Origin of the sequence: Brevibacillus daliensis (genome assembly GCF_021245735.1) — a bacterium.
Classification (GTDB): domain Bacteria; phylum Bacillota; class Bacilli; order Brevibacillales; family Brevibacillaceae; genus Brevibacillus_B; species Brevibacillus_B daliensis.
This window is the reverse complement of the sequence record NZ_JAJISB010000042.1, coordinates 1-53,322: the sequence shown is the minus strand read 5'-3', so window position 1 is coordinate 53,322 and position 53,322 is coordinate 1. Positions and strand designations below refer to the sequence as shown.

Sequence of the window (53,322 nt, the reverse complement as noted above, 5' to 3'; positions counted from 1 at the left end):
AGTCACTACTATAAAATCAATGTTTTAACACGTATTTATGACTCCTTTCTCCCTTTTGGGGAGAAGGGGGTCTTTTCCATAGTGAGCTAGCAGAAGAAGCACATTTTTTGACAGATAGGAATTTATAAAAATTCCTATCTGCATAAGTGCAACTAAGGCTTTACCTGCGCCAGAGGCTTGGCAAAGCCAAGTTTTCTAATCTGCAAACTCGCTAAGGTCCAGCGAGAGCGAATACTGTCCGCTACACAGTAAAGAGTGCGGAAAGTGCAAAAAGATGTGATACTACGCAGTGTTTCATGGGTACTTTTTGATCCGCACGCACTCTTTGCTGTGTAGCTAAGTAGGACCTTAAAGGTTTTGGACAAAAAATGTGCTTCTTCTGCCAAGGGCTGTAGACGATTAAAAAAGCTAAAATCAAAACCAAAGGCATGAAACATCAGCTTCTCTTTTCACACGGAGCGTCTTGGCGAAGCCCATCTCAGCGGAGCGCTATTCATCGGGAGAAAGAAGCGAACCCCAGCAAGTCTTACAGTGAATACATCGTTTTGAGCTTCCCCGATGAATAGTGCGGAGCGGACAGTCTAACCCCTTGCAGGGCGAAGACTTTTAGCGAAGGGTGAAAAGAGAAGCTGGTTTTCTCTACTGAAGTAGGATTAAGTCAATCTTTAAAAATCCTAGCAAGAAATATCTTTGTCATATATGTCAGTCTAGTCAGATAATTAATGAAAGTAGGGAACACCATGCGTATTCAACCAGCATCCATGATGGAACAGCTGCCGACACAGTTTTTCTCCACCATGGTCGCCAAAGTAAACAAAGTGATTGCAGAAGGGCATGATGTCATTAATTTAGGACAGGGAAATCCAGATTTGCCCACCCCCCCACATATTGTAGAGGAGTTGTGCAAACAAGCAGCAGACCCCCTTCATCATAAATATCCACCGTTCCAGGGAAGGATTGAATTAAAGCAGGCGATCGCACATTGGTATAAACAAGAATTTGATGTAGATCTAGACCCGGAAGAGGAGGTAGCTATTCTGATGGGGAGTAAGACCGGATTGGTGGAAATCTGTCAAGTTCTGCTCAATCCAGGTGATGTTGCGTTGGTACCGGACCCAGGCTATCCCGATTATTGGTCAGGCGTAGCCATTACAGGTGCTAGAATGGTACCTATGCCACTTTTGGCGGAAAATGGATTCTTACCTGATTATGGTAAGTTGAAAGACGAAGATATCCAAAAAGCAAAACTGATGTTCGTTAATTACCCTAATAATCCAACAGCAGTAAATGCTCCTATGGAATTTTATGAGGAGACAATGAAATTCGCGAAAAAGAATGAGATTGTGGTATGCTCGGATTTTGCTTATGGGGGAATTAGTTTTGATGGTAAAAAGCCAGTTAGTTTCATGCAGGTTCCAGGAGCCAAGGAAGTGGGAGTAGAGTTTTATACCTTATCCAAAACCTATAATATGGCGGGCTGGCGCGTGGGCGCAATGGTAGGAAATCGTGATGTCGTGCGTCTCATCAACACGCTACAAGACCATTATTTTGTCAGTTTGTTTGGAGCTGTGCAGATGGCAGCAGCAAGGGCGCTAACGGGCTCCCAAGAGTGTGTATCCCAATTAGTCCAAACCTATCAGGGAAGAAGAGATGCTCTCTTCGATGCCTTGCACCAAATTGGTTGGAAATGCACACCTTCTCAAGGGTCATTCTTCGCTTGGCTACCAGTTCCAGCGGGTTATGGTTCAGTAGAGTTAGCTGACTTACTCCTTACTAAAGCACATGTAATGGTAGCGCCAGGTATTGGATTTGGGGAGCATGGAGAAGGATATGTACGTATTGGCTTGTTAAATACGGAAGACCGTTTGCGAGAAGCTGTGATGAGAATGGAACAGTTAAAACTGTTTTCATAGAGAATAAAAGAGGGAGCAAAATGTGGGAAGTTGCCGCATTCTGCTCCCTTTTTTGTAACTGTATCAGTAAGACTTATACAACAAATATTCTAACCATTGACTAAGAATGATTTTCATTATATGATAACTCTAGTCTTATGATAATGAATATCATTAATGATTAAATTAAACGCTTTATTATGACAGCAAAGGAGGGCAATAGCCAGTGACGAGATATCAGATTAACGGGTATACAGACATGCATACGGTGGTTTCCAATGAGCGAAAACTAGGTGGAGCTGTTGAAGCGGATGTAATCAAGCTACGTTCAGGAGAAGAGTACCATCAAGCTGTCATTACTCGTCTGGAAATGTCAGATGCCCAGTTTTGCTCCATAGGGTTTGTAACCAAAGAAGGAAAAAGGCTGATTGTACATATACAAGACATCAGCATGATTGTGGATGCCAGACATGTAAACGTGGGGGATCTTAGTAACGAAATCATGCGAGAGCAGAAGGTTGCTGAGAGATTGAAGCATCTAAAGCTGCTTTGTGATTTAAATAAAGGAAGCTGTACCATTCCATTTCAGGAAGAAGCAGAGCGCTTAGTCTTTGATATTGGACTAGAGCTTGCTATGGAACATGTAAGCTTGCCATTTCTGTTACCAGAAGAACAGAAGAAACTTGTACGTATTGCCTAATAGAAAATCGAATGAAGACAATAATAAACTCTTTTTATGCCCTGTCTTGGACATAAGAAGAGTTTTTCTTTTGCAATGATAAACGTTGTGGGATTATTTGATTACTGTAGTGGTCTTGCAGAAGAAGCGCATTTTTTGTCTACGAACTCGTTAAGGTCCCGCAAGGGAGCTATGACTGTCCGCTACTGGGCAAAAAGTGCGGAAAGTGCAAAAGGAGGAGAATGCTACGCAGTATCTCACAGGTTGCACTTTTTAATCCGCACTCTTTACCTAGTAGCTAAGTAGGACCTTAAATAGTTCTAGACAAAAAATGTGCTTCTTCTGCAAACAGTTGCGGTGGAAAAACACTAACAAATCCAACAACATGAAAAACCAGATTCTCTTTTCACACAGAGCGACTTGGCGAAGCCCGACCAAGCGTAGCACTCTTCATCGGGATTAAAAAGCGAAACCCAGCAAGTCTTACAGTGAAGACATCGTTTTGAGCTTTCCTGATGATGAATGCGGAGCGAACGGTCTAACCCTCAGCGGGGCGAAGACTCTTAGTGAAGGGTGAAAAGAGAAGCTGGTTTTCTCCACTAAAGTAGGATTAAGACAAAAAAGCGTGTAGAGAAGTACCATTCGTACTCCTTCCACACGCCATAATTACCTGTAATACAACTATTCTTCCATGCTCTCAAGTGTGCAAATTGCACTTGGACGCTTAACTCGCAGCACTATGCATTCATATACACGTAATACACTGTTCATTTGTTCATCGCCAAGGAAAGCAGAGTCGAAATCTTCGGCAATCGCTAGGTCAAGATTATGGCGGCCCGTTGCTACCAAGACGCCAGAGGATCCTTTAATAACTGGCGATTGGAACACGCCTTCTGTTACCAGATTTCGAATATGATCAATCTCCAGCACGTTCGTCCCTTTATGAACACGATGCAAGAGAGAATATAACTCAGGAGAAACGATCAATGCATAAGGACCACTGTGACCCATTTTCAATAGCTTATTGCGGGCTTCCACAACATCTCCGAAAGCATTTCCTGATTCCATCCAGTCACTCTTGATATGAGTCAGACGCCCCTTCACATTCATGAGCCCTGGCAAATCAAATTCCTCAGCACCATTAAAAATCAAATCATCTTCCATTAATGCACAACCAGCTGCTGCATTAGCTGCTGCACTTAAATCAATCGGCATACCTAACGTACGTGCTTGTGCTCGATCTCGCCAATAAAGCATAAAATCCTTATACAAAATGGGAATAGTCAAACTAACTCGTTTGCTAGGCTTACTCAATTCCAAGGATTCCCCACGCAAGCTCAGGTTTCCAAAACGAGACTCATCATAAATATCATTAGTAATAGTCTGAATTCCTTCTCCTAATGGTCCATAAATATCGATAAAGCGGCGTCCTACCAATTGGCGACGCGCCATTTCTACAATGGTTTCATCGAGTTGTCCCCACTCATCTTTTGAAAGTGGAGAATCAGGAAACTTCTTTGTTTTATCCATAGTAACCTCCGTTCGTTTCGTCTTATTTACTGTATTAGAAAGTATTAGCTTCTGGGCTTTACCTCCTGATACGCATGAAAAACATCCGCCAATATTAGCTGGAAAGATGACGCAAACTGCCAACAGTTAAGCCTTTTTTCTCATTGGAAGGGAAGGTAGTAGCTGAAGTGTTTTGCTGTGAACTGGAATTACCTACAGAAGCGGATGATGTAGATGAAGCATGAAAATGATCGACCTGATGGATATCGTGACCGTGGTCATGATCATGCAAATTCCCTTTAATAGGTATAGCATCAGAGAATTTTTCACTTAATTTCGCCATAATTTCTTTCATATGCAAATAATCTTGCTGGGTATGCTCCCTCATTTCATTAAGCTGTTGACGCTCGGTATCTGCTTTGAATTCGTAAAGGGCGAGTTCAAGATGCTCGCGGAAATTATGAAGACCAAATCGCTCCAGATGCAAGTCAGAGAGCAGATGCGAGAGCTCACGATCGCTAACCTGTTCCAGGTAATCAACAGAATGTAATTTTTGTAAACGGGGAATTAAATCCTCCAGCCTTTCCAATCGCTGTTCTTCCTCTTCAGAGATATGGTGATAATACAGCTTGGTGTGCTCATCAACCGCATGATCGATCAGTGGTTGTATCATGTTGCGAAAACTCTTGATACCTGCCTCTGTTCGAGTAAAGATAGCGTGGAGTTGTTTCATTTCCTGCATGGATCACTCCACCTCCTTTTTCAGAATAGAAAAGTTAATTTCATTATACAGTTGGGTAAACGTTCCAATCAATAAAACACTACCAGAATAGAAAATTCATCCTAATAATAGAAAAAAACAACAAAGTGTATTGCAAATCACAAAGCCTAGTGATAATATTTATCAATAAGAATGATACTTATTCTCAATTAAAAAATCAGACAAAAATAATTGTGCTTTTACGACATACAAAATGCAATAACTAAAAAAGGAGGCGAATGGCATGTCCATTCTGGTTATTGGAGGAGACCGCTTGGGAAATATTCTTTCCCTGTTAGAAGAAGTGGGCTTTAAAAAGGTACATCACGTCACGGGTAGGAAAAATTCAGCAACTGCAATAAAAATTCCGTGTGATGTGAAAATGATATTGGTATTGACCGATTTTGTGAATCATAATTTGGCGAAAAAAATTAAATCGCAAGCTAAAGATCAACAAGTACCGATCTGTTTTTGCAAACGTTCATGTTCAGCAGTATCTCAAGTACTCCAATCACAAGAAATAAGTGCTTAAAAATATAGTAATCAAGGAAAAAATAGGAATTCTATTACTTCTTACCCTCCTGGAACAAGTACATAACTTCGAGATTAGTTAGATAAATGATGGGAAGTTGAATTATATCCATAATGTAACATAAGAGACCGTTTAGCCGGATTCAACTGGTGAACGGTCTCTTTATTATAACCAATTTAATGATAACGCTTTCACTTTGTAGCTACAGCTTTTATTTACCTATACTGCTAAAAAAATTATATCTAATTAAGAAAAATTAACGAAAAAATAAAAAAATATATTGATTATAAACTACTTATGGACTATTATAAGTAAAAATTAAATCGTCTTAAAATACCGAAAAAAATACTTATATTAGGAACAAAATTGAGGTCTTAAGACGAAATCAGGTGATATTGAGGAAGGAAGTTAAAAATGAATACACAAAGATATCTGTATTCGGAATTGGATGATCTGGATTATCAAATTGTAACAAGGCTACAAGAAAATGCACGACTTCCTTTTACTCAAATTGCAAAAGAAATAGGCGTCACGGAAAAGACCATCCGGATTCGAGTGCAACAGATGCAAGAAGAAGGGATTTTAAGTTTGGTAGGGATCGTTAATCCTATCAAAGCAGGAATTCTTGTTCAAACCATGATCCAGGTGGCGGTTGAAAACCATATGCTTGAGAACGTCATTGAAGTGATGAATGACATTCATGAAATTCGTCTGGTCATCCTGACTTCTGGAGATTATCAATTGTTGATTCAGGTGTTTACCAGGGATTATCATGAACTTTCGAATTTTTTAGTTAATCGTCTAAACAAGATTGATGGAATTACCAAGACCAACGTTATCATTGAGTTAAAAGTACTTAAGTCAAAATTGAAATTTATTCGATAGGGAGTATTCTTTTGTTATCAATAAAGAAAATTCCATTCAGAAACCTGTGGAATTTTCTGTTACATCAAATAGACAAAATATTTAATTAAAAAGAAAAAAGAGGAAATGAGGAGAGAAAAATGCTATCAAGCAAATTTTTAAAAACAGCGTCAGCCCTTTTACTTAGCGGTGCATTGCTTTTAAGTGGCTGTGGAGGTGGAGGAGATACTGCGGCACCTTCCAAAGATGGTGGAGCAAAAGCTGCCAACTCATCTAATAAAGTATTAAATATCGGCATAAAAGCAGATCCGCCGAGCCTTGATCCTGCACAATCCACGTCGTTATATGATCGTTACGTCCAAAATAGTTTATATGACAAGCTGTTTGATGTTAACGAGAAGGGTGAAATTGTCCCTATGTTGGCTACTTCTTATGAAGTTTCACCAGACGGTTTGAAATACACGTTGAAAATAAAAGAAGGCGTAACGTTCCATGACGGAACTAAATTAGATGCAGAGGCTGTTAAATTCAATCTGGACCGTTATAGAGGTGAAGGCTCAAAACGTAAGGGTGAATTGAAGTTTATTACGGATGTTAAAGCAGTAGATCCTGCAACTGTTGAACTCGTACTGGAAAAACCATTTACGCCACTTATCTCTACACTTACTGACCGTTCAGGAATGATGGTTTCTCCTGAGGCTGCGAAAAAAGCAGGGGATGATTTCCGCAATAGTCCAGTTGGGACAGGCCCATTCACCTTCGTAGAGCAAGTGAAGGGTGACCATGTTACTTTGAAAAAGAATGAGAACTACTGGAATGGAGAAGTGAAGCTGAACGAGGTTAACTTCAAAGTATTTACCAACCAAAGTGCTGGTGTACAAAATCTTCGTTCTGGTGCATTAGATATTCTTGATGAAGTTCCTGTAAAAGAAATCCCAGGACTTGAAAAAGATCCTAACTTTGAGGTGATATCTGCTGCCAACTATGGCTATCAGGGTATTCACTTGAATATGAGTACAGCACCTTTCGATAACAAGTATTTGCGTCAAGCTTTTGACCGCGCTATCGATCGCGAAACTGTTGTAAAAGTTTTATTTGATGGATACAGCTCACCAGCCAACTCCCCATTCTCACCAGGCCACCTGGTTTATGGAGATTCGGATAAATCAGAAAAACCAGATGCAGCAGTCATTAAAGATTTATTAGCAAAAGGTGGAAAACCAGACGGTTTCTCTTTCACAATGCAAATCTCTACTTCACCTGCTAACGAACAATTTGGTGCGGTACTTCAAAACATGCTGAAAGAGCACAACATTGACATGAAATTGGAAAAAGTTGAATACGGAACAATGCTAGATAATTCAGAAAAAGGTACCTACCAAGCTATGCAATTAGGCTGGTCTGGACGCGTTGACCCTGATCAAAACATTTATGACTTCAATGTAACGGGAGCACCAAATAACAAATCTCGTTATTCAAATCCGGAAGTAGACCGTTTGATCAATGAAGCTCGTTCTGAACAAGACAATACAAAACGTAAAGCACTATATGATCAGGTAATGGAAATTCTTCATGATGAAGTGCCTTATACCTATATCTTTCATAACTATGACAGATTCGGTGTATCGAAAAAGGTAAAAGGCTTTACGTATGTTCCAGATGGCATCATTCGTACAGCCAATCTGGACAAAGAATAATAACTACTTTATTGGGGGGAGAGATCTGACATGATGTTTGTAGTAAAACGTCTATTGCTCACGATCCCGATCCTAATCTTGGTTTCCATCATGACGTTTTCCTTGATCCATATGATTCCGGGTGATCCTGCCCGGGTCATTCTGGGTCAGGAAGCAACGCCTGAAGCGTATGAAGCACTACGAGCCGAGTTGGGACTGGACAAGCCGATCGTTACGCAATATTTTACTTGGTTAGGAAATGTGGTTCAAGGAGATCTGGGGATGTCCATCACAGATCGGGTACCGGTAGCCGATCTGATTTTGCAACGATTGCCGGCCACGATTGAGTTGACGATAGGGACATTTATCTTTGCATTAATTATTGCGATTCCAACCGGGATATTAGCGGCTGTTCGCCGGAATACCTGGATTGATTACACTGCTTCGTTTACTGCCCTTGGTGGGATGAGTATTCCGAACTTTTGGTTAGCCTTAATGGCTATTATTTATTTCTCCGTTGAAAATCAATGGCTGCCATCCTCGGGATATGTTCCATTCTCGGAGGATCCAAAAGCAAATCTCATGGCGATGCTCTTGCCTTGTATGGTAACTGGTTTACGTGAGTCTGCAATGCTGATGCGCATGCTTCGTTCGTCACTGGTCGAGGTTGTACATATGGATTTCGTCCGTACTGCTAAAGCAAAAGGTTTAAATGAAGTAAGAATGGTTCTGGGTCATGCTCTACGTAATGCTTTAATTCCTGTTGTTACTACTTCTGGCTTAATGATCGCAGGATTATTGGGCGGACTTGTTATTACGGAGTCCATTTTCTCCATTCCGGGCTTTGGACGACTCATTGTAGAGTCTGTATTTAAACGTGATTATGTAACCGTGCAAGGTGCAATTTTGGTATCTGCCGTATTGGTTGTTGTTGTTAACTTGTTGGTTGACTTGCTATATGCGGTAATTGACCCTCGTATCAAAGCAGGCAAGGGGGCTGAGGGCTAATGAAGAACTGGAAATTGTTCATGCGTTCCGGCATGGGAGTCGTTGGTGCGATTATCATTTTAGGTTTAATCCTGTGTGCTACTTTTGCTAGTGTAATCGCTCCATATGACCCAAATGTACAAGATTATAACAGTATTTTATTAGAGCCTAATTCTGAACATTGGTTTGGTACAGATGACCTTGGACGTGATATTTTTTCTCGCGTGGTGTATGGTGCCCAAATCTCAATTAAAGCAGCGATTGTCTCAGTAGGGATCGCGATGATAATCGGGGTACCGATTGGACTCTTTACAGGGTATTATCGAGGATTTTGGGATGAATGGGTTGTCATGCGTGTCGTAGATGCTATGCAAGCCTTTCCGTTTTTAATTCTAGCACTGGCAATCTCGGCTGTACTAGGAGCTGGTTTTGGTAACGCCATGCTGGCAATCGGGATTGGTTTTGCACCTGCGTTTATCCGTATTACACGAGGACAAGTATTGTCACTTCGAAATATGGAGTATATTCATGCAGCGAAGTCCGTAGGAATGAAAGATAGTCGGATTATCTTTGGCCATATTTTACCGAATGCATTAAGTCCAATCATTATTCAGGCTACGCTGGCTATGGCATCTGGTATTTTGGCAGAAGCATCTCTATCTTATCTGGGTCTTGGCGTTCAGCCGCCAACACCTTCCTGGGGAAGCATGTTAAATCAGGCACAGTCATTATTAAGCGTAGCACCATATGCAACATATTATCCAGGTTTAGCAATTTTCGTGGTCGTACTTGGGTTTAACCTTTTAGGAGATGGCCTCCAACAATATCTAAACCCGAGAACGCGCAAATAGGGGGGAAGCGTGATGTCGGTCATCTTGGATGTACGAAACCTGGTAACCACCTTTAGCACTGATTATGGAAAAGTAGCGGTGGTAGATGGCGTTGATTTCGTAATTAAACAAGGAGAGACGCTTGGAGTCGTAGGTGAATCCGGTTGTGGAAAAAGCGTAACGAGCCTCTCTATCATGGGATTGTTAGCCCAAAATGGTAAATCGGAAGGGGAAATCCGCTTCCATGACAAAAACTTGTTGCAGGTCTCTGAAAAAGAGATGCAAAAAATTCGGGGTAACGAGATAGCGATGATTTTTCAGGAGCCGATGACTTCCTTGAATCCATTGCATCCCGTAGGAAAACAGATTGGCGAAGCTGTGTTGCTGCATTTAAAAGTAAGCAAAGCGGAAGCAAAACAACGTGCCATTCAAATGTTAAAAGCTGTAGGAATGCCCCGAGCAGAAGAGATATATAATGAGTATCCCCATCAACTTTCAGGGGGAATGAGACAGCGTGTCATGATCGCGATGGCAATGGCCTGTGATCCAAAGCTGATTATTGCCGATGAGCCAACGACTGCTCTGGATGTAACCATTCAAGCGCAAATTCTCGATTTAATGCAGGATGTTAAAGAGCAAACGGGTACTTCTATCATGTTGATCACCCATGATTTGGGCGTAGTTTCCGAAATGTGTGATCGTGTCATTGTTATGTACGCTGGGCAAGTAGTGGAAGAGACGGATGTTGAGACTTTGTTTAGTGAACCTAAGCATCCATATACGGTTGGTCTGATGGAGTCCATCCCGGAACTTGGTACGGAAAAAGAATATCTGGATACGATTCCGGGTGCAGTACCATTGGCTCACCAAATGCCAACAGGTTGCCGATTTGCACCACGCTGTTCCAAGGTAATGCCAATTTGTGAGCAGAAGCAACCGCCTCTCTTAGAATTATCCAACCAAAAATGCCGTTGCTGGCTGTACCAGGAGGTGTCAGAGTGATGCAACCATTGCTTACAATCAAGAATTTGAAAAAATATTTCCCTATTCATGCAGGGATACTTAACAAAACGGTAGGGCATGTAAAAGCGGTGGATGGTATTCACTTCAACGTCTATCCTGGAGAGACTCTTGGAATCGTAGGCGAATCTGGCTGTGGTAAATCTACGACAGGTCGTACGATTCTGCGATTATCTGAACCAACAGAGGGAGAAGTGCTATTTAACGGAAAGGATCTAGCGAAGCTATCAAAGGAAGAAATGCGACGGATGCGCAAGGATATCCAAATGATTTTCCAAGATCCGTTTGCTTCGCTTAATCCCAGGAAGACCATTAAACAGACCTTGATGGAATCACTTGTTGTACATGGGATCGGCAGCAAAGAGGAACGTAAGAAGCGCATCGAGGAGATCATTCAGGTAGTTGGTTTGCGACCGGAGCATTTAGATCGCCATCCTCATGATTTTTCTGGTGGACAGCGTCAACGGATTAGTATAGCTCGTGCTCTTGTGGTAAATCCCAAGGTCATTATCGCTGATGAACCTGTATCCGCGCTGGATGTATCCATTCAATCGCAGATTCTTAACCTGATGAAAGACCTTAAGAAAGAGTTTCAACTGACCATGATTTTTATTTCTCATGACCTGTCTGTTGTCAAACATTTATGCGATCGGGTAGCTGTTATGTATCTGGGACGTGTGGTTGAGATTGCCGATAAGAAATCATTGTTTGCAAACCCTAGTCATCCTTATACACAAGCTCTGTTATCTGCTATACCACAGGCGAATAAGGCACAAAAAAAGGAACGGATCTTGCTGCATGGTGATCTGCCAAGTCCAGCAAACCCACCTAGTGGATGTACATTCCATCCGCGTTGTCGATTTGCAACGGAGTTATGCAAGTCAACTCCTCCAGAACTAAGAGAAGTTAGTGAAGCTCATATGGTCTCCTGCCATTTATATGAAGAAATAAATCAGAGATAGGGGGAGAGGTCATGGTTTATTGGCAATTATTTCTTGCGTTTTTCCGAATCGGTATATTCGGATACGGTGGCGGACCAACTATGGTTCCGCTGATCCACTCGGAATGCGTCAAGAGGTACAAATGGGTAACGGATGAAGAGTTTGCAGATAACTATGCACTTGGAAACACGTTACCCGGCCCAATTGCCACAAAAATGGCTGCTTATATTGGGTATAAGCAAAAGGGGTGGCTCGGAGCGACGGTTGCTATCTCTGCCATGGTTTTTCCTGTATTAATACTGATGGTTGTTTTAATGCAATTTGTTAATACACTAAAAACATCAAGCACGGTTCGTGGGATGATTGATGCAATTCAACCAGTCATTGCTGTCATGATGGTCGTTATGACGTATGAGTTTTGTACCAAGGGCTGGAAAGATAGCGTTGGGACCAAGCAAAAGCAAGGGTTCGTCGCGATGCTAGTCATTTCTATCATTGCCCTGGTTCCTTTTGCCTTACATCCCGGTTTATTCGTTGCAATCACCTTAGTGGTAGCCTTTTTTTACTCGACATGGCATGCCAACAGACAGAAGAAGCAGCGTATTGGCAAGGGGGCATCGTAACATGATTTATTTAGAGATTTTTTGGGCCTTTTTTATATCGAATATTCTCGGTTATGGCGGAGGGCCGCCAAGCATCCCGCTGATCCAAAACGAGGTAGTGGACCATTTTCAATGGATGACAGTAGAAGAATTCGGGGAAACACTGGCATTAGGGAATGCTTTGCCTAGCCCGATTTCTACCAAATTGGCTGGATACATCGGTTATGAGGTCGCTGGCTTGCCGGGTGCTATCGTAGGTTTGATTGCTACCATTCTCCCGACAGCTATTGCGATGATTGCCTTGCTAGGAATCTTTCATTTGTTCCGTAATGCACCTCAAATAAAAGCGATGACAAAATCAATCAGACCAATCGTAACAGTATTGCTTGGCACACTAGCTATAGAGTTTTTGCTTGGTTCCTATGAGCGAATTGGTTTATGGCATACGTTATTCCTGGGAGTAGCTTCTTACTATCTGATGGAAAAACGAAAATTACATCCGGCTCTTGTCATATTACTGGCAATGGGATACGGGGGACTAATCATGTAAGTAGATAATAGAACTGAGGAGAAAATGGGGGACACATTGATGATAAATTTTGATGCACATTCCTATCCGTATACATCACAGCGCACGGCTACGTATGGCAAAAAGGGAATGGTGGCTACATCCCAATCCCTAGCCGCGCAGGCAGGACTGGATATTTTAAAAAAGGGTGGCAATGCAATTGATGCCGCTATTGCAACTGCGGCTTGTTTAACAGTAGTTGAGCCAACTTCCAATGGTATTGGTGGCGATGCTTTTGCCCTCGTCTGGGTGAAAGATAAATTGTATGGATTAAATGCGAGTGGTCGAGCACCTCAAGCGATTTCCATTGATGCAGTGAAAGCACAGGGAAATGAAAAGATGCCTACATATGGCTGGACGCCTGTTACGGTTCCAGGTGCTCCTTCTGCTTGGGCTGAATTATCGGAGCGTTTTGGTAAATTACCGCTCACAGAGGTTCTACAGCCTGCCATTGATTACGCTGAGAATGGATTTCCGCTCTCCCCAATTTTAGCCAAGTACTGGAATCTGGCACATGAGAAATATAAAAAGCTATTTACAGGTGAAGAGTATAAGCCTTGGTTCGACACGTTTACTTTAAATGGAAAAGCTCCACAGGCAGGTGACATGTGGAAGCTACCTGGGCATGCGGCTACCTTGCGCTCTATCGCTCGGACTAAGGCTAAGTCGTTCTATGAAGGAGAGCTGGCGGATCAAATTGATGCTTTTTCCAGAAAGCATGGTGGCTTTTTGCGAAAGGAAGATTTGGCATTGCACCAGGCAGAGTGGGTAGAACCAATCAAAGCAAACTATCGTGGCTATGATGTGTGGGAAATCCCACCAAATGGTCAGGGACTGGTAGCCTTGTTAGCACTTAATATCGTAGAGGGCTATTCTTTCAAGGAAAAAGATACAGTTGACACGTACCATAAGTCTTGGGAAGCAATGAAGCTGGCATTCACAGATGGACTTCGCTATATCACACAAAACGATAAAATGACTGTGAGCATCGAAGATTTACTTTCCAAAGAGTATGCAGCCAAACGTCGTGAATTAATTACAGATACAGCTCTTGATCCAGAGCCAGGTGAACCAGCTCGAAGCGGTACCGTTTATTTGGCGACAGCGGATGAAGAGGGGAACATGGTCTCCTTTATTCAAAGTAACTACATGGGCTTTGGATCAGGAATTGTTATCCCTGGCACAGGGATTGCCATGCAAAATCGTGGGCATAATTTCTCACTTGATCCTGAACATGATAACCGTCTTGAAGCAGGCAAGCAAACGTACCATACGATTATTCCTGGCTTCCTAACGAAGGATGATAAAGCAGTTGGTCCATTTGGAGTAATGGGTGGCTTCATGCAACCACAAGGCCACATGCAGGTCGTAATGAATATGATTGACTTTAATCTTAATCCACAGGCTGCGCTAGATGCCCCACGCTGGCAGTGGAAAGAAGGAAAGGTCTTTGAATTGGAGCGTTCCTTCCCTGAGCATGTAGCGCTTACTCTTGAGCAAAAAGGACATGATGTAAGGTACGCAGTAGGGTCTGGCAGCTTCGGACGAGGCCAGATCATCGTACGCAATGAGGACGGCGTATTAATCGGTGGAACAGATCATAGAACGGATGGTACTGTAGCCGTCTGGTAAGACAGCATAGAGCATTGAGATTCAACATGAAGAGCCAGGTGAAAAAAGAGTTGCCATTCCTTTTTTTCAAGGAACAGCAGCTCTCTTTTTCGTGGAACAGGTATCTTGCCACACACAGCATGAGAATTACTAAAGTAATTCATAAATATTCTTCTTGATACTGTCGATTCCAATAGCAAATCCGAGGCTTTGGCTTGCTTGAATGATAAAGGCATTCAGTCCGATCACCTCGCCATGAAGATTGATCAAGGGTCCACCGCTGTTACCAGGATTGATAGCTGCATCTGTCTGAAAAATCTCTTCGTATCGTCGTCTGGCTACCTGAATCTTTCTGTTCTTGGCGCTAATAATACCAGCAGTAACAGAATTCTCCAGTCCAAGAGGACTCCCCACGCTAATAACCCATTCACCGACACGAGCGTCACTAGAGCTTCCGAGAGGTAACGGGTAAAGCTTACTATCAGGGTCGATTTTAATGATCGCATAATCTCTTTGTGGATCACTGAAGATCGGTTTGGCTTCATGTACTTTTCCATTCCATAATTTCACATAAATAATAGAAGATTTACTTATTACATGTTCACTGGTGAGAATATAACCCTTGGGATGAAAAATGAAGCCTGAGCCAAAACTTTTCTCTGTTTGCCCCGTTTGGATTGGTTCCATATCCAAGAAGCGTTGGAGGATATCCTCGATGTCAGCAGGGCCAGACTTATCTTCACAGATGAGAGAAACCACACCATGTTTTACCTGCTCTACTAAGGGGACAAAAAAGTTGAAGGGGTGCAGGTTATTTATATGTTGATATTTGGAGTTCATGTAATAGGGCCCATTCCTAGGTTTCACGCTTTCATCTCCTGTCTTCCTGCGGATGAGATTATACCTCATAGTATGGAAAGAGTGGAAAGCAGGAACGCCCATTTCTTGTGAAAAAAAACGGCAGTAAGATTTTATTTGTGTGAAGAAACGAATAATTGAACACATTGAACTAGGCTACATTTACTAGACAAGTGAGATGAAATAAGTCTTAAGAAGCTTGTGCAGGTCTGTTTTTCCTTAGTAATCTCGTAAGAAGAGGGAGAAGGGATTCATTTATTTTCAAGTTCTTGCTATAAGTTGGTTAAACAATTTATAATATTGTAAAAAGGTCAAAAGAATGTAATGATTGTCACTGTATTTTTTGTACAAGCCTACTTCCGGAGGAAATGTTATGGACGTTAAATCAATAATTTTAGGCTTACTTCATTATCGAGAGATGAGTGGTTATGATATAAAACAATTCTTCACCACTAGTATCGGCTTTTTTTATGATGCAAGCTATGGCGCAATTTATCCAGCATTGAAAAAATTGGAACAAGAAGGATTGGTAACGAAGGAAGAAGTTATGCAGACAGGTAAACCGAATAAAATCATGTATTATCTGACAGCTGAAGGTAAAGAGCATTTTCGTGCCGAAATGAAGTCAGACATTGAGAATCCGGTATTGCGCTCTGATATGCTGACTCGACTATTCTTTGCCAATTTACAAAGCCATGAAGAGCAAAAGGACTTTTTCCACCAACTGATTTCCTATCAGGAACAGCGTAAAATGAATCTACAAGATAATTATGAGAAAAGCACGGAAGACCTTAACGATTATCAAAAAATGTGTTGGGAGTATAGCCTCCATCAATTGGATAGTGCCATTGAGTTCTTTAAAAAGAAGCAAAGCAATGAAAAAGGTAAAAAAGTTGTGCATACCTAGTTGAACACGTAACCGCCCGCTCTCCTCAATGTAAAAAGCTCGAGGTTTTCATATCCTCGAGCTTTTTCATATTTTCTTTGCTTATCCAATTTATTTTAGATTTTCTGGATTTAAGCACTCCAATTCAGGAATTACGAACCGGCCGTCTTTACGAATCAATACGTCGTCAAAGAAGATTTCGCCGCCACCCCATTCAGGACGTTGGATCAAAACCATATCCCAGTGGATGGAGGATTTATTTCCGTTGAAAGCTTCATCATAAGATTGACCTGGCGTAAAGTGAATGCTGCCGTCAATTTTCTCATCAAACAGAATATCTTTCATTGGGCTTTGGATAAACGGATTAACCCCGATAGCAAATTCCCCAACGTAGCGAGCACCTTCATCCTCATCAAAAATCTTGTTGATGCGCTCTGTATCATTTGAAGTAGCCTCAATGATTTTTCCATCCTTAAAGGTCAGCTTCACATTCTCAAACGTCATTCCTTGGTAAGGAGATGGTGTGTTGTAAGAGATTGTACCATTTACTGAAGTCTTCACTGGTGCAGTGAAGACTTCACCATCAGGAATGTTATTTTGTCCCGCACACTTGATTGCAGGAATGCCCTTGATGGAGAAGGTCAGGTCTGTTCCTGGAGCAGTAAGGCGAACTTTGTCTGTGCGCTCCATTAAGGCTACCAATGAATCCATCGCTTTGGACATCTTACTATAGTCTAGGTTGCATACATTAAAGTAAAAGTTTTCAAATGCCTCTGTGCTCATAGAAGCCAATTGCGCCATGGATTCATTTGGATAACGCAGAATGACCCATTTTGTCTCAGGAACGCGAATATCTAATACGGGACGCTGCAATTGACGAGAATAGAGGCTCATTTTATCACTTGGAACGTCAGATAGTTCCGTAATGTTATTGCCTCCACGAATTCCTATGTAACAATCCATTTTTTTCATGAAAGCTACTTCTGCTTCTCTCATGATAGTAAGGTGATCTTCGCTGGTTTCCATCAATAGTTCACGCTGGATGCTTGGATCTTGCAATTGAACATAAGGATAGGCACCTGCTTCATATACTTTTCGAACCAATGCTTTTACCAGATCAGGTTGTTGCCCGATGGATTGGATAAGGACATTCTCACCTTTTTCGGCGCGGATCGAATAATTTACTAAGTTATGTGCTAATTGATCTAAACGTGGATCTTTCATCAGTCTTTCCCTCACTTTCGGTATCTTGAACATATTGTACACAAAAATGACTGGAAAGCGAAGGAAGTAATAAAGATTTTTTTATTGTGAAACACTTATCTATCAACGGTTTAGTATTCAGAAAATCTGGAAAAGCTAAAGGATAGTAACGAGCATGTAATAATGCAAAAAGGAAGGGATTTATAACATGAATAAAGATTCCCATGCTTTAATCGCCAATGAGCAAGTTTATATTACCATTTGTGTCGGAGAAAATTTTAAATCAATTGCCTGGAAAGCTCAGTATGACATGGAGTTCAGTTCGGAATGTCTATTCTGTTCCTCCGAAAAAATTACCGGTTATCGGGTTGAGGACGAATTGGGACATGCTGGGAAGATTGCTATTTGTCCTACTTGCGAAAAGGTTAATGCCGTTTATCACTAAAAAGCAGGACGTAAGAAGAAATCTGGAATGTCTTTGTTTGGGTATTTTTTCATTTAGTTACAAAAACTATAACATGTAAAATGAAAGATAAAGACCTACAATGGTAGAGAGTGTCATAGACATAGAATAGGTAAGGCCGTTTGAGAGAGGAGTAATATACAATGAAATTTTGCAGTCAATGTGGTGCAAAGATGGATATTACCTTGCGGAGTCTTGTATACCGCAAAAAAGTACATATTCTTAATGTACCGATCTATGTCTGCAACGATGGATTATGTGCCTTCACATCGGTAGTTGATGTAATTAAAGACGATGTAAAGCTTCTTATGAAAGAGCTAGGAGATAAACCGGAAGCGCAGGAAATCCTGTTCGACGAAATTTCTGAGTTTGCCAATCTGCTTGTTAATATTGTGGAGCAGGGAGACTCTGAACAGGTTATTGAAAAAATGGAAGAACGAATTGATGAGCTACTTGATCTCTATTTACTGGCAAAATCACTTGACGATGCAAAGTGGATAGACGAGATTAAGCGAAGGCTGACTCAAATTAAATTGGAAGTGTAAGACTGGGCAGTCCTGGTTTGCCTTTCTAACGCTACCTCCTTTATGATGAAGAGAAGCGAAAAGATGGAGGGGGGCTGTTATTGATGTCTGACATGCTAAATCTTGAATCAGTAGATGACCTGAATGCATTTCTTGCTCACCCAGGGAAACGTCTTCTGCTAAAACATAGTACGATTTGTCCGATCAGTACAACTGCACTGGAGCAAGTAGAGACGTACTTGGCTGATTCTGATGTGGCTACTGCGATTGTACTGGTACGTGAAGCAAGACCTGTATCTAATGAGGTTGCTGAACGGTTCCAAATTAAGCATGAATCACCACAGATTTTCCTGTTTGAAGACGGTGCGGTTAAATGGCATACGTCCCATTGGAAAATTACCAAGGATACACTGGTAGAAGCAGTATCTAATTAATTGAACGAAAAACAGAGTCCCATTAATGTGTGGGACTCTGTTTTGTTATGCCCAATATAACTGAATTCGATCACCAGTCATGAGTGGTGACTGGAATGAAGCATCTTCCCCGTTTACTTGCATGATGAAAACGGGGAGTCGTCCATCAATTTTTTGCGGCTGAGGTGGAATCTCTATGTAGCGGAAAATATCGCTTACAATGGGATTCTCCCCTTTTTTAGAATGGATATGAACAATGGCTTGATCATATAAGGTGGTCTCTAAGGAAGCAGGTTGACCATCCAGTACGATATTCCATTCCCCTATTTGAATTTGAACAGGCTGCTCATTTACATATACTTTTACGGTTTCACAGATCCAGTCATCAGTTGGAATGACATCGCGAATCACAGGAGCAGGTAGAGTCTGTATCTGGCATTCTAGCACGTCCTCAGCATAGATGCGCTGGTACATTTCAGCTTCCTTTCCATTCACAAGGACTTGCAGCTTTTTAATTGGGCAGGTAAACGTTTGATTGTTAATTGTAAATGAAAAAGGTTCGCTTGCAAGTATCTCATCCAATAATGAATAGTGTGAGCTGCTCTGTACTGCTTCTATCACGGTCAAGGGAAGACGAACCTCCAAATCAGCTCGGTCAGCAAGACTTTCATCTGGTGAGAGCAAGATGCCATTCTGAAAGACGAGCTGTGGCAGTCGATAGTTTTCTTGGTTAATGGTTACAGGCAGGGCTTGTGTTGGATCAAGTAAATCTTTTGCGATAGCTACTGCATCCTCTCCATTGCTACCAGCCTTCACCAATAGAGTGTCCCCACTATCGATTTGGGAGTCGAGAGCAGCAGGTTCGCCGTTTAGCACGATTTTTGGAGATGTGCCATGTCCGCCAGGAATAATGGTCAAGCGTCCATTTACGGTTAGAGACATCGCTAATCCCGGTCTGCCGTGCAGTTTTTTCATATCCCAGCCTGCTGCAAGGAGGGCATCGCCAATAGACATTTTACGTAAATCAAACAATCGAACCTGATTGTCATTGATCGTTACCGTTACATAACGAATTGGTTGCGCCAAAGCTGCTGCTGCTATTCCAATGGGGGTTACAAAGGCAGGGCCATTCAGCTCTGTCAGTTCACCAGTTACAGACTTAATCGCATCTGCCCCACGCACAGCAACACGATTGGTTGCGATTTTGAGGTGGGTGGCTACTTTTTCTGGCAGTGTTGGCGTTAAGCTTCCACCACCAATCAGCATGACTGCCTGTGGCGGTTTTCCATTCAATTCAATAATTCGGTGAGCAATTTTTACAGCAAGCTCTTCAATATCTTTATTGATTGCCAGTACGATCTCGTTTACAGTTAACTCTTGCTCTAGCCCCAGAATATCTGTGAAAGTAACTTGTTCCTGACTAGGAAGCTGTCTTTTTACTTCTTCTGCGACATGGAAATCAAGTAGGAACGCATTCATGAGCGCGTCCGTGATTTCATCGCCAGCTATCGGAACCATGCCATAGGCTGTAATGGTTCCTTCTTCGGTCAGAGCAATATCGGATGTGCCTGCACCGATATCAACGAGAGCAATATTAAGACGACGCATAGTAGATGGTATAAGCACATGTATAGCGGCAATGGGCTCTAGAGTAAGGGCATGCATATCCAAGTCACAGCGTCTCAATGCTGCTAAGAGCGAATCGATAACAACTCGAGGCAAAAACGTGGATATAACGTCCACTGCTGCGGTCGTCCCTCGCTGATCGACCAGATTACCAATCACTTCACCATCTAAATAGTAGTGAACGACACTGTACCCGACACAATAGTAACGGGTAATGTCCGTGTCATTTAATTCCTGAGCTAGAAGGCTCTGAGCCTTCTGTACAGCGGCAAATTCCAGGGTAAGAGAATCATCCTTGGTCAATGCTGACAAGTGATTGATAGGTAGTTCGTAGCTGACTCGTTTTGTTTTGAGAGAACGACCAGCTGCTGCTACTGCCACTTTGTGTAAAGGGCCATGCTTTTGCTCCAGTTTTTGCTTGATCTTACTAATTACATCAGCTACAGCAATAATGTCGTGTATTTGTCCGTCCAGCATGGATCGCTCTGTATGCTCTTCAATAACGACATCAAGAACGCGTAGCTGGCCTTCTTCAGCAGTAGCAACAAGTCCAACTACGCTCCTGGTACCGATATCTAGGGCAAATAATATTTCTTGTTGGGACAAATTATTATGTATACTCAAAATAGTGTCACTCCTTACCTGTGACTATGATCAAGATTGTATCTCTCTATCATATATCAGCTTTTATATCGGGAAAAAGAAGCCTTTTTGTAAGCGTTTTGAAAAAATTCACAATTACTTTCGCGCTTTTTAGCACTAAACTACTGGTAAAACAGTATCTCATCTACTATAATAACAAATAACTTAAAGCAAGTTGTCGAATATCCACACTAAAACAGGAAATACTATCGTGTAAAGAGAGAGGCGGAGAGAGAATGAGTCATGATCAAGTTGAAAGTATCCGTAGTCAATTGGACGAAATCAATTTGCAATTATTAGAATTGATTAACAAACGTGCTACTCTTGTTCAACAGTTAGGCCAAGAGAAGAAAAAGCAGGGAATTAATCGATTTGACCCTGAACGTGAGGGGAAAATGTTGAATCTAATTGTGGAAAACAATAATGGTCCATTTAGCGATACAGCAATCCGCCACTTGTTCAAACAGATCTTCAGTGCTTCTCTGGATCTTCAAAAAGAAGATAGCCAAAAAGTACTTTTGGTAAGCCGCAAAAAACAGGAAGAAGATACAGTTGTTACGATAAAAGGGGTACAATTCGGTGGAGCAGAAAAAATTCTAATCGCAGGTCCTTGCTCAGTTGAAAGCTACGAGCAAGTAAGAGAAGTAGCTGCTAACCATGTAGAACAAGGCTTGCGTGTCATTCGTGGTGGAGCATTTAAGCCACGTACCTCCCCATATGACTTCCAGGGTCTAGGATTAGAAGGACTGGAAATCTTGAAACGAATTGGAGACGAGTTTAATCTGGTAACGATCAGTGAAATCGTTACACCATCTGACTTGGAAATGGCTATCAAGTATGTTGACGTCATCCAAATCGGAGCACGTAACATGCAAAACTTTGAATTATTAAAAGCAGCTGGCCGCCTCAACCATCCAATTTTGTTGAAACGCGGTTTGTCTGCCACAATAGAAGAGTTCGTTTATGCAGCAGAATACATCTTGTCAGAAGGTAACTCTCAGGTTATGCTGTGCGAGCGTGGTATTCGTACCTATGAAAAAGCAACTCGCAACACGCTAGATATTTCAGCTGTTCCAATTTTGAAGCAAGAGACGCATTTACCAGTTTTCGTAGACGTAACACACTCCACTGGTCGTCGCGACCTATTGCTTCCAACAGCAAAAGCTGGTCTAGCTGTAGGGTCTGACGGAATCATGGTAGAAGTACATCCTAATCCAGATGTTGCTCTCTCCGATGCGAAACAACAGCTTACCATTCCGGCTTTTAATGAAATGCTAAGCAATCTGTATGCATCTGGTTTATACAAGCCTGAAGGAGTTGCGGTTAAATAAGTTGGATCTAGTCTATCTGGATGATTTGAATAAGACCTGGCGAAAATAATTTAACGGGTTTCCTTATAAGGAGCAAATAACTCGATTGACGATAAAAGTGACATTCAAACTGACTTTAGTTTGGATGTCACTTTTTCTTTATGCATTAAGCCAACGGATACCAATCTACTAGCTTGTTGTAAATCCTTGCGCCAATTTTTAAATGAAAATTGAGTAGTCAAACAAAGCACAAAATTAAATATTGTATTCGTTTTCATTTTATGTTACTATCGATTACAAGTTAACGGTGATGCGGCGTGTTACTAGTTCGACTAGGCATGAGCCAAAAGGTAGGAGTATGTCTTTCCCACCTTTCTGGCTCATGCTTTTTTGACTTTATTCTAATTAGGATAACCATATGTAAGTAAGCTCCTTCTGCGCAAAAGGTGCTACGCAATAAAAAGTCAATACGTTTCTAATGTAATAAATATATTAGCCGGAGGAGCATAATGATGAAACTTAATAAAAAAATGATAGCTAGCTTCATTTTAACTTTATCCCTGGTAACAACTACATCTGCTTTTGCAAATACGAATACAACCTCGATCAAAAATGACGAGCCAACGTCTTATCGCATTAATAAGTTAAAAGAAACAGCTATGTATTACTACTGGAATGGCGGTGATTTGAAAAAAGCTGAAGCAGAGATTTTCAAAGGTATTACACTAAAAGGAAAGTATGATGTCGTAGAAAATGCATTTGCTGAAGCAATACATTTAGATCCGTTTGATAATGATCTCAAATTCTCGCTTGCTTCTACACAAATCATTCAAAAGAAAGTACCGGAAGCATTAGAAACCTATAAGGGTATTCTTAATCTAGATCCGAATAACTTCAATGCCAACCTGTTGTATGGGGCGTACTCTAAAACAAATGGAGATCAAAAAACATACGACAGTCAAATCGCAAAACTGAAAAAGTTGGATGAGAAAAAGGCTAATGATTACATAGCGAAAATCGCATCTGCTGATTCTTACATGAAGACTACTTTAAACAAAGATGTACCAAAAGGGTTACCACAAAAAGACCACGCAATTGTTATTCTTGGTTATGCACTAGCTGATGACGGTACAATGCGTGAACCTTTAATTGGGCGCCTTGAAGCAGGTCTTACTCTAGCTAAACAGTATCCAAACTCTACGATCATCGTATCTGGCGGTGTTCCTAAGAATGGTGTAACAGAAGCTGATGCAATGAGCAAATGGTTAATAGAAAAAGGTGTGGATAAAAATCGCATCATCTTAGAAAATAAAGCGACTGACACTGTTGAAAATGCGCTTTTCTCTATATCTATTATGGAACGTGAAGGTCTAAAGGATATGACATTAGTATCCAGTGCTAGCCATATGCGTCGTGGACTTACTGTTTTCAAGGAAGCGAGCGATCACTATGCGAAGCTAATGGGTAAAGAAGCAGATCGTAAATTTACCAACATGGTATTTCTTGATTACAAATCGTTAGAAGAAGCACATCAAGTTCCTAACGAAGAAAAAATGGTAATTTACCGTGATTTATTGAGAACCTCTGGAATTTGGGCTTATCCTGGATTGCAACGCTAAGGTAGAGTAAGAATAACGAAACCGTCTTATCTGTAGGAGTTTTCTACGGATAAGACGGTTTCTGTTGTCAGGTGAATATTTCCGATCGGAAAATAGTGATTATATGGTGTTATTGCGGTCAAAATGGCGTTATAATGCAATTAGAAGGTAAATAATAGCTAGAGAAAACGGTTGCAACGTTGGGCAAGCTATCGTATCATATGGCTATCAATTTGTGAAAATAATTATGAAAGTAAATTTGTGGAAGATGGTGAATCGAGATGCCGATAACAATATATGATGTAGCACGAGAAGCAGGAGTTTCTATGGCCACGGTGTCCAGAGTGGTTAATGGCAATCCGAACGTTAAACCAATAACTCGTAAAAAGGTAATGAATGCAATTGAGCGTCTGGGATACCGTCCTAATGCTGTAGCGAGAGGTTTAGCGAGTAAAAAAACGACGACTGTCGGAGTAATTATTCCCGATATATCCAGCTTGTTTTTCTCTGAGCTGGCACGTGGGATTGAAGATATTGCCACAATGTACAAATACAACATTATTTTGTGTAACTCCGATCATCGATTGGAGAAGGAGCTACAGTTAATTAACACGCTATTGGAAAAACAGGTAGATGGTCTGTTGTTTATGGGAGCAGAAGTAAAGGAAGAGCATTTGCAGGCGCTCGCTACTGCTTCAATCCCAACTGTTCTGGCAGCCACTCGTGATCCAGAGAGCAAGCTTCCGTCTGTTACAATTGACCATTTCCAGGCAGCATATGATGCCACAATGGCATTAGTGAAACGGGGACATAGGCGGATTGCAATGATTACTGCCCCGATGAATTATCCACTGGAGGGCTTTGTTCGATTTGAAGGGTACAAACAGGCGTTAGCAGATTCTAACATTCCATTTGCAGAAGAGTTAGTCGTAAATGGTACATATCGCTATGATTCTGGATTGGATGGAATGAAGCAGTTCCTAGCTTTGGAGAATCCTCCTACAGCAGTCTTTGCTGCAAGTGATGAAATGGCTATTGGAGCGATCCATGCTGTTCAGGACGCTGGTAAGAGCGTTCCTGGCGATGTTGAGGTCATTGGTCATGATAATATTCGTCTGGCCGAAATGGTTCGTCCGCGCCTAACCACCGTTGTTCAACCGATGTATGACATCGGAGCGGTAGCCATGCGCCTATTGACCAAATACATGAATAAAGAACAAGTAGAAGATCATATCGTACTCTTACAGCATCGAATTGAAAACCGTGAAAGCACGAGTTTTCTTGATGAGGAAGATGAATAAGAGAGCAAAGATAAGGAGAGAGTCTATGATTATCGGCATTATCGGAGCGATGGACGAAGAGATCGCTTTGTATCTGGAAGCCATGCGTAAGGAGGAGCCAGTCACGAAGGCTGGTATTACCTATTATCCGGGTGAGTGGAATGGCCAACAGGTTGTTTTATGCAAATCAGGTGTCGGAAAAGTAAATGCTGCGGTTTGCACCCAGATTTTACTTCAGGATTTTGCTGTTACCCATGTTATTTTTACAGGAGTGGCTGGTGCCGTACATCCTGAATTGTCTATTGGAGATATCGTTGTTTCTAGCGATTGTATCCAGCATGATATCGATGCAACCTCTCTTGGTTTTAAACAGGGAGAAATTCCTTACAGTGATAAATGGATCTGGGAAGCAGACGAGGAATTACAGACTCTTGCCCTTCAAGCAGGGGAAAAATTGCAGGGAAATGTACTAGTTCGTTCAGGGCGTATCCTATCTGGTGATCAGTTTATTTCTGATCGCGACAAGGTACAGAAGCTGTATGATACCTTTGCAGCAGCATGCACCGAGATGGAGGGTTCTGCTGTGGCACAGGTGTGCGACATGAATAATGTTCCGTTCGTCATTGTGCGTTCTATGTCTGATAAAGCTGATGGTTCCGCACATGTGAATTTTCTTGCGTTCACGAAGCTAGCTTCGAAAAATTCCTATGAAATGATAAACCATATGTTAAATGAGATGGGTGAATAGAAATGAGCCAAGTCATTGTATATTCCACAAAAGGATGCGTGGACTGTGAGCTGGTGAAGCAGCTTTTAGATGAAAAGCAAGTTCCTTATGAAGTGCGTGATGTGATGACAAGTCGTACTTATCAGGAAGAGGTTGAACAATTTGGGTTCATGGGTGTTCCTGTAACAGTCGTGGAGGGAAAAGCAATCAAAGGGTATCAGCCTGACGAATTGCTTGAATTGTTAAAGGGATAAAATCGCAGTAGTAACCTGACGAGAACTAAAGAACAGCGATTAGCTAGAAGGATATACTAGCTAATCGCTGTTTTTCTCGTTAGGTAGCATGAGTGCGTCTTCATATTTTCTGAGGCATATGAAGGGCAGCCTTTTCTAGAATCAATCGGTTCTTTTCACTTATTTCTTTCCTCCGTGGAATCGGGGGAAACTGGTTTTCACCATCAAACAGATAAGTTGGTAACTCCACCTGAGAATAATTTTGCCATTTTGATAGCCACTCCTCAGGAAGAGGTCGATTTGTAAGAGGTTGATCCGTCATTTCACTCCACAATAGTGTCCAGGCACGAGGAACCACACGCCAGATATCGTAGCCGCCGCCTCCAACAGCAACCCAGCGACCCTCGCACAATTCATGTGCTAATGTATGGGCTAATCTAGGGATTTTCTGATAAATCCGCATACTGCAGCAAAGGTGGGTGAGTGGATCATAAGTATGAGCATCACAGCCGTTTTGCGTTACAATGATGTCGGGTTGAAAGGAACGTGCAATACGAGGAATGAGTGACTGATATACTTCCAGAAAGGAATCATCTTCGGTAAAAGCATCAAGCGGAACATTTATCGAATAACCATATCCTTGTCCGTCCCCGCGCTCTGTAACATTCCCTGTACCAGGAAACAAATACTTTCCTGTTTCATGAAGAGAGACAGTGAGGACATTGGGATCATCATAAAAAGCCCATTGAACACCATCGCCATGATGGGCATCCGTATCGATATAAAGTACACGTGCGTTCCAATGCTTTCGTATGTATGCAATGGCGACAGAGCAATCGTTATAAATACAAAAGCCCGAAGCTCTACCGCGAAAAGCATGGTGTAATCCGCCTGCGGGATTAAAAACATGATGAGCCCGAGCGTTCATCACCTCGTCAACAGCGACAAGTGTTCCACCCACAATTAAAGAAGTAGCCTCATGCATATTACGGAATATTGGGACATCTTCTGTGCCCAATCCATAGCTAGCAGAAATGGGAAGCTCTGTCTCTTCCATACCTTGACGACGAACCGTCTGGATAAATTGCTGATCATGAATTAACAATAATTCTTCTTCTGTGGCGTAGCGTGGTGAAAGGACATTTTCTGGGGAAATTAGAGCAAGCGATTGCATCAGCTCATGAGTAAGAATAAGTCGCTGCTGGTTAAATGGATGCTCCTTATGAAAAAAGTAACGGGTGAAGTCAGGCGAATAAATAAACCTTGATTGTCGACTCACAAGGATTGGCCCCCTCTAATTGGGTCAACCACTTGAAAGCCCTTTTCTTGAAGCATTTGTGTGACGATACGAGTATCCATGGTGGTGACGCGAAAAATCAGATTCTTTTTTCCTTCTGTAGTATGAGGAAACATCATCACGCTTGCGACATTCACTTTTGCATCACGAAAAACCTGACTAACCTCTGCGAGCATACCATAGCGATCATCCACCTCAACCTCTAGATGTGAGCTGGCGTGATGTACCCCAAAAAGCTCAATCATTTTATATAAAATATCAGATTCAGTTACAATCCCAACCAATTGGCCGTTTTCTAAGATGGGGAGTGAGCCAACCTTATGTTCATATAAGGTTTTCGCTGCATCCTCTAAAAATTCAAGCGGATGTGCAGTGATGACATCTGTAACCATAATTTCATGAACCTGTTTTTGCATGACCATTTTGTCATCGGAATGACTGCAAAGCACGGAAGGAAGAGCATCTCGTATATCACGATCTGAAATAATCCCGACAAGACGGTTTCCATCCATAACAGGGAGATGGCGAATCCGATTTCCTTTTAACAAGGCAAACGCAACTTGAATCGTCGTATCAGCGGTTACCGTAACCACTTTCTTACGCATAAATTGTTCCATACGCATAAGCTATTGCCCCTCTCTTTCTAATATATGAAGCGAGATGAAAAACGCATGTTATCAAAGGTATTTACACTTTCAAACGGGACTCTTTTCCCAATCCTTGTCATTAAACAATTGGCAGGGTGGGAGCAGATTTCTGGATCGTCAGTAGCCGTCCAGCTCATACCGATACTTCCCATTACTTTCTCCATTACTTTACGATAATCCCATACAGAAAGCCCCGTTCCTTTTAAATCCCAATGCCAATAGTATTCAGTGGTAATCACGATATAATCTTCCATGGCATCATCCGTGTAGGCTACTTCCAGCATTTTTTTGGCGATGCCACCAGCACGAATCTTGGCGCTTACTTCAATGGCTCCCAGCTCAAGTAGATCATCCATTGGTATCTGAGACCAGCGCTCCAGTGGATCTGGATGAAGAAACGTTACATACCCCAATACAAGATCTTCGTGCCTTGCGATAATAATGCGCCCCTCGGGGAGTGCAGCGATTTCAATAAGAGCATTATGTTGTTTTTCTGGTACACGAAATGCTTTTAACCCTTCGTCAAATTGCATGGCAGCAAGTGCATCAGCAGAGATTGGGCCTTCAACGATGATTAACTTATCATCTACCCATGTTTCTGTTTGGAAAAATTGCTTTCTGTGAATCATCTGAATCATTCACCATCACTTCCTTCAATCTTCCTGTCTAGTATATCCTATTCACCTAACAAAGAGTCTTACCTTTTTGAAAATTCAATATTATGTCAAGGAATTCGTTCGGTATTTCGTCATAACTTCCATAAATTCCTTTTATTACTTTTCTTAGCTGTAGTGGGCATGCAGAAGAAGCACATTTTTTATCCGCACTCTTTATTGTGTAGCTAGGTCGGGCCTTAAAGGTTCTGGACAAAAAATGTGCTTCTTCTGCAAACGGCTTTAGAGGAAAATCAATACATAAATAAAAGCAAAAGTATGAAAAACCAGCTTCTCTTTTCACACGGAGCGTCTTGGCGAAGCCCGTCCGAGCGGAGCATTATTTATCGGGAATTAGACAAGTCTTACAGTGAATACAACGTTTTGAGCTTCCCCGATAAATAGTGCGGAGCGGGCAGTTCAACTCCTTGAGGGCGAAGACTTTTAGCGAGGTGTGAAAAGAGAAGCTGGTTTTCTCCACAAAAAAAGACTGCCGGGAAGATTCTCAGACAGTCTTTTTCCATTGATTATTTTACTTGAGCTTGAGCAGAGGCTGGCGATTCACCATAGTTATTCACTGCGGTAATGTAGAATTTGCCACTTGGCTCGGTTGTTGTTAGTACAAAGCTAGTTCCTGATACGGTATCCATCAATTGGAATCCGCTCGCATCATTCATAGCGTAATATACATTATAAGCAAGAACCTGATCTTTGTCTGGGTTCTTTTTCCAACTAACTTTGAGACCGTCTGCTATTTTCGATGCAGATATGCCCGTAGGCTTGGTAGGAATACCTGTTGTTACAGGTTGTTCACCTGTACCTGTTGTCGTTCCCATTCCTGGATTTAATGTTCCAGAGTCAGTCCCACCAGAATTAGGATCTTCTGGCGATGTTGGTGTACCAGGAAGAGAAGGATCCAAAGGACTTCCGCCCGTTGCAGATGACCCAGTTGATTCGTTACCGCTAAGATCAACAGCTGTTACGTAATAACCTTGCTCACCACCAGATACAGCACCTGTATAAGAAGTGGTTTTCGGGTCCGGAATGGTAGCGATTTTTTCCATGCTACCACTTGCTGTGACGCGGTACACTCGATAGCCGACTACATCTGCTTCTGGACTGATCGCCCAGGATAGTGTAACACCGCCTGCCTGACTCATGCTGAGAGCAGCAGGTGGAGATGGAGTACCTTCCACTTCTACACGAGGATCTTCCTTCTCAGGTAAGCGATCTTCCCAGTCTGCTGGTTTAGCTGAAACGCGACTATTTTTCTTAGCCACATCCTCTGATGCAGGAAGTGGATCTGGACTCTTGAAGAAGATTCCGTCTGTTACGAAGTCATCTGGTGTATTTTCTTTAGCTAGGTATAAAACACCACCTAGCTGTACAACTTTTGCTTTTTGATGCCAATCGTCCACTTTCGATGGGGCATGGTTACGGTCAAGAATATCCGTTATCAAATGACCAGCTTCTTTAGACAATTCACTTGGCAATAGCCCGGATTTACTGTCCACGGTCATACTGATAATACCCTCAGGCTTTTCGAACTTGGCAGTTTTGGAGGCGATATCAGGTGCAATTTTATACACTTCATTTATTACTTTACCCCAGATTTCCATCGGACGTTTTTCTGCTGACTTAGGAATCGTGGCAGGCACATCATAACCTGTCCAAACTCCCAGTGATACATCAGGGGTATAAGCAACGAACCATGAATCGTAGTTATCATTGGTTGTACCTGTTTTACCAGCTATATCAATGCTTCTTGGTATAAACTTGCGCACGGACCCACCAGTACCAGAATTAACAACGGTTCGCATCATATCTGTGATAAGATACGAGGTTTGCGGGCTAAATACCTTGGTTGGTGTTACCTGATGTTCAAACACGATTTCGCCCTTGCTATCTACTATTTTACTAATCATATACGCATCTACGAAATTACCATTATTGGCAAAGGTTGCGTAGGCATTCGTAATCTCTTCCGTATTCAGTCCGTATGCCAAACCACCAATAACACCAGTAGCTGCATAGTTATCACTTTCAACTAGAGTAGTGACACCCATTTTCTTCACATAATCAAGCGCGGTAGGAATTCCAACCTTTAAATAGGTTTTAATGGCTGGCACGTTCCACGATTGACGAAGTGCTTCCCTTGCACTTAACATCCCGTGATAGCGTCTATCCCAGTTAAGTGGTAAGTGAGATCCGCTTCCACCGTTCGCTAGGAGAACAGGGGAGTCATCGATTGCTGTACCCGGCTGAAGCAATCCCAGTTCAAATGCTGGAGCATAGGCCGCAATTGGCTTCATGGCAGAACCAGGCTGTCTGGAAGCAGTCGCGTGATTTGTTTGTTCAACATTAAAGTCACGTCCGCCAATCATACCGATGATGGCCCCAGTTTTGTTATTGATCAGTGTTGCTCCCACTTCTTCAAGGGCATTCTCGATTGTTTCCTTTTTGCCATTACGGGTAACAGTATAGGTGCGATTCTTCCCGAAGTTTTTCGGATCAGACGCAATCTTCTCCATAGCGGTGTTGATTTCTTTGTTGACTGTTGTATGTACATGGTAACCGTTGCGAAGAATTTCACGTCGTTTCTCTTCTAATAACTGACGATATTCGTTTTTGCCTACATCCTCTTTTTTACGTCCATCTTTGAATAATTCCGCATCTACCAATGCTTTTGCAGCACGTTCCTCAATCTCCATCATTAGGAATGGATGCTCGGAATAGGCGCGTTTTTGAGGCTTAGCAAGATTGGCTTGCAGGTTAGTGTTCCAAACCGCTTCAGATTCTGAGGATGTGATTACATTGTTTTCCACCATACTATCTAGTACGATCTTTTGACGTTCGCGACCACGCTCGTAGCCATCTTTAGTAAAAGGTGTGTAGGCCATTGGACTTTGCGGAACACCGGCAAGATATGTAGATTCTGCTAGAGTAAGATCTTTGGCATTTTTTCCAAAGATTCCTTTAGCAGCAGCCTGAATTCCGTAAATGTTAGAGCCGTTCGCGTCTTTACCAAAATAAACGTCATTGAGATATGCCTCCAAGATCTCATCTTTGGAAAACATTCGCTCAATTCTTATGGCATGTAATATTTCCTTTGCTTTACGTTTATGACTGACTTCCGGTGAAAGGATGGTTCGTTTTACGAGCTGCTGGGTTAGGGTACTACCTCCTGTTACGACAGACTGATTGGTAAACTCCTGAATAGCTCCCCTAAGCGTTGATTGAAGGACAACGCCGCTATGCTCTTTAAAATGTTTATCTTCCGTGGCGATTAGAGCTTCCGCTACATGAGGTGAGATTTCCGATAATGTTACAGTGCGACGATCTTCACCCTGTGCGCGCAATTGTCCAATAAGAGTCCCGTCTTCGTAGTACGCAAAGCCTGTCTCAAATTTGCTGAACAAGAGCTCTTCAATCTCTTCTTTGCTACGGATAGGTTCATCTTTGACAAGAGATGCCACATAACCTGTAGCAACACCACCTACCAGAAAGATGCCCATAAATCCAAGCAGGAAAAAGACTTTTAAGGCAACAACGAGTGGATGGCGTTTTTTGCCCCGTTGCCTTTTCTTTCGTCCCGGCTTCTTGGCAGGAGTTTGTTTATTTTGCATATACGTACTTCCCCCTTAAAAGATCAGACCCATTATACCATAAGAGAAAATAGCGGGATAGAAGCTTGTCGAGCTATCTCGAAAAGACAAAACCCCGCTATTTTAATTTGTTTGTAGGATTGACATTTATCTCTAGTTTTGCAGATGAATGATAATAGATGTATCCAGCTAAAAGACGAGTCAGGAATCCGTAAAGTTTCATTCATAATCTTTCGTACTTTTATCAGAATATCCATGAAGTGATAAAAAATGAGCATACGTATTTGAGGTCCATGTTTTGTGAAGATCATGCAGACTCTATTTAAGGAAGAACGGGGTTCTTCGAAGGGATATAATATTTGTTTTCTGAATAAAAAAAATAGTTGCACAAATGATTAAGTTGGCTTAGAATATTTCGTATTCGAAATATTCGTATGCGAAATATTATAAGCGATGGCTTATATTTAGGGGAGTGATTTAGGTGCAAAAAGGGATGTTGATTCGTGATCGACTAAAGCACCTTAACAAAATCATGGGGACAATGGTTACCCGTGAGTTAGCAGATGTGGGCATAACGATGCCGCAGATTAGTGTGCTACGCAAAATTAAAGAAGGACCCCTGACAATTGGTCAACTTAGCAAGGAACTATATCTCTCTTACAGTACAGTTTCCGGAATAGTCGATCGCTTGGAGAGGGAGGAGTACATTGAACGAGTTCGCGATAAAGAAGATCGTCGAGTCATTTGGATAAAAATTACTGACAAGTTCGAACAGTTGAGTAATTCCATATCTGTTATGCAAAAAGAGTATTTCACTGAACTAATTAAGGATCTATCCGATGGCGAGGTTGATAACATTGTGAGATCCCTTCAACTACTCATCACACAATTAGAAAAAAGGATTGAAGAGAGAACATGAAAAAGAAAATTATCTTAGTCATCATTCTACTTGTTATGATCGTAGCAGGCGGTGCTATTGGTTACTATTACTGGTACCAAGGCAACCATTATATTTCTACGGAGGATGCCCGAATCGCAGGAGACCAATATCGAGTGATGCCACGTATTTCCGGTAAGCTAGTTTCGCTGGACCTTGAAGACGGTCAAAACGTAGTAGCGGATCAAATCGTTGGTCAACAAGATACAACAAATGTTGCAAACAATATGCTAGATAATGCTTCCTTACGCTCTCCTATCACAGGTACTGTTTTAAAGGTAGCATCTAAACCTGGTGAAGTTGTTTCTCCTGGTCAAGCGGTTGCAATCGTAGTTGATATGAACAAACTTTATGTTTCAGCAAACATTGAAGAGACTGATTTGGGACGCGTACATGTTGGGCAAACTGTTGAATTTACCATTGATTCGTTTAATGGTAAAAAATTCATGGGAAAAGTTTCGAACATTGGAACGGCAACAGCTTCTACCTTCTCTTTGTTACCAGCAACTAACACGAGCGGTAGCTTTACAAAAGTAACACAACGTATACCAATAAAAATTTCAATTGATGACAAACAAAACAATACTATTCTGCCAGGTATGAGCGCCAATATTAAAATACATTTGAAAGGGAGTTAAGGTGAAATAAGATGAATAAAACCCAAAAACAAATAGCCGGCACATTCACCATTATGGTATTGCTGCTAGGCGGCTGTAGTGATGCCTCAGAGAATAATCAAGCATCGAACTCTCCGGTCGTGCGAGCTATGAAGGTAGTGGGGACTCCTGCCTCGTCCGACTTAATGGCATCTGGTAAAATAGTTCCCGATCAAGAAGTACAAGTGGTCTCAAAAATATCTGGTCGCGTCCTAGATGTAAATGTAAAAGAGGGAGATAAAGTAGAAAAAGGTACCGTATTGGTCACTTTAGAAAATGATGAATTAGTAATTCAGGTTCATCAGGCAGAGGCTGGTATTGCAGCATCTCAAGCAAAACTTAACGATACAAAAGCAGGTGCTCGCAAGCAAGATCTAGATCGGTTAAACAGTGCATTAGAACAAGCAAAAGCATCATGGGACGTTGCCCAAAAATCATACGATCGTATGAAAACTCTCTATGATACAGGGGCATTGACTCAGGCTGACCTAGAAAAAGCATCACTTGCATTAGAGCAAGCTAAATCTGGCTATGAGCAAACCAAGTCACAGCTTGATTTGGCAAAGGCAGGTGCAACTTCGAATTCCATTGCAGCTTTGCAAGCAGATGTGACTCGTCAAAAAGCAGCTTTAGATTTAGCGAGAACTACTTTATCTAACTCTGCAATTGTAGCTCCAATCAATGGTGAAATCGCAGTTCGTAACATTGAACCTGGGGAAATGGCAGTTGCAGGAGCCCCTTTGCTAACCATAGTAAAAATGGATAATGTTATGGTGCAGGCAAGTGTACCGCAAGCTAGTATCAATCAAATCAAAAAAGGTCAGAAAGTTCAGGTTATTATAAATAAAGATAAGGAAATGGAGGGGATCGTAGAGTTTATCAGTCCTATATCTGATAAGGACAGTACGACTTTCCCAGTAAAAGTGATCGTGAAAAACGATGGAACATTACGTGCCGGTATGATTGCAGAGGTAATCTTTAGCAGTGATGAATCTCGTAAATCTGTCGGTTTAGAGATACCAAAAACAGCAGTTGTTGAAAAGGATGGAAAAAAGTACGTTTATAAAGTAAACGGACATATTGTTCATATGACTCCTGTAGAGGTGACAGATAAAAATGCTGACTGGGTGTATGCTACGTCAGGTATTATAGCTAGTGACCAAATTGTCGTAGAACCAGGTGCAGATCTGCAAGATGGCGCTCAGGTCCAAGTGAACTAGGGGGCGATCTCTTTGTCTGCTTCAAATAACACCGAAAGTGCTTCCTATAAATGGCTCGCTTTACTTGCAATCGTTATGGGTACATTCGTAGCGGTACTAAACAACAGTATCATTAATATAGCACTACCTAAGCTGGTAACGGTTTTTGGGTCGACAACAGAAACCATTCAATGGGTCTTAACTGGCTACATGTTGTCTTCTGCTGTTGTTATTCCGATGAGTGGAACTTTAAGTGATATTTTTGGAACGAAACGATTATTTATTTTATCATTGGCTGTATTTACGGTAATCTCAACCTTCTGTGGTTTTGCCTGGAGCGACAGTAGCATGATTTTCTTTCGTATTATTCAGGGATTAAGCGGTGGATTTATCATGCCAGTAGGAATGTCTATTATTTATATGATCATGCCGCGTGAACAAATCGGAATGGCACTAGGATTATGGGGGATTGCAGCCATGGTTGCTCCTGCGGTGGGTCCTACATTGAGTGGCTATATCATTGAATATCTCAACTGGCGTTTCTTATTCTTCATGGGTATTCCTGTAGGTGTGCTTGCTGTTGTCATGGGAAGTATTATTTTAAAGGAAACTCCAATTAAAAAAGTGAAATTTGATTTTCTAGGAGCAATCTTGTCGATTATTGGGTTTGCTAGCTTACTACTTGCCCTTACAAAAGGTGCTTCTGAAGGCTGGACATCGTTATATGTCGTAAGCCTGATATTCATTTCAATCTTCAGTTTAATACTCTTAGTTTACGTTGAGCTTACGATAGAACAGCCTTTGATCGATTTTCGGATCTTGAAAAATGGCACGTATTCATTAAGTTTATTAATCGTTAGTTTTATTACGATGGGGATGTTTGGTGGAATTTTCATGATGCCACTCTATATGCAAAACATTCAAGGATTGTCTGCTATGCAAACAGGTATATTACTGATGCCACAATCGATTGCCATGGCGGTCATGATGCCGATTGGTGGTAAACTGTTTGATAAATTCGGGGTAGTACCGCTTGGCATAATTGGTTTAACACTAGCAGGAATAACATCTTATGAGCTTCAGCATCTAGCCCAAGATACTCCGCATAGGTGGATTGACACAATATTAACCATTCGGGGTGTGGGAATGGGGATGTGTATGACACCATTGTCTACGGTTGGGATGAATGCCATCCCAAGACATTTGGTGAGTCAAGCCTCTTCCCTTTCTAACCTGATTCGATCTGTAATGGGTTCCTTTGCGATTGCGATATTGACTGCGTTAATGACCAATCGCCAGAATTTCCACGCGGTACGTATCAGTGAAAATGTTCCGAGTACAAGTGATGTGGCGAATCAAGTCTTAGCTGCTTTGTCTGGTGTATATACGCAAAGCGGTATAGACGCTACTTCCTCGGTTATAGGAGCATCTTCAATATTAGGTGGCATGATTCAAAAGGAAGCATTAACACGAGGTATTGCAGATACGTTCTTCATCTCTGCATTTCCTATTTTATTGTCAATCCCGTTGGTTCTTTTCTTCTTGAAAAAGAAAAAGGCTTCTATCGAGCTAAAACCTACACCGAGTGCTTCAGATAATAAACCAATGGATGTTACGATGAAAGCAACTCCAACTCCTAATGTCCCAGCGCCTGTTAAGGGATAAAAAGAAAGAACCTAGTCTTTTGTTGGCTAGGTTTTTTCTTTTATGGGTTGATGTTTTTCCATTCTGTCTAATAAAAAAAGGGGCAACCCCCTTGTCATAAATCATGACAGTGGATGTGCCCCTCTTACATTTATTACAGTTTGCGGTTGTAGAATTCAACGATTAGAGTTTCGTTGATTTCAGCCGGCATTTCGGAACGATCTGGGAAACGAGTGAATGTACCTTCTGCTTTGTTATCATCAAAAGTGATGTAAGTAGGCAAGAAAGTGCGAGCTTCCAAAGATTCTTTCACGATAGATAGGTTACGAGATTTCTCACGAAGAGTAATCACATCGCCTGGTTGTACGCGGTAAGAAGCGATATCAACTTTTTTACCATTAACAGTCAAGTGACCGTGGTTAACTAATTGACGAGCTCCTGGACGAGTAGATGCAAAACCCATACGGTAAGCAACGTTATCTAGGCGGGACTCAAGAAGTCTCATGAAGTTCTCACCTACAACGCCTTTCATTTTCAACGCATGTTTGAAAGTGCGAAGGAATTGTTTTTCCGTTAGGCCGAACATGTGACGAAGTTTTTGTTTTTCTTGCAACTGTAGACCGTATTCGCTCATTTTGCGACGGCTATGTCCGTGTTGTCCTGGTGGGAAGTTGCGTTTTAGATCTTTTCCTGTTCCGTCTAGAGAAATACCCAGACGACGAGCCAGTTTGTGGCGTGGTCCTGTGTAACGAGCCATGTTTTCAATCTCCTTTAAATTAGATTCGCAGGTGTTTACTTCCAGAAGGCAAGTTTCATCTTCGTACACGAACTTCAGACGGTAGCGTTTCTGCATCGTGCTCCTCTTGAAAAACAGCAGCCGCTGTCAAAAGGCAAAGGGGTGAAACTTAGAAGTACTCTTCATGAATCCTTCTGTTTTTACCTACAATCGTTGCTACCCTACTAACACATAGCTCTTATTGTACCTATTAGAACATGCATAAGTCAAGAGAAAGAGAGAATTGAATCAGCCGGAAGAGGCTGGTAATTAGTAAATCGGTCCCACTTTGATATCTAGTTGCTTCCGTTTTTCCATATAACGCATGAAATATAGAGCTGCTTCCTCACGAGTTACGCTTGCATCAGGCTGGAACAATTCCTTCGGGGCATCCATAATTTCTAGTGTTGTTACAATGGCAATCGCACCAACCGGATGTTCTATTTTGAGATCCTTCATATTCATCTGGAAGAGATCTGGAGTCTGTGATAACCCATGATACCCCAGTGATCTCACAAATAAGTCAGCCAGCTCAGCACGGCTTATTTTCTCTTCAGGCTTTAATTGCTTGGAGAGGTTAGCAATCCACCCTTGTTTACTCGCAAGCTGCACGGAAGAGAAATAAGGGGAAGTACCAGGAACATCTGTATAAATCGCATCACTATGCGCATAGGTGTACATCTGATAATCTCCGTTGAAGATAGTGGCTACCAGCATTTTGATCATTTCACCACGTTTGATCGGTTCATTTGGCTTGATTTGATTATCAATTAACTGAATCGCATCGTAATTGTACATGATGCGTAGAGCATTCTGGGATTCAATAGGCAACGAGGCTAGATCAGTTGGCTCAGCATGATGCAGGATTACCGGATTTCCTGATTCCGTGCTAATCCACTTACCAGTAGTGGCATCCAAAGCGTATCCTTCCTTATATGGGGTAGGAGTAATCTCATAGACCAATTTAACAGCCTGATTAGCATTGTCTTTTGGGGCTACCATACGGTATGGGTCCGTTTTTTTATAGACGAGTCGGAGCGTACTCTCTTCAAGCCAGCTCTTTTGCGCTTCTGCAAGGGTTATGTGAGAAGGTAATGTGGCAGGGTAGCTTTCATTTCTCTGCGAGACGTGAAAAGAAAGGATTTGCCCTGTGTATCTATCAATTCTGATCATCATTTCACCACTAGCTGCGGGAACTCCGTGTTTATATGGTTGATAAGTAAAGGTGACGGCTGTTTGTTCTTCCCAATTGAACTCCCTGTTTTGGAGTGATTCGTCGTAGTATAAGTTGTGCAATTGATCAGGAGCATATTTTTTGATCGCGTCCACCGTTTTTTGTTTTAGTTCTTCTATTGATAAAGGGGTAGCTCCATTGGCTGGCTTTTGACCTCCATTATTATATTCATAAGCCATGATAGAACCTGTATCAGCATGTAATGTTACCCACATAGATTCGACAGCGCCAGCTCCGTTTGGTGTTCCTTTAGGGTCTGTAAAGGTAAAGTCCCAAACTGGTGCCCCTCCGTATTCCGAATCCCTAAACATAACGAAAGTTGGCTTCCAGTCAGAAATAGCGAACAGTTTATGGGTTAGAGTCATTGCTGCTTCTTGTGTCAGCGTTTTTCCCTTATGGAGAGGAGGCAATGAGGTTGAATAAATGGGAGTTGCCTTGGTGTCAGTTGCAGGTTTTAAACCTGTGGATACAAACAAGGGTTTTCCTGACGCTGCATCTAACTTTACATTTTGGTTGAGATTATAGATGAGACTGGCGGGTTTATTCGCAGTGCTATATTTTTGCCATGGAACGTAGTAACTTAGCTGGACAAAAGATGTATTCATGAAAGCATTTCGAGCAGTTTCTGCTGAAACTACACTCGGTTTATCTGGGAACGTAATTTGATCATCCCAACTGAGAGAGTAACTGGATATATAACCGGAAGGATCAACAACAATGGATAGATTATTTTCCGGAAAAGGAGTACCATTCACCATACGTACATACGAAAATTGCTGCTGCTTGTCGCCAAACTGCGGTTTTTCGAGTGGAAATTGAGTTTCATCCTTTATAGTCTCCTTGAAGCGCTTGCTGGCGTGCTCTTTCAAAAATGTTTCAGCAATCAAACCAGCTTCCTCTCTGGTAATTGATTTGGCAGAAGTAGTTTTTTTAGGTTGGTAAACATAATAAGAGAGTAATTCACCAGTATTTGCATTAAGCCTAATGGACACGCGGGTCTTTTCTTCATCCATTTTTGATGAAGAGTCGATAAAATCAAAACTCCATTCAGGGTAGGCTTGATACTCATTGGCAGCTTGATAATTGACTGAATCCAGTTTGACAGTAGAAAAGTTTTTTAGATAGCGTTGTGCAAGTTGGAGAGCTTCTTCTTTACCTAGTTTAGAAGTGGATACAGGACGAGCGCTTTCTAATGCAGATACGGGACTTGCTTTCGTTACGGGTGACATTGCCATCGCCCCTGCGGGAGAGAGCAGAAGAATACCTGAAAGGGACAAAAAACAAAGGGGGTGTAATAGTACTTTCATAGCGATTACCTCCTATTTATAATTGGATAGATCAAATCGAATCGTTGCACAGTCCATAAGCATATTTGATTTGACCTCAACTATCTGACGAAAGAGGACTTTAAGAATTACAGTTGAATTTAGAAAAAAGGGAAAGTTTTCTAAAAAATCTTTATATATTCTAGTATAACATGATTATATCTATTATAATTAAGGAGTTAATATAAAATGAGTGATATATCAATGAACGACATAGAGGATAAAACCATTCTTTATCTTATTCGTCACGGAGAAACAGATTGGAATATTAATCAGCGAATTCAAGGACATACCAATACAGATCTCAACGAAGCAGGGAAAGAGCAAGCTGCAAAATTGGCAGAAGCATTATCCACTGAAAGCTTTGCTCATATCTATTCTAGTGATTTGAAAAGGGCATTTGAAACGGCTTCCATGTTGGGGAAGCGGTTAGATATACCAGTAACGCCACTCTCCACTCTGCGCGAGCGCTGTTATGGAGAATTAGAAGGAAAATATTACGTAGATGTACAGGATCGATTGGAAAAGCTGTTGTCTCATGAGAGTATATGCGGAGTTGAATCCAGGGATGCCATGCAGGAGCGTGCGGTTATTACTATAAAACACCTGTTGAAACAACACATGGGTCAAACCATTGCGATTGTAAGTCATGGGGGTTTTATTAATGCTTTTCTTCATGGAATTACAGAAGGTTTACATGGTACGGGAAAAAGCAAAATTGGCAACACCGGAATCAGCATCATTTCATTAAATAATGATTGCTGGGAAGTTCACGAAATTAGTCGAGATCATCATCTTCAGGAAAGTAAGCCATTATAAACAAGGAAGAAGGAATTGGCATTGCAGACCCGAGCTCAGACAGGAAAACTAGAAAAAATAGTTGACGGCATCGTTCCATTTTTTCTGCCTTCTTGGCCAAAACAGGTTCCGGGGCTGCTTTTTTTCTATACACCCGAACGAGACTTACTTTCCAGTTACCTGTTGGGAGAAGAGTCAGGTCAGTTATCGAGTAATATATTGATCGAGTGTTCATTCGTGATCCAAAAAGAACTGGACCAGGTACTCCTGACTAATCAGTCTGTCATGGTAGATGGCGATGATCGAACTCTTTCCATAGGAAACTTCAAATGCATGCTACAACCACTGGCACCTGAAAATGGAATGGTTCATGCCGTTGCAGGGATTCTAATCATGGAAGAAGATGCTTATCCTTATATCCACACCTTCGGCGAAATGCTGAAAGGTCTTTATAACATGGGGTACAAGGGATTTTTACAACGAATGGTTGAACGTGTCATCGACGAAGCAATTAAATTTCATGAACCAGAATTATTCATGAAAGCCGTAGTTCAACACCTTCATGAGACGATTGGGATTGCTCACTGCTCCTTAATTCGACTTGATGGGCGTGGTTTCCTTTTGCCACAGGAGCGCTTTTCTACGGAAGATAAATCTTTTGCTGAGTCTAGCTTGTACCATGTGCTTCCACGGTTTGTACATCAAAAAATTGAAAGATTGACCACAGCGGATAACAAGCTTGCCTTCTATCCGATATATTATAACGAGAAGCCGATTGCTGCCCTTATTTTGCATATAGATGAAACAGAGGAAGCAACGCTTGATGGATTGGATTTATTGTTACTCCAAATGACCGGAGAACAAATCAGAAGTCAAATGCATCGAACTCTACACATTCATGAAATACTACGTGAGAGTCAAAAAAAAGAATTAATCTATCAACTAACAAAAAAAATTCATGCTTCTATCGATGTTCATGATGTACTTGAAGGCGTAGTTGGTAGTATCAATCAACTATATCCTTATTTTTCCACAGAGTTGCATCTTACTATGGAACTGCAAACTACCTTGCCAGTTAAAACCTTTACCGTGCACAAAGAGCTCAATCAGGTGAGTCAGCAAGCCTATTTTGAAGGGCGTTTAACCACGGGAAGGGAGGATAAAGAAGGTAGATTGGAAACATTGGTAGCAGCTCCATTGCTCGGGAAACAGGGGATATACGGAATATTGCTATTAAAAACCACGGAAATGATCAATTTGTCAGTGAATGAGTCTGAATATATCTCGGTTTTGGCTGAAACAGCAGGAATAGCTTTTGAAAATGCGCAGTTGTATCAGCAATCACGCAATAAAATTCGTGAGCTGCGGCTTATTAATGAGATGGCGCAACAAATAAACCGAAGCTTAAATATGATGGATATTCTGGAGTTCGTTACCAAAATGTTACATATGACATTCGATGCAGAATACGCTGCCATCCTACAGAAATTGTCTGATGGAGAGCATATGCAGATTGTCTCTTCCTCAAAGAGTGAGCATATTGGTCAAATAATTCCTATTAGCTCGACACCTATTGCAGAGATTTTTATGGAAAAGCAACGAATTTTGCTTTCAAATGAGAACTTTTTGCATGAACCACATCCTTTGTTTACCTACTCATCAGTTATGGGAGTTCATATGCATCAGGATTCTGAAGTGAGTGGGTTATTACTTGTGGCAGATACCAAGCCTAACTTTTTTTCCTATGATGAGTACAAGTTATTGGAGTTGTTTGGGCAGCATACCAGTTTGGCAATCAATAATGCTCTGTTGCTAAGTGAAGTTGAGCGGTTGGTTATCACAGATAATCTGACTGGTTTATATACTAGACGCTATTTGAATGAGAACGTAAAAAAATCATTAGAATCGGAAGAACAGGGTTCTTTAATTCTTGTTGATATCGACTACTTCAAGAACATAAATGACACTTACGGGCATCTGGTTGGAGATGAAATTCTGCATAAAGTATCCTCCGTAATTAAAACCTGTATACGTGACAGTGATATTCCTGCAAGATGGGGTGGGGAAGAGATCGCTATTTATCTGCCTAATGTAGATATAACCATTGCTTCAAAAATTGCAGAGAGAATCAGAAACAGGGTAGAGCTAGAATCAAATCCTAAAGTAACAGTCTCCGGTGGAGTGGCAATGTGGAGCAAATCGCTTGAAATAAACAAGACAGCAGAAGAATTGTTCCATGATGCAGACGTTGCCTTGTACCGTGCCAAACAAGGTGGACGCAACCAAGTAAGGCATAGCTAGCACGTAAAATATGATAGACTACGATATAGAAGAAAAGAATTGCGTACATTTCGAAGCTGGAGGAATATCAAATGTCTGCTAAATCAAGCCAAACTCCCTCGAACGCTACACCAACTCAGGTAGCGAATGGAGTCTACCAACTTCCTCTCCCAACACCATTTGCCGTGGGTGATGTAAATGTATATATCATCATGGATAATGATCACATGACGCTTGTTGATGTCGGTCCTTATACAGAAGAGGCGTGGCTTGCACTTAACCAAGGATTGCAGGTCATAGGTAAAAAACTGGAGGATGTAGATCAAATCATATTAACGCATCATCATGTTGATCACATCGGTCAATTAGAGCGAGTAAAGCAGGTAACTCAAACTGCGGTTTATGCTCATCCTCTTGCAGCTCCGTATGTGGAATTAAATGAGAGCTTCATGCAGTTTCACGATCAATTTTTTACACGATTGTACCGCGAATGTGGAATGCAGGAAGAATTACTTGATGTGGTAAAACGCTACCGTGGGATGATGAATAAGTTCCAACAAAAGAGCAGTGTAGATTATTGGTTAGAGCATGAGCAGGTCCTTCCTCACTTACCTGATTGGCAGGTTATCTATACACCTGGTCACTCACAAAGCCATTTATCGCTCTATCGTTTGGCTGACCAGGTAATGATTGCAGGAGATCACCTGATTGCTCATGTCTCTTCCAATGCGTTTATTGAGCCACCTCGCGATCAATCCAGTACTCGACCGCTTACCCTAGTTCAATACCGTACTTCACTGGAAATGGTAGCTGCCATGGATGTGAAGATGGTTTTTTCAGGGCATGGCGAACCTATTTTGAACCATCGCAAGCTAATCATGGAAAGACTACAAAAAACATGGGATCGTACAGCTGATATTCGACGTTATTTACATGATGGCCCGAAAACCGCATTTGAACTGGCAGCATTATTGTTCCCTAAGCTGTATCTTAAGGAATTGCCATTGGTAATATCAGAGACACTGGGACACATTGATCTTCTGGTAACAGTTGGTCAAATTAAGGTGGATAATAGGGAAGGTGTACTCTACTATCAGCTTTAAGATGTATGTTGATTCCTACTTATTACTAAAGCTCGCTCCGTTAGACCTATGCGGAAGAGCTTTTTCTTTTCAGGGAGTTATGTGAAAATTAAAACAGAGTAGATCTAAAGATGGTTGAAAAAGAAAAGGGCATGGGAAGAAATGTTTGTCGAAATAACGGGTGGATTGGCTTTTTTTGCTGGGCATTCTGTACTATAATTATGAATTAGTTCCCACTATATTTAGGAGGTTGCGGATGAAAAAAATGATTCTTCCGCTAGCGATTCTCCTGCTGGTTGTGGCATTGCTTACTCAAACGGAGTTAGGCAGTGTCCTTGGTACCGGTGACTTGAATCGAATTGCGCAGTATATACAGGAATTCGGGTTCTGGACAATAGTAGTAAGTATCATGATCACAATCCTGCAAACATTTTTTCCATTTGTGCCCTATTTTTTAATAGCTGGAGTTAACGTAGTGATATTTGGCAGTATCGGTGGATTTGTACTAACCTGGTTATCTGCTGTAATGGGGGCGGTTCTCAGTTTTTATCTTAGTCGTTATATCGCCCATGACTATGCTCAAAAAAAGGTGGGAAGTTCTCCGTTTTTCTCTAAGCTGAATGCACAAGCAGAACGGAGCGGATTTCGAATAATTTTGATGGCAAGATTAATTCCGATTATTCCATCAGGTATAATCAACTCTGCTGCGGGATTATCAAGGATAAACATCACTCATTTCTTCGTTGCTACATTGCTTGGAAAGCTCCCCATTACGATCCTTGAAGCTATTATGGGACATGACCTGCTTAATTTCCATGACCATAAGCTTCGTTTTGTGCTCGTAATGGCATTGTTGGGACTGTTAATGTGGGCAGGATCAGCACTAGGAAAACGTGCTGAACAACGCGTCACAGCTGTACCTGCTGGTATCTCTCCACATACACAAACATCCTTTTCCTCCCCTATTCATGGTCAGGAAAACTCAAAGGATGATTTCTGATGAAAAATGAACAAACGAAGGAAAGAATCTTACAGGCAGCATCGGAGCTGTTTCATTCTCAAGGTTACAATGGCACATCTGTTCGTCAGATTGCTGAGAGGGCGAACGTAAACGTTGCATTAATTTCCTATCACTTCCAAGGAAAGCAAGGGGTATTGGAAAAGCTGATCAGTAGTTACTACGATCAGTTTTTCCACTCCATGCACGAGCGCGTTAGTGAGGAAAAGCTCACTAGTTGTTTGGAAGAATTAGAAGAGATGGTGAGTGTATATGCACATTATCAACACGAGCATGCAGCTGTGACCAGGTTAATCGAGCGAGAATTAAGTGTGGAAACGATGCTAGCACGCGAAGTAATGACTGTATACATACACCAGGTGAAGCATAGCTTTGCTTCTGTCATCGAAAAAGGAATACGTAACGGAGAGTTCAGAGCAGTTCCGGTAGATGCACTGTTATTAAATCTGACAAGCCTGCTCGCCTACCCATACCTGAATCCACAGGTAGTGAGAGAAGTCTACTATCTGGAACCAGGCTCTGCTGATTTTTGTGAATGGCTAGTTACGTCAGCTGTTCAATTCTTACATTCATTTTTGCATAATCAAAATGTGTGACACTTAGAATAGGACATGTTGATAGCTTGTAAAAACATACATGAATGAGCGAACAGCTTATTCGAAAAGAACCTCGATATATTACATAACAACGCAAACGAAATCGAACATGGTAAAGGGGTGGTCGAACCGTGAAAAAGAGGCTACTGTTAGTCTGTCTTGCCAGTATGCTTTGCTTTTCAAATGTAGCAATGGCAACTGCATTTCCAGAAAAAACAAAAGACATTGTACAGGATCATGCGAAAATATTTAAGAAAGAAGATAGTACCAATCTGACGGAAACGTTAAAAAGTATCCCAGGTTCTTTTAAAGTGGTAACGGTACCAAGTACAGAGCCGGAAGCAACTACTCCCGATGAATATGCTCAAAAACTTTTTGAGGAGTATGAAATGAGCGATGATACTCTCTTGATGGTTCTAGACGTTGGTAAAAAAGATCTGGGCGTATTTGCCGGAACAGCATTAACGTCTCGTGGGGCCAATCAGGAGTTGTTTGACAGTAAAATCACTTCTTATTTTGATCCATGGAAAACTTCCAATAAGTATGATCAAGGTATTGCGCAATTTGCCAAGGAAGTTCAAACCGAGGTAAGTAAAAATCCTGCCCCTGCCCCTGTTCAGGCAACAGGAGCAGATAAAGCGGATAAAGCAAAAGCAGAGCCTCAGGATGAATCTCTTCTTTCCTTATTGCCGTGGTGGGCTTATCTAATTGTGATTATTCTTGGAGCTGGTCTGATTTATCTAGCCTTTTTAACGATGCGACGTCGCAGTATCATGACTAACATTGATGAGGTTGAAGACTGGAAAGATGATTTACTTGAAAAAATCACCACCATTGATTTGGAAAAAAACATGCGACGTGCTACAGGTGTCACAGTTGAACGCTACGAAGAGTTAATTACTCGTAAAGAAAAATTGATTAATACACGAATCGTTGAAGCAGAAATGGTTATTATTGAGGCAGATGAGGCGTGTGATCGTTTCCGCTTTGGGACCTCACTTAATTTGATCGAAGAATGCAAAGATATGCTGACAGAAATCGAAGCAGAATTGGCTACCTTAAAAAATGATACGACAAAAATTGTTCAAGCTAAGAACGAACCTAAAGAAGTTATTCCGGAGATAGACAAGCAGCTAGAACAAATGGAGCACAAATTAACAGAGATTCGTCTTACATACGGACTATCCTTCCATGATCTGAAGGTGGAACTGGACAAGGTCTCTACCATGAAGCAGACGATTAAGGAAGCAACAGCGGATGGTGACAATGTGAAAGCAGCAGAACTATCCCATGAGGCACAATCTATCCTTAAAGAATTACAGGAGTTGCTGGAGAAGATACCTGATTACGTTAACCTAGTTCGAAAAGATATGAAGGATGAGTTGCACCAGTTAGAAAAAGATGTAGAAGCAGCACTTGGTGGGCAGTATGATTTATGTCCAACCAAATTGGATGAAGAGCTGTTGCAGGTAAAACAAACCGTAACAGCTTCAGGAAATGCATTGGAAGAGGGAGATGTGGCTGCCCTACAGAATCATGTGAAAGCATTCATGACTAAGGTAGAAGCCATTTATCAGTTGCTGGAAGATGCCGTGAAAGCTATGCAAAAAGCTAATGAACCGGAAGAAGCTACTGATATAGAGCAGGATAGTGAAGAAACTCAGATTCCTCAAACTGAAATAGAAGAGATAGAGCAAGATGCAGAATCTATATTTGAGCAAAGGGTTGATAAGGAACCGCATGTTGTTAGCTTTAAAGAGGCGACTCTTTCAGCAACAGAGGCAGCTGCATCGATAGCAGAAACTATTCCTGAGACAGTCACTAAGCCTACTGAAGAGGTTCAAAAGCAAGAGACTGTCCATGAAACAAGTTTTAAAGCGACAGCCGAACCTGCTTATCGAAAAGCGGATGATACCGAATACGAGCTGGTCATTCCGAAAATACCGAAGCCATTTAACGATTCTAAACAACAAGTTGTCGTGGAGCCTGCCATAACGATCCATGATGAGGATGATATTTTAGATGAGATGGAAAGAATTTCGGGTGAACTGATCGTCATTCGTCAAAAAATAAAACGAAGCTATCTGCCTGGAATTCCGGAAGAATTAAAAACCAAATTCGATACCGTTGTTGGGTTGCTCGGTCAAATTCAGATACGCATGGAGTCATATCGCTATGATTTCCAAGAGGTCATCTATTATGTCGAGCAAGCAGCCGAACAATTAGTCGAAACGAATTATCTGGCTGATAACACAATTGCCGCATGTCAATCTGCTGAGGGAGCTATTCAGTATACGAATCGCTACCGACGTTTAAATCGCCAGGTAAATGAACTGTTATCAAAAGCAGAGCATGCCTTCCGACAATTGTATTTTACGGAAGCGTTTCAGCTGGCTGAGGAAGCACGTTTAATCATTGAGGGCGAAAAGGATGAAGATGCAAATAGCTGGATGCTTCGTAAAAAGAAAAAAGGGGCTAGGTAATTAATGAGTAGTGCCATGCCGTATTTTCTCATTGCTGCTGGGTTACTGGTTGCCTACCAGCCAAAAACGAAGCGATGGCAAAGACGATTATCCGCTTTTTTCGGCGGGGACCAAAAACGTGTAGACAAACGTGCTAAAACGTTTTATCTCTTAGGAATGTCTATGACAATCATTGGTTGCTTCTTGCTGATTCGAATGTAACTTATGATCATTTCATAAATAACTAGCGTGGAATTCCATCAATGATGCTAAGATCCCCTTACAGTAGACAGTAAAAAAGACTTCATGTTATCAATGAAATCATTACTGTTGACTGGAGGGGATTTTTTACTGTATCAGAAAGTATATAAGTTTCAGGTGTGAAAGACCTATTAGACTACTGTAGTGGGCAGGCAGAAGAAGCACATTTTTTGACTGCAAACTCGTTAAGGCCCTGCGAGGAAGCCTGGACTGTCCGCTACACAGCAAAGAGTGCGGAAAGTGTAAAAAGTCGCACATGCTACGCAGTGTCTCATGGGTTGCACTTTTTTACCCGCACTCTTTACTGTGTAGCTAGGTAGGACCTTAAATAGTTCTGGACAAAAAATGTGCTTCTTCTGCAAACAGCTTCAGTGGAAAAACACGAACAATCACAACAGCATGAAAAACCAGCTTCTCTTTTCACACGGAGCGTCTTGGCGAAGCCCGACCCAGCGGAGCATTATTCATCGGGAAAAAGAAGCGAAATCCAGCAAGTCTTACAGTGAAGACATCGTTTTGAGCTTCCCCGATGAATATTGCGGAGCGGACAGTCTAACCCCTTGTGGGGCGAAGACTTTTAGCGATATGTGAAAAGAGAAGCTGGTTTTCTCCACTATTGCAGGAAGAAAACGATCTTGTTTTTCTTATGTGTTAAGGTTCTTACGATTTCAAAATGATTTATATGTCGTAAGGAATACGAGCAAAAATCTAGCTGAAAGCAAAAAAAAATAGCGCCAAACGAACGGCGCCCAAGAAAATAAAGATAAAGGGAGTAGAGGTGTGAGAATCAGTAACCAACTACTTTTAGGGGGAGTAGGGTTCTGAGACGCTCTTCTGGGAGGAAGAGCAATTAATTATATATTCCCCAAAACAGATAGGTGTTAAACATCTAAACGTAAAAAAAATCAACTTTTTCGTTGAAGCACATAAATTATTCACAAATCATCAAAATATTAATGTTCCAGCGCATAAACTGCCGCATGACTACCCGCAACATATCCGGAGGAAAACGCTATGGTAATGTTATATCCTCCCGTATGGGCGTGAACATCCATAACCTCTCCAGAGAAATATAGTCCTTGTGTCATTTTGGATTGCATGGTTTTAGGATCAATTTCCTTGGTATGGACGCCACCGCCTGTAATAAATGCTTCTTCAAGTGATAATGTCCCTGTAATCGTTAACGGAAAAGCCTTGATCAGTTGAGCAAATTGCTGCCATTTTTGCTTTTGCAGGTGGGAGAAGGTTGTTTCTTCATCAAGCTCGACCATTTCCAATAGCAAAGGAAGAAGGCGCTCTGGCACATAACCTTTCAAAGCATTTTTAATCGACTTTTTCGGCTGTTCTTCGCACAGTTTCCACGTTTCCTGGGAAATAGTGTCGACTGTTTTTTCAGGCATTATATCAATTGTAAGTGACAAAGGTACTTTTCCTAATTTACGATGTGCGACAGAAACATAATGACCTAAGCGAAGAGCAGCAGGGCCAGAGATACCGAAATGGGTAAAAATCATATCCCCTTCCTGAGTGGTCAAACGCTTTCCTTTAGGATTATATAAAGTAAGCGTAACGTCCCGCATAGATAAACCTTGTAACCGTTTCTCTTTAATAAAGGTATCACTTGCCAAGAGCGGTACTTCCGTTGGATATAGCTCGGTGATGGAATGACCAGCGGCTTTAGCGAAAAGATAACCATCGCCAGTAGATCCTGTTTGTGGGACTGAACAGCCACCGGTTGCAACAATAATTGCTTTTGCCATTATTTTTTCACCTGTTTGTAATTGAACACCCTTACAGAGCCCGTCTTCGTAAATAACGTGGTCAACGGGAGATTTCAGACGTAGTGTTACGCCTTCATTTTTAATCCGAGTGATTAATGAGGAGACTACTGTTATAGCTTTATCGGTGACAGGGAACATACGCCCTCTATCTTCTTCCTTCAGGGTTACGCCCATCTCCTGAAAAAAATGAATAATGTCCTGGTTATTAAACTGGGCAAAGGAACTGTGTAGGAATCGACTGTTTCCTGGGATTTCCTTCATTAAATCCTCCAGCTCTTTTGCATTGGTTACGTTACAGCGTCCACCACCGGAGATAATAAGCTTTCGTCCTAGCTTCTCTCCTTTTTCTAATAAGCAAACCTTTGCGCCATGCTTGGCGGCAGAATATGCGGCCATTAGTCCAGATGGCCCACCACCTATAACAATGCAATCGAATTTTTCAGCTATCATTATGTTCACCCTTTGTTTATATCATCTGTATCAATCATGTTGGAATGTTCCTTAACGTTCAGGTAGGAAATGTCCATGTTGGTCTCATTTCATATGGTTACCGGCCTCTGATGGTTGCATAACAGCAACGTGTGATTAATAATGGAAGAGGATAGATTACCTGTACATAAGAATACAACAAATCTCTATCAATTTGGGGGGCTATTACAAATGGCAGATCAATTTCAATTAGATTTATGGAAAAAACTAACCGAAGCACCTGGAGCGCCCGGATTCGAAGGTCCTGTCCGTTCCATTATGAAAGAATATATGGAGACTTACACAGAAGAGATCGTATATGATAATATGGGCAGTATCTTTGGAATAAAACGTGGTGATGAAAAAGGACCACGCATCATGGTTGCAGGTCACATGGACGAAGTAGGCTTCATGGTATCACAAATCTCTGATAAAGGCTTTATCTCTTTCCAACCACTGGGCGGATGGTGGAGCCAAGTATTATTAGCTCAACGAGTTCAAATCATCACAGATAATGGTCCTGTAGTGGGCGTAATTAGTTCTATTCCTCCCCATGTATTAAGTGATGAGGTTCGCAATCGACCGATGGATATAAAAAAAATGTATATCGATATCGGTTGTGATTCCAAAGAAGAGGTTGCTAATGTAGGGGTGAAGCCAGGCCAGCCAGTCGTTCCTATCTGCCCGTTTGAACAGATGGCTAGTCCGAAAAAATTCCTCGCAAAAGCTTGGGATAACCGCTATGGTTGCTCCTTGTCCGTAGAATTATTGAAGGAACTAAGTGAGAATCCTGACCATCCTAACGAGGTATACGTAGGAGCTACGGTGCAAGAGGAAGTAGGTTTGCGTGGTGCAAAAACAGCTGCACATATGATTGATCCAGATATGTTTATTGCCCTGGATGCAAGCCCTGCTGGAGATATCCCAGGAATTACAGACGGGATGGGTAAATTAGGCGACGGTCTACTGTTACGAATCCTTGACCGGACCATGATCATGCAACCAGGTCTACGTGATCTCTTAATTGATACATGTGAAGAGCTAGGAATTAAATATCAATATTTTATCAGCCAAGGCGGAACGGATGCCGGAGCAGTTCATTTGCATGGAAAAGGTGTTCCTTCTGTAGTAATCGGGATTCCGTCTCGCTATATCCATAGCCATGCGTCGATCATGCATGAGGATGACTACCAAAATGCGAAAAAACTGCTCTTTGCTCTGGTGAAAAAGCTGGACCAGGCTACATTGGAAGCAACTCGTCGCCGCTAAGGGAAAAGGAGCGAGAGTACGTGAATGCAATTCGTTTTTACCGCCACGAATCTAATGGACAGGTAGAGTTAGAATACAACTTTTATGATCATAAATTTGCACCGACTAACCTTGTTGTACAAAAGATTTTAATGGCGATGCTACAAGCAACAGAGCCACTGCTAACCAAGTTGGAAGTTGAGTATAATGACAACATGCTAGCTGAAAAACTGGGAGGGCGTGCAGCTACCATCCTGCAAAAGCTTGGCGCAACAACAAGTACAGTGAAGGAGAATCTGGCGAATGGTGTGGTGATTAGCCGAGTGTTCGAAGCGGAACTAACGCCTGATCGATATGCCTACTTCTATAATCTGAAAGATGTGAGTGAATTACAACGTTTTGTGTTAAAGGATGAGGAAGTGGAGCGTGTAACTTCCTTTTTCAATCAGTATTTGTTGCTTCGAATACCCCACGAGTATGAGCAGAGGTTTTACGATAATCTCAATCAGTTGCATGTACCATATTCGGTTGTAGAAGTGAAAAAGTAAGTAAAATGCAAAAGGTAACACTTATCCCTTCTTAGTGGATGAAGTGTTACCTTTTCTTATTTAAAAATAAGAGCCGATATTTAAAAAAATGTCGGCTTTTTCCGATTAAGGTATAATAATTATAAAATTCTCACCCGAATATCGGGCAGTAAGGAACGTGGTTAGAGAGATGAGTAACGTAGCAAATACATATAAATTACCCTATTATGCAGTTGTTTTTGCTTCAGAGCGAACAGAAGGTGACAATGGTTATGGTGTAATGGCAGCCAAAATGGTTGAATTAGCAAATAAACAAAAAGGATTTTTAGGTATTGAAAGTGCAAGAGATTCAGATTTGGGCATTACTGTTTCTTACTGGGAAACACTCGAGGATATTGCTGCTTGGAAAGCAAGTGCAGCTCATCAAATCGCTCAAGAACGTGGAAAAAAAGAGTGGTATAGTCGATTTGCATTACGTGTATGTAAAGTAGAACGTGATTATCTATTTGAAATGTAGGGTAAGAGAACAAAAGTTGAAAATTCGGTACCCGAATTAAACAATGTAGTGTAGTGCTTCATGCAATCGATAGTAATT

At 41.6% G+C, this 53,322-nt stretch carries 47 protein-coding genes; 35 read left to right on the top strand and 12 right to left on the bottom strand.

Translation table 11 applies throughout. From position 1 onward, the window contains the following. Positions 1-740: 740 nt before the first annotated feature. The gene (locus LM917_RS22120) at positions 741-1,913 is read left to right on the top strand and encodes a pyridoxal phosphate-dependent aminotransferase (protein WP_232699881.1); all 1,173 of its coding nucleotides are present in this window, start codon (positions 741-743) and stop codon (positions 1,911-1,913) included. Positions 1,914-2,151: 238 nt separating this feature from the next. Then, on the top strand, positions 2,152-2,592 hold the full coding sequence (locus tag LM917_RS22115; RefSeq protein ID WP_255668516.1) for a hypothetical protein: 441 nt from the start codon (positions 2,152-2,154) through the stop codon (positions 2,590-2,592). A gap of 660 nt (positions 2,593-3,252) precedes the next feature. Here LM917_RS22115 and LM917_RS22110 read toward each other — a convergent pair. Together LM917_RS22110 and LM917_RS22105 are read right to left on the bottom strand one after the other, a co-directional pair. Continuing rightward, positions 3,253-4,101: a family 1 encapsulin nanocompartment shell protein gene (locus LM917_RS22110; RefSeq protein WP_232699879.1), complete on the bottom strand. Its 849-nt coding sequence runs from the start codon at positions 4,099-4,101 to the stop codon at positions 3,253-3,255. Between the two features lie 94 nt (positions 4,102-4,195). Then, on the bottom strand, positions 4,196-4,822 hold the full coding sequence (locus tag LM917_RS22105; RefSeq protein WP_232699878.1) for an IMEF encapsulin system ferritin-like cargo protein: 627 nt from the start codon (positions 4,820-4,822) through the stop codon (positions 4,196-4,198). A 262-nt stretch (positions 4,823-5,084) separates the two neighbouring features. On the opposite strand from LM917_RS22105, the gene LM917_RS22100 reads away from it, so the two are divergent. From LM917_RS22100 to ggt, 10 genes are all read left to right on the top strand, one after another. Continuing rightward, positions 5,085-5,372, top strand: coding sequence for a DUF2325 domain-containing protein (locus tag LM917_RS22100; protein ID WP_232699877.1), 288 nt, complete (start codon positions 5,085-5,087; stop codon positions 5,370-5,372). Positions 5,373-5,786: 414 nt separating this feature from the next. Next, positions 5,787-6,257 carry an Lrp/AsnC family transcriptional regulator gene (locus LM917_RS22095; RefSeq protein WP_232699876.1) on the top strand — a complete coding sequence of 157 codons (471 nt, stop codon included), beginning with the start codon at positions 5,787-5,789 and terminating at the stop codon, positions 6,255-6,257. 119 nt (positions 6,258-6,376) lie between these two features. Then, positions 6,377-7,933: an ABC transporter substrate-binding protein gene (locus tag LM917_RS22090; RefSeq protein WP_232699875.1), complete on the top strand. Its 1,557-nt coding sequence runs from the start codon at positions 6,377-6,379 to the stop codon at positions 7,931-7,933. 30 nt (positions 7,934-7,963) lie between these two features. Beyond that, complete coding sequence (locus tag LM917_RS22085) at positions 7,964-8,920, top strand: ABC transporter permease (protein ID WP_232699874.1); 957 nt, start codon at positions 7,964-7,966, stop codon at positions 8,918-8,920. Further along, positions 8,920-9,750, top strand: coding sequence for an ABC transporter permease (locus LM917_RS22080; protein ID WP_232699873.1), 831 nt, complete (start codon positions 8,920-8,922; stop codon positions 9,748-9,750). Before LM917_RS22085 ends, LM917_RS22080 begins: the two co-directional genes overlap by 1 nt. 12 nt (positions 9,751-9,762) lie before the next feature. Next, complete coding sequence (locus LM917_RS22075) at positions 9,763-10,731, top strand: ABC transporter ATP-binding protein (protein WP_232699872.1); 969 nt, start codon at positions 9,763-9,765, stop codon at positions 10,729-10,731. After that, positions 10,728-11,711: an ABC transporter ATP-binding protein gene (locus tag LM917_RS22070; RefSeq protein ID WP_309241973.1), complete on the top strand. Its 984-nt coding sequence runs from the start codon at positions 10,728-10,730 to the stop codon at positions 11,709-11,711. The genes LM917_RS22075 and LM917_RS22070 overlap by 4 nt, the downstream gene beginning before the upstream one ends. 11 nt (positions 11,712-11,722) lie before the next feature. Continuing rightward, the gene (locus LM917_RS22065; protein WP_232699871.1) at positions 11,723-12,313 is read left to right on the top strand and encodes a chromate transporter; all 591 of its coding nucleotides are present in this window, start codon (positions 11,723-11,725) and stop codon (positions 12,311-12,313) included. A 1-nt stretch (position 12,314) separates the two neighbouring features. Next, positions 12,315-12,842 (top strand): chromate transporter, encoded by a 528-nt coding sequence (locus LM917_RS22060; RefSeq protein ID WP_232699870.1) that lies wholly within the window; start codon positions 12,315-12,317, stop codon positions 12,840-12,842. Positions 12,843-12,881: 39 nt separating this feature from the next. Continuing rightward, positions 12,882-14,492, top strand: a complete 1,611-nt coding sequence (gene ggt / locus LM917_RS22055; RefSeq protein WP_232699869.1) for a gamma-glutamyltransferase — start codon at positions 12,882-12,884, stop codon at positions 14,490-14,492. 129 nt (positions 14,493-14,621) lie between these two features. On the opposite strand, the gene LM917_RS22050 is transcribed toward ggt, so the two are convergent. Next, the gene (locus tag LM917_RS22050; RefSeq protein WP_232699868.1) at positions 14,622-15,338 is read right to left on the bottom strand and encodes a S1C family serine protease; all 717 of its coding nucleotides are present in this window, start codon (positions 15,336-15,338) and stop codon (positions 14,622-14,624) included. Between the two features lie 364 nt (positions 15,339-15,702). Here LM917_RS22050 and LM917_RS22045 point away from each other — a divergent pair, with 364 nt between their 5' ends. Next, positions 15,703-16,236 carry a PadR family transcriptional regulator gene (locus LM917_RS22045; RefSeq protein ID WP_232699867.1) on the top strand — a complete coding sequence of 178 codons (534 nt, stop codon included), beginning with the start codon at positions 15,703-15,705 and terminating at the stop codon, positions 16,234-16,236. Between the two features lie 90 nt (positions 16,237-16,326). On the opposite strand, the gene LM917_RS22040 is transcribed toward LM917_RS22045, so the two are convergent. Next, positions 16,327-17,439, bottom strand: coding sequence for an aminopeptidase (locus LM917_RS22040; RefSeq protein WP_232699866.1), 1,113 nt, complete (start codon positions 17,437-17,439; stop codon positions 16,327-16,329). A gap of 187 nt (positions 17,440-17,626) precedes the next feature. On the opposite strand from LM917_RS22040, the gene LM917_RS22035 reads away from it, so the two are divergent. From LM917_RS22035 to ytxJ, 3 genes are all read left to right on the top strand, one after another. Further along, a complete protein-coding gene (locus tag LM917_RS22035) occupies positions 17,627-17,863 on the top strand; it encodes a hypothetical protein (RefSeq protein WP_232699865.1) in 237 nt (78 codons plus the stop codon). A gap of 161 nt (positions 17,864-18,024) precedes the next feature. Next, positions 18,025-18,426: a hypothetical protein gene (locus tag LM917_RS22030; protein ID WP_232699864.1), complete on the top strand. Its 402-nt coding sequence runs from the start codon at positions 18,025-18,027 to the stop codon at positions 18,424-18,426. 92 nt (positions 18,427-18,518) lie between these two features. Continuing rightward, entirely contained in the window at positions 18,519-18,839 is a 321-nt protein-coding gene (gene ytxJ, locus LM917_RS22025; protein WP_232699884.1) for a bacillithiol system redox-active protein YtxJ, read from the top strand. Positions 18,840-18,884: 45 nt separating this feature from the next. Here the strand turns inward: ytxJ and LM917_RS22020 are convergent, their stop codons facing one another. Then, positions 18,885-21,068: a cell division protein FtsA gene (locus LM917_RS22020; RefSeq protein WP_232699863.1), complete on the bottom strand. Its 2,184-nt coding sequence runs from the start codon at positions 21,066-21,068 to the stop codon at positions 18,885-18,887. 254 nt (positions 21,069-21,322) lie between these two features. Here LM917_RS22020 and LM917_RS22015 point away from each other — a divergent pair, with 254 nt between their 5' ends. The 5 genes from LM917_RS22015 (at position 21,323) to LM917_RS21995 (ending at position 26,255) form a co-directional block, all read left to right on the top strand. Continuing rightward, the gene (locus tag LM917_RS22015) at positions 21,323-22,417 is read left to right on the top strand and encodes a bifunctional 3-deoxy-7-phosphoheptulonate synthase/chorismate mutase (RefSeq protein WP_232699862.1); all 1,095 of its coding nucleotides are present in this window, start codon (positions 21,323-21,325) and stop codon (positions 22,415-22,417) included. 488 nt (positions 22,418-22,905) lie between these two features. Then, complete coding sequence (locus LM917_RS22010) at positions 22,906-24,015, top strand: YdcF family protein (protein ID WP_232699861.1); 1,110 nt, start codon at positions 22,906-22,908, stop codon at positions 24,013-24,015. Between the two features lie 260 nt (positions 24,016-24,275). Beyond that, complete coding sequence (ccpA, locus tag LM917_RS22005) at positions 24,276-25,295, top strand: catabolite control protein A (RefSeq protein ID WP_232699860.1); 1,020 nt, start codon at positions 24,276-24,278, stop codon at positions 25,293-25,295. 25 nt (positions 25,296-25,320) lie between these two features. Then, positions 25,321-26,022: a 5'-methylthioadenosine/adenosylhomocysteine nucleosidase gene (locus LM917_RS22000; protein ID WP_232699859.1), complete on the top strand. Its 702-nt coding sequence runs from the start codon at positions 25,321-25,323 to the stop codon at positions 26,020-26,022. Between the two features lie 2 nt (positions 26,023-26,024). Then, complete coding sequence (locus LM917_RS21995) at positions 26,025-26,255, top strand: glutaredoxin family protein (RefSeq protein ID WP_232699858.1); 231 nt, start codon at positions 26,025-26,027, stop codon at positions 26,253-26,255. 100 nt (positions 26,256-26,355) lie between these two features. Here the strand turns inward: LM917_RS21995 and LM917_RS21990 are convergent, their stop codons facing one another. The 4 genes from LM917_RS21990 to LM917_RS21975 form a co-directional block, all read right to left on the bottom strand. Next, positions 26,356-27,513: an acetoin utilization protein AcuC gene (locus tag LM917_RS21990; RefSeq protein WP_232699857.1), complete on the bottom strand. Its 1,158-nt coding sequence runs from the start codon at positions 27,511-27,513 to the stop codon at positions 26,356-26,358. Beyond that, positions 27,510-28,154, bottom strand: a complete 645-nt coding sequence (locus LM917_RS21985; RefSeq protein ID WP_232699856.1) for a CBS and ACT domain-containing protein — start codon at positions 28,152-28,154, stop codon at positions 27,510-27,512. Before LM917_RS21985 ends, LM917_RS21990 begins: the two co-directional genes overlap by 4 nt. A 20-nt stretch (positions 28,155-28,174) precedes the next feature. Then, a complete protein-coding gene (locus tag LM917_RS21980) occupies positions 28,175-28,807 on the bottom strand; it encodes an N-acetyltransferase (RefSeq protein ID WP_232699883.1) in 633 nt (210 codons plus the stop codon). 551 nt (positions 28,808-29,358) lie between these two features. Continuing rightward, on the bottom strand, positions 29,359-32,457 hold the full coding sequence (locus LM917_RS21975) for a transglycosylase domain-containing protein (protein ID WP_232699855.1): 3,099 nt from the start codon (positions 32,455-32,457) through the stop codon (positions 29,359-29,361). Positions 32,458-32,917: 460 nt separating this feature from the next. Between LM917_RS21975 and LM917_RS21970 the strand changes: the two genes are divergently transcribed. The 4 genes from LM917_RS21970 to LM917_RS21955 are packed head-to-tail and all read left to right on the top strand — an operon-like array spanning position 32,918 to position 36,893. After that, on the top strand, positions 32,918-33,355 hold the full coding sequence (locus LM917_RS21970) for a MarR family winged helix-turn-helix transcriptional regulator (RefSeq protein ID WP_232699854.1): 438 nt from the start codon (positions 32,918-32,920) through the stop codon (positions 33,353-33,355). Continuing rightward, a complete protein-coding gene (locus LM917_RS21965) occupies positions 33,352-34,011 on the top strand; it encodes an HlyD family secretion protein (protein WP_232699853.1) in 660 nt (219 codons plus the stop codon). The genes LM917_RS21970 and LM917_RS21965 overlap by 4 nt, the downstream gene beginning before the upstream one ends. Positions 34,012-34,022: 11 nt before the next feature. Continuing rightward, positions 34,023-35,249, top strand: coding sequence for an efflux RND transporter periplasmic adaptor subunit (locus tag LM917_RS21960; RefSeq protein ID WP_232699852.1), 1,227 nt, complete (start codon positions 34,023-34,025; stop codon positions 35,247-35,249). Positions 35,250-35,261: 12 nt separating this feature from the next. Beyond that, a complete protein-coding gene (locus LM917_RS21955) occupies positions 35,262-36,893 on the top strand; it encodes a DHA2 family efflux MFS transporter permease subunit (protein WP_232699851.1) in 1,632 nt (543 codons plus the stop codon). Between the two features lie 133 nt (positions 36,894-37,026). Here the strand turns inward: LM917_RS21955 and rpsD are convergent, their stop codons facing one another. Together rpsD and LM917_RS21945 are read right to left on the bottom strand one after the other, a co-directional pair. Further along, the gene (gene rpsD, locus LM917_RS21950; protein WP_232699882.1) at positions 37,027-37,629 is read right to left on the bottom strand and encodes a 30S ribosomal protein S4; all 603 of its coding nucleotides are present in this window, start codon (positions 37,627-37,629) and stop codon (positions 37,027-37,029) included. Positions 37,630-37,917: 288 nt separating this feature from the next. Beyond that, a complete protein-coding gene (locus LM917_RS21945; protein WP_232699850.1) occupies positions 37,918-40,188 on the bottom strand; it encodes a YcdB/YcdC domain-containing protein in 2,271 nt (756 codons plus the stop codon). 207 nt (positions 40,189-40,395) lie between these two features. Between LM917_RS21945 and LM917_RS21940 the strand changes: the two genes are divergently transcribed. From LM917_RS21940 to LM917_RS21910, 7 genes are all read left to right on the top strand, one after another. Continuing rightward, positions 40,396-41,025 (top strand): histidine phosphatase family protein, encoded by a 630-nt coding sequence (locus LM917_RS21940; RefSeq protein WP_232699849.1) that lies wholly within the window; start codon positions 40,396-40,398, stop codon positions 41,023-41,025. Positions 41,026-41,040: 15 nt separating this feature from the next. Further along, positions 41,041-43,305: a sensor domain-containing diguanylate cyclase gene (locus tag LM917_RS21935; RefSeq protein ID WP_232699848.1), complete on the top strand. Its 2,265-nt coding sequence runs from the start codon at positions 41,041-41,043 to the stop codon at positions 43,303-43,305. A 71-nt stretch (positions 43,306-43,376) separates the two neighbouring features. Next, positions 43,377-44,387, top strand: a complete 1,011-nt coding sequence (locus LM917_RS21930) for an MBL fold metallo-hydrolase (RefSeq protein ID WP_232699847.1) — start codon at positions 43,377-43,379, stop codon at positions 44,385-44,387. 235 nt (positions 44,388-44,622) lie between these two features. After that, positions 44,623-45,366 carry a TVP38/TMEM64 family protein gene (locus LM917_RS21925; protein WP_232699846.1) on the top strand — a complete coding sequence of 248 codons (744 nt, stop codon included), beginning with the start codon at positions 44,623-44,625 and terminating at the stop codon, positions 45,364-45,366. Then, positions 45,366-45,980, top strand: a complete 615-nt coding sequence (gene refZ, locus LM917_RS21920) for a forespore capture DNA-binding protein RefZ (RefSeq protein WP_232699845.1) — start codon at positions 45,366-45,368, stop codon at positions 45,978-45,980. Before LM917_RS21925 ends, refZ begins: the two co-directional genes overlap by 1 nt. Before the next feature lie 131 nt (positions 45,981-46,111). Beyond that, positions 46,112-48,463 (top strand): septation ring formation regulator EzrA, encoded by a 2,352-nt coding sequence (locus LM917_RS21915; RefSeq protein WP_232699844.1) that lies wholly within the window; start codon positions 46,112-46,114, stop codon positions 48,461-48,463. 3 nt (positions 48,464-48,466) lie between these two features. Continuing rightward, positions 48,467-48,664: a hypothetical protein gene (locus LM917_RS21910; RefSeq protein ID WP_232699843.1), complete on the top strand. Its 198-nt coding sequence runs from the start codon at positions 48,467-48,469 to the stop codon at positions 48,662-48,664. Between the two features lie 992 nt (positions 48,665-49,656). On the opposite strand, the gene LM917_RS21905 is transcribed toward LM917_RS21910, so the two are convergent. Further along, on the bottom strand, positions 49,657-50,934 hold the full coding sequence (locus tag LM917_RS21905; RefSeq protein ID WP_232699842.1) for a BaiN/RdsA family NAD(P)/FAD-dependent oxidoreductase: 1,278 nt from the start codon (positions 50,932-50,934) through the stop codon (positions 49,657-49,659). Positions 50,935-51,144: 210 nt separating this feature from the next. Between LM917_RS21905 and LM917_RS21900 the strand changes: the two genes are divergently transcribed. The 3 genes from LM917_RS21900 (at position 51,145) to LM917_RS21890 (ending at position 53,244) form a co-directional block, all read left to right on the top strand. After that, positions 51,145-52,221, top strand: a complete 1,077-nt coding sequence (locus tag LM917_RS21900) for a M42 family metallopeptidase (RefSeq protein ID WP_232699841.1) — start codon at positions 51,145-51,147, stop codon at positions 52,219-52,221. Between the two features lie 20 nt (positions 52,222-52,241). Next, positions 52,242-52,748, top strand: coding sequence for a hypothetical protein (locus tag LM917_RS21895; protein WP_232699840.1), 507 nt, complete (start codon positions 52,242-52,244; stop codon positions 52,746-52,748). Between the two features lie 169 nt (positions 52,749-52,917). Beyond that, positions 52,918-53,244: an antibiotic biosynthesis monooxygenase family protein gene (locus LM917_RS21890; RefSeq protein ID WP_232699839.1), complete on the top strand. Its 327-nt coding sequence runs from the start codon at positions 52,918-52,920 to the stop codon at positions 53,242-53,244. Positions 53,245-53,322: the final 78 nt, after the last annotated feature.

Excerpts from the sequence above, each read along its gene's own strand:
- LM917_RS22080 (WP_232699873.1), top strand. The coding sequence starts at position 8,920 with ATGAAGAACTGGAAATTGTTCATGCGTTCCGGCATGGGAGTCGTTGGT.
- ytxJ (WP_232699884.1), top strand. The coding sequence starts at position 18,519 with ATGCTAAATCTTGAATCAGTAGATGACCTGAATGCATTTCTTGCTCAC.
- LM917_RS21925 (WP_232699846.1), top strand. The coding sequence starts at position 44,623 with ATGAAAAAAATGATTCTTCCGCTAGCGATTCTCCTGCTGGTTGTGGCA.
- refZ (WP_232699845.1), top strand. The coding sequence starts at position 45,366 with ATGAAAAATGAACAAACGAAGGAAAGAATCTTACAGGCAGCATCGGAG.
- LM917_RS22060 (WP_232699870.1), top strand. The coding sequence starts at position 12,315 with ATGATTTATTTAGAGATTTTTTGGGCCTTTTTTATATCGAATATTCTC.
- LM917_RS21945 (WP_232699850.1), bottom strand. The coding sequence starts at position 40,188 with ATGAAAGTACTATTACACCCCCTTTGTTTTTTGTCCCTTTCAGGTATT.
- LM917_RS22045 (WP_232699867.1), top strand. The coding sequence starts at position 15,703 with ATGGACGTTAAATCAATAATTTTAGGCTTACTTCATTATCGAGAGATG.
- LM917_RS22105 (WP_232699878.1), bottom strand. The coding sequence starts at position 4,822 with ATGCAGGAAATGAAACAACTCCACGCTATCTTTACTCGAACAGAGGCA.
- LM917_RS22090 (WP_232699875.1), top strand. The coding sequence starts at position 6,377 with ATGCTATCAAGCAAATTTTTAAAAACAGCGTCAGCCCTTTTACTTAGC.
- LM917_RS22095 (WP_232699876.1), top strand. The coding sequence starts at position 5,787 with ATGAATACACAAAGATATCTGTATTCGGAATTGGATGATCTGGATTAT.
- ggt (WP_232699869.1), top strand. The coding sequence starts at position 12,882 with ATGATAAATTTTGATGCACATTCCTATCCGTATACATCACAGCGCACG.
- LM917_RS21905 (WP_232699842.1), bottom strand. The coding sequence starts at position 50,934 with ATGATAGCTGAAAAATTCGATTGCATTGTTATAGGTGGTGGGCCATCT.
- LM917_RS21985 (WP_232699856.1), bottom strand. The coding sequence starts at position 28,154 with ATGCGTATGGAACAATTTATGCGTAAGAAAGTGGTTACGGTAACCGCT.
- LM917_RS21965 (WP_232699853.1), top strand. The coding sequence starts at position 33,352 with ATGAAAAAGAAAATTATCTTAGTCATCATTCTACTTGTTATGATCGTA.
- LM917_RS21960 (WP_232699852.1), top strand. The coding sequence starts at position 34,023 with ATGAATAAAACCCAAAAACAAATAGCCGGCACATTCACCATTATGGTA.
- LM917_RS21980 (WP_232699883.1), bottom strand. The coding sequence starts at position 28,807 with ATGATTCACAGAAAGCAATTTTTCCAAACAGAAACATGGGTAGATGAT.
- LM917_RS22065 (WP_232699871.1), top strand. The coding sequence starts at position 11,723 with ATGGTTTATTGGCAATTATTTCTTGCGTTTTTCCGAATCGGTATATTC.
- LM917_RS22010 (WP_232699861.1), top strand. The coding sequence starts at position 22,906 with ATGATGAAACTTAATAAAAAAATGATAGCTAGCTTCATTTTAACTTTA.
- ccpA (WP_232699860.1), top strand. The coding sequence starts at position 24,276 with ATGCCGATAACAATATATGATGTAGCACGAGAAGCAGGAGTTTCTATG.
- LM917_RS22040 (WP_232699866.1), bottom strand. The coding sequence starts at position 17,439 with ATGAAAGATCCACGTTTAGATCAATTAGCACATAACTTAGTAAATTAT.
- LM917_RS22075 (WP_232699872.1), top strand. The coding sequence starts at position 9,763 with ATGTCGGTCATCTTGGATGTACGAAACCTGGTAACCACCTTTAGCACT.
- LM917_RS22015 (WP_232699862.1), top strand. The coding sequence starts at position 21,323 with ATGAGTCATGATCAAGTTGAAAGTATCCGTAGTCAATTGGACGAAATC.
- LM917_RS22035 (WP_232699865.1), top strand. The coding sequence starts at position 17,627 with ATGAATAAAGATTCCCATGCTTTAATCGCCAATGAGCAAGTTTATATT.
- LM917_RS22110 (WP_232699879.1), bottom strand. The coding sequence starts at position 4,101 with ATGGATAAAACAAAGAAGTTTCCTGATTCTCCACTTTCAAAAGATGAG.
- LM917_RS21930 (WP_232699847.1), top strand. The coding sequence starts at position 43,377 with ATGTCTGCTAAATCAAGCCAAACTCCCTCGAACGCTACACCAACTCAG.
- rpsD (WP_232699882.1), bottom strand. The coding sequence starts at position 37,629 with ATGGCTCGTTACACAGGACCACGCCACAAACTGGCTCGTCGTCTGGGT.
- LM917_RS21910 (WP_232699843.1), top strand. The coding sequence starts at position 48,467 with ATGAGTAGTGCCATGCCGTATTTTCTCATTGCTGCTGGGTTACTGGTT.
- LM917_RS21975 (WP_232699855.1), bottom strand. The coding sequence starts at position 32,457 with ATGCAAAATAAACAAACTCCTGCCAAGAAGCCGGGACGAAAGAAAAGG.
- LM917_RS22030 (WP_232699864.1), top strand. The coding sequence starts at position 18,025 with ATGAAATTTTGCAGTCAATGTGGTGCAAAGATGGATATTACCTTGCGG.
- LM917_RS22085 (WP_232699874.1), top strand. The coding sequence starts at position 7,964 with ATGATGTTTGTAGTAAAACGTCTATTGCTCACGATCCCGATCCTAATC.
- LM917_RS21940 (WP_232699849.1), top strand. The coding sequence starts at position 40,396 with ATGAGTGATATATCAATGAACGACATAGAGGATAAAACCATTCTTTAT.
- LM917_RS21890 (WP_232699839.1), top strand. The coding sequence starts at position 52,918 with ATGAGTAACGTAGCAAATACATATAAATTACCCTATTATGCAGTTGTT.
- LM917_RS22100 (WP_232699877.1), top strand. The coding sequence starts at position 5,085 with ATGTCCATTCTGGTTATTGGAGGAGACCGCTTGGGAAATATTCTTTCC.
- LM917_RS22000 (WP_232699859.1), top strand. The coding sequence starts at position 25,321 with ATGATTATCGGCATTATCGGAGCGATGGACGAAGAGATCGCTTTGTAT.
- LM917_RS21900 (WP_232699841.1), top strand. The coding sequence starts at position 51,145 with ATGGCAGATCAATTTCAATTAGATTTATGGAAAAAACTAACCGAAGCA.
- LM917_RS21995 (WP_232699858.1), top strand. The coding sequence starts at position 26,025 with ATGAGCCAAGTCATTGTATATTCCACAAAAGGATGCGTGGACTGTGAG.
- LM917_RS22120 (WP_232699881.1), top strand. The coding sequence starts at position 741 with ATGCGTATTCAACCAGCATCCATGATGGAACAGCTGCCGACACAGTTT.
- LM917_RS22115 (WP_255668516.1), top strand. The coding sequence starts at position 2,152 with ATGCATACGGTGGTTTCCAATGAGCGAAAACTAGGTGGAGCTGTTGAA.